General features: G+C 72.0%; 41 protein-coding genes (2 of these 41 cut by a window edge). 23 read left to right on the top strand and 18 right to left on the bottom strand.

Annotated elements, in window-relative coordinates:
- The 9 genes in view from ACIHCL_RS17055 to ACIHCL_RS17095 are tightly spaced (at most 4 nt apart) and all read left to right on the top strand, a layout consistent with a single transcriptional unit that may run on beyond the window.
- Window positions 1-1,585 carry the 3' portion of a hypothetical protein gene (locus ACIHCL_RS17055; RefSeq protein ID WP_399862410.1) on the top strand. 224 nt of this gene lie to the left of the window's left edge, so only the last 1,585 of its 1,809 coding nucleotides appear in the window; its start codon lies off the left edge, out of view; its stop codon occupies window positions 1,583-1,585.
- 4 nt (window positions 1,586-1,589) lie between these two features.
- Window positions 1,590-4,040, top strand: a complete 2,451-nt coding sequence (locus tag ACIHCL_RS17060; protein WP_399862412.1) for a hypothetical protein — start codon at window positions 1,590-1,592, stop codon at window positions 4,038-4,040.
- Window positions 4,037-6,343 carry a lantibiotic dehydratase gene (locus ACIHCL_RS17065; RefSeq protein WP_399862414.1) on the top strand — a complete coding sequence of 769 codons (2,307 nt, stop codon included), beginning with the start codon at window positions 4,037-4,039 and terminating at the stop codon, window positions 6,341-6,343. Before ACIHCL_RS17060 ends, ACIHCL_RS17065 begins: the two co-directional genes overlap by 4 nt.
- Window positions 6,343-7,827 carry a hypothetical protein gene (locus tag ACIHCL_RS17070; RefSeq protein WP_399862415.1) on the top strand — a complete coding sequence of 495 codons (1,485 nt, stop codon included), beginning with the start codon at window positions 6,343-6,345 and terminating at the stop codon, window positions 7,825-7,827. Before ACIHCL_RS17065 ends, ACIHCL_RS17070 begins: the two co-directional genes overlap by 1 nt.
- Complete coding sequence (locus ACIHCL_RS17075) at window positions 7,824-10,094, top strand: lantibiotic dehydratase (protein ID WP_399862417.1); 2,271 nt, start codon at window positions 7,824-7,826, stop codon at window positions 10,092-10,094. The genes ACIHCL_RS17070 and ACIHCL_RS17075 overlap by 4 nt, the downstream gene beginning before the upstream one ends.
- On the top strand, window positions 10,091-11,356 hold the full coding sequence (locus ACIHCL_RS17080; RefSeq protein WP_399862419.1) for a metallopeptidase TldD-related protein: 1,266 nt from the start codon (window positions 10,091-10,093) through the stop codon (window positions 11,354-11,356). The genes ACIHCL_RS17075 and ACIHCL_RS17080 overlap by 4 nt, the downstream gene beginning before the upstream one ends.
- A complete protein-coding gene (locus ACIHCL_RS17085; protein ID WP_399862421.1) occupies window positions 11,349-12,440 on the top strand; it encodes a hypothetical protein in 1,092 nt (363 codons plus the stop codon). Before ACIHCL_RS17080 ends, ACIHCL_RS17085 begins: the two co-directional genes overlap by 8 nt.
- Entirely contained in the window at window positions 12,412-13,515 is a 1,104-nt protein-coding gene (locus ACIHCL_RS17090) for an NAD(P)/FAD-dependent oxidoreductase (RefSeq protein WP_399862423.1), read from the top strand. The genes ACIHCL_RS17085 and ACIHCL_RS17090 overlap by 29 nt, the downstream gene beginning before the upstream one ends.
- Window positions 13,515-14,186 (top strand): VOC family protein, encoded by a 672-nt coding sequence (locus ACIHCL_RS17095; RefSeq protein WP_399862425.1) that lies wholly within the window; start codon window positions 13,515-13,517, stop codon window positions 14,184-14,186. The genes ACIHCL_RS17090 and ACIHCL_RS17095 overlap by 1 nt, the downstream gene beginning before the upstream one ends.
- 122 nt (window positions 14,187-14,308) lie before the next feature.
- Here the strand turns inward: ACIHCL_RS17095 and ACIHCL_RS17100 are convergent, their stop codons facing one another.
- A complete protein-coding gene (locus ACIHCL_RS17100; protein WP_399862427.1) occupies window positions 14,309-15,508 on the bottom strand; it encodes a M20 family metallopeptidase in 1,200 nt (399 codons plus the stop codon).
- Window positions 15,509-15,627: 119 nt separating this feature from the next.
- Here ACIHCL_RS17100 and ACIHCL_RS17105 point away from each other — a divergent pair, with 119 nt between their 5' ends.
- The 3 genes from ACIHCL_RS17105 to ACIHCL_RS17115 all read left to right on the top strand — a co-directional run bounded on the left by ACIHCL_RS17105 (window position 15,628) and on the right by ACIHCL_RS17115 (window position 26,216).
- Window positions 15,628-18,126, top strand: a complete 2,499-nt coding sequence (locus ACIHCL_RS17105) for a lantibiotic dehydratase (protein ID WP_399862429.1) — start codon at window positions 15,628-15,630, stop codon at window positions 18,124-18,126.
- Complete coding sequence (locus tag ACIHCL_RS17110; protein WP_399862431.1) at window positions 18,123-18,980, top strand: class I SAM-dependent methyltransferase; 858 nt, start codon at window positions 18,123-18,125, stop codon at window positions 18,978-18,980. The genes ACIHCL_RS17105 and ACIHCL_RS17110 overlap by 4 nt, the downstream gene beginning before the upstream one ends.
- Before the next feature lie 81 nt (window positions 18,981-19,061).
- The gene (locus ACIHCL_RS17115) at window positions 19,062-26,216 is read left to right on the top strand and encodes a thioester reductase domain-containing protein (RefSeq protein WP_399862433.1); all 7,155 of its coding nucleotides are present in this window, start codon (window positions 19,062-19,064) and stop codon (window positions 26,214-26,216) included.
- Window positions 26,217-26,287: 71 nt separating this feature from the next.
- Here ACIHCL_RS17115 and ACIHCL_RS17120 read toward each other — a convergent pair whose 3' ends face one another.
- Entirely contained in the window at window positions 26,288-27,754 is a 1,467-nt protein-coding gene (locus ACIHCL_RS17120; RefSeq protein WP_399862435.1) for an MFS transporter, read from the bottom strand.
- A gap of 87 nt (window positions 27,755-27,841) precedes the next feature.
- Here ACIHCL_RS17120 and ACIHCL_RS17125 point away from each other — a divergent pair, with 87 nt between their 5' ends.
- Entirely contained in the window at window positions 27,842-28,441 is a 600-nt protein-coding gene (locus ACIHCL_RS17125; RefSeq protein ID WP_399862437.1) for a TetR/AcrR family transcriptional regulator, read from the top strand.
- A gap of 579 nt (window positions 28,442-29,020) precedes the next feature.
- Here the strand turns inward: ACIHCL_RS17125 and ACIHCL_RS17130 are convergent.
- Together ACIHCL_RS17130 and ACIHCL_RS17135 are read right to left on the bottom strand one after the other, a co-directional pair.
- Window positions 29,021-29,602, bottom strand: coding sequence for a TlpA family protein disulfide reductase (locus ACIHCL_RS17130; RefSeq protein WP_399862439.1), 582 nt, complete (start codon window positions 29,600-29,602; stop codon window positions 29,021-29,023).
- Entirely contained in the window at window positions 29,599-30,102 is a 504-nt protein-coding gene (locus ACIHCL_RS17135) for a hypothetical protein (RefSeq protein WP_399862441.1), read from the bottom strand. The genes ACIHCL_RS17130 and ACIHCL_RS17135 overlap by 4 nt, the downstream gene beginning before the upstream one ends.
- Window positions 30,103-30,622: 520 nt before the next feature.
- On the opposite strand from ACIHCL_RS17135, the gene ACIHCL_RS17140 reads away from it, so the two are divergent.
- Window positions 30,623-31,111 (top strand): DUF3515 family protein, encoded by a 489-nt coding sequence (locus tag ACIHCL_RS17140; protein ID WP_399862443.1) that lies wholly within the window; start codon window positions 30,623-30,625, stop codon window positions 31,109-31,111.
- A gap of 88 nt (window positions 31,112-31,199) precedes the next feature.
- On the opposite strand, the gene ACIHCL_RS17145 is transcribed toward ACIHCL_RS17140, so the two are convergent.
- Window positions 31,200-31,400 carry an SCO3870 family protein gene (locus ACIHCL_RS17145; RefSeq protein WP_399862445.1) on the bottom strand — a complete coding sequence of 67 codons (201 nt, stop codon included), beginning with the start codon at window positions 31,398-31,400 and terminating at the stop codon, window positions 31,200-31,202.
- A gap of 328 nt (window positions 31,401-31,728) precedes the next feature.
- Window positions 31,729-32,385, bottom strand: a complete 657-nt coding sequence (locus ACIHCL_RS17150; protein ID WP_399862447.1) for a TOPRIM nucleotidyl transferase/hydrolase domain-containing protein — start codon at window positions 32,383-32,385, stop codon at window positions 31,729-31,731.
- A gap of 475 nt (window positions 32,386-32,860) precedes the next feature.
- On the opposite strand from ACIHCL_RS17150, the gene ACIHCL_RS17155 reads away from it, so the two are divergent.
- Complete coding sequence (locus ACIHCL_RS17155) at window positions 32,861-33,598, top strand: helix-turn-helix transcriptional regulator (protein WP_399862450.1); 738 nt, start codon at window positions 32,861-32,863, stop codon at window positions 33,596-33,598.
- Between the two features lie 75 nt (window positions 33,599-33,673).
- Window positions 33,674-34,138, top strand: a complete 465-nt coding sequence (locus ACIHCL_RS17160; RefSeq protein WP_399862452.1) for a hypothetical protein — start codon at window positions 33,674-33,676, stop codon at window positions 34,136-34,138.
- A 39-nt stretch (window positions 34,139-34,177) separates the two neighbouring features.
- Here the strand turns inward: ACIHCL_RS17160 and ACIHCL_RS17165 are convergent, their stop codons facing one another.
- Both ACIHCL_RS17165 and ACIHCL_RS17170 read right to left on the bottom strand, forming a co-directional pair.
- Entirely contained in the window at window positions 34,178-34,687 is a 510-nt protein-coding gene (locus tag ACIHCL_RS17165) for a GNAT family N-acetyltransferase (protein ID WP_399862454.1), read from the bottom strand.
- A 122-nt stretch (window positions 34,688-34,809) separates the two neighbouring features.
- The gene (locus ACIHCL_RS17170) at window positions 34,810-35,523 is read right to left on the bottom strand and encodes a hypothetical protein (RefSeq protein ID WP_399862457.1); all 714 of its coding nucleotides are present in this window, start codon (window positions 35,521-35,523) and stop codon (window positions 34,810-34,812) included.
- A 379-nt stretch (window positions 35,524-35,902) separates the two neighbouring features.
- Here ACIHCL_RS17170 and ACIHCL_RS17175 point away from each other — a divergent pair, with 379 nt between their 5' ends.
- Together ACIHCL_RS17175 and ACIHCL_RS17180 are read left to right on the top strand one after the other, a co-directional pair.
- Window positions 35,903-38,158 (top strand): hypothetical protein, encoded by a 2,256-nt coding sequence (locus ACIHCL_RS17175; protein ID WP_399862459.1) that lies wholly within the window; start codon window positions 35,903-35,905, stop codon window positions 38,156-38,158.
- Window positions 38,148-39,470 carry a hypothetical protein gene (locus tag ACIHCL_RS17180; RefSeq protein ID WP_399862461.1) on the top strand — a complete coding sequence of 441 codons (1,323 nt, stop codon included), beginning with the start codon at window positions 38,148-38,150 and terminating at the stop codon, window positions 39,468-39,470. The genes ACIHCL_RS17175 and ACIHCL_RS17180 overlap by 11 nt, the downstream gene beginning before the upstream one ends.
- Before the next feature lie 265 nt (window positions 39,471-39,735).
- Here the strand turns inward: ACIHCL_RS17180 and ACIHCL_RS17185 are convergent, their stop codons facing one another.
- Together ACIHCL_RS17185 and ACIHCL_RS17190 are read right to left on the bottom strand one after the other, a co-directional pair.
- On the bottom strand, window positions 39,736-41,316 hold the full coding sequence (locus ACIHCL_RS17185; protein WP_399862463.1) for a hypothetical protein: 1,581 nt from the start codon (window positions 41,314-41,316) through the stop codon (window positions 39,736-39,738).
- Window positions 41,317-41,662: 346 nt separating this feature from the next.
- Window positions 41,663-42,979 carry a N,N-dimethylformamidase beta subunit family domain-containing protein gene (locus ACIHCL_RS17190; protein WP_399862465.1) on the bottom strand — a complete coding sequence of 439 codons (1,317 nt, stop codon included), beginning with the start codon at window positions 42,977-42,979 and terminating at the stop codon, window positions 41,663-41,665.
- 541 nt (window positions 42,980-43,520) lie between these two features.
- On the opposite strand from ACIHCL_RS17190, the gene ACIHCL_RS17195 reads away from it, so the two are divergent.
- Window positions 43,521-44,294: a D-Ala-D-Ala carboxypeptidase family metallohydrolase gene (locus tag ACIHCL_RS17195; protein ID WP_399862467.1), complete on the top strand. Its 774-nt coding sequence runs from the start codon at window positions 43,521-43,523 to the stop codon at window positions 44,292-44,294.
- Window positions 44,295-44,643: 349 nt separating this feature from the next.
- On the opposite strand, the gene ACIHCL_RS17200 is transcribed toward ACIHCL_RS17195, so the two are convergent.
- The 3 genes from ACIHCL_RS17200 to ACIHCL_RS17210 form a co-directional block, all read right to left on the bottom strand.
- Window positions 44,644-45,036 (bottom strand): hypothetical protein, encoded by a 393-nt coding sequence (locus ACIHCL_RS17200; RefSeq protein ID WP_399862469.1) that lies wholly within the window; start codon window positions 45,034-45,036, stop codon window positions 44,644-44,646.
- 26 nt (window positions 45,037-45,062) lie between these two features.
- Window positions 45,063-46,736, bottom strand: a complete 1,674-nt coding sequence (ettA, locus tag ACIHCL_RS17205; RefSeq protein ID WP_399862471.1) for an energy-dependent translational throttle protein EttA — start codon at window positions 46,734-46,736, stop codon at window positions 45,063-45,065.
- A gap of 498 nt (window positions 46,737-47,234) precedes the next feature.
- Window positions 47,235-47,759, bottom strand: coding sequence for a hypothetical protein (locus ACIHCL_RS17210; protein ID WP_399862472.1), 525 nt, complete (start codon window positions 47,757-47,759; stop codon window positions 47,235-47,237).
- 257 nt (window positions 47,760-48,016) lie between these two features.
- Here ACIHCL_RS17210 and ACIHCL_RS17215 point away from each other — a divergent pair, with 257 nt between their 5' ends.
- The gene (locus ACIHCL_RS17215; protein ID WP_399862474.1) at window positions 48,017-48,367 is read left to right on the top strand and encodes a DoxX family protein; all 351 of its coding nucleotides are present in this window, start codon (window positions 48,017-48,019) and stop codon (window positions 48,365-48,367) included.
- A gap of 112 nt (window positions 48,368-48,479) precedes the next feature.
- Here ACIHCL_RS17215 and ACIHCL_RS17220 read toward each other — a convergent pair whose 3' ends face one another.
- Window positions 48,480-48,986 (bottom strand): MarR family winged helix-turn-helix transcriptional regulator, encoded by a 507-nt coding sequence (locus ACIHCL_RS17220; RefSeq protein ID WP_399862476.1) that lies wholly within the window; start codon window positions 48,984-48,986, stop codon window positions 48,480-48,482.
- A 366-nt stretch (window positions 48,987-49,352) separates the two neighbouring features.
- On the opposite strand from ACIHCL_RS17220, the gene ACIHCL_RS17225 reads away from it, so the two are divergent.
- Window positions 49,353-50,360: a hypothetical protein gene (locus tag ACIHCL_RS17225; protein ID WP_399862478.1), complete on the top strand. Its 1,008-nt coding sequence runs from the start codon at window positions 49,353-49,355 to the stop codon at window positions 50,358-50,360.
- 350 nt (window positions 50,361-50,710) lie between these two features.
- Here ACIHCL_RS17225 and ACIHCL_RS17230 read toward each other — a convergent pair whose 3' ends face one another.
- Window positions 50,711-51,406: a hypothetical protein gene (locus ACIHCL_RS17230; protein WP_399862480.1), complete on the bottom strand. Its 696-nt coding sequence runs from the start codon at window positions 51,404-51,406 to the stop codon at window positions 50,711-50,713.
- A complete protein-coding gene (locus ACIHCL_RS17235; protein WP_399862483.1) occupies window positions 51,403-51,912 on the bottom strand; it encodes an RNA polymerase sigma factor in 510 nt (169 codons plus the stop codon). Before ACIHCL_RS17235 ends, ACIHCL_RS17230 begins: the two co-directional genes overlap by 4 nt.
- A 912-nt stretch (window positions 51,913-52,824) precedes the next feature.
- Here ACIHCL_RS17235 and ACIHCL_RS17240 point away from each other — a divergent pair.
- Both ACIHCL_RS17240 and ACIHCL_RS17245 read left to right on the top strand, forming a co-directional pair.
- Window positions 52,825-53,496: a HEAT repeat domain-containing protein gene (locus ACIHCL_RS17240; RefSeq protein ID WP_399862485.1), complete on the top strand. Its 672-nt coding sequence runs from the start codon at window positions 52,825-52,827 to the stop codon at window positions 53,494-53,496.
- Between the two features lie 3 nt (window positions 53,497-53,499).
- Window positions 53,500-54,504 carry a HEAT repeat domain-containing protein gene (locus ACIHCL_RS17245; protein ID WP_399862487.1) on the top strand — a complete coding sequence of 335 codons (1,005 nt, stop codon included), beginning with the start codon at window positions 53,500-53,502 and terminating at the stop codon, window positions 54,502-54,504.
- A 625-nt stretch (window positions 54,505-55,129) separates the two neighbouring features.
- On the opposite strand, the gene ACIHCL_RS17250 is transcribed toward ACIHCL_RS17245, so the two are convergent.
- Window positions 55,130-55,828, bottom strand: a complete 699-nt coding sequence (locus ACIHCL_RS17250; protein WP_399862489.1) for a hypothetical protein — start codon at window positions 55,826-55,828, stop codon at window positions 55,130-55,132.
- A gap of 47 nt (window positions 55,829-55,875) precedes the next feature.
- Window positions 55,876-57,671 carry the 3' portion of a hypothetical protein gene (locus ACIHCL_RS17255; protein WP_399862491.1) on the bottom strand. The gene runs 1,765 nt beyond the window's last position, so 1,796 of the gene's 3,561 nt are visible here — the last part of the coding sequence; its start codon lies off the right edge, out of view — the gene reads right to left on this strand; its stop codon occupies window positions 55,876-55,878.

A 57,671-nucleotide genomic window follows, 5' to 3' on the forward strand; every position in this document is an offset into this window, starting at 1 on the left:
GCTCGCACCCTCCGAGCGGCGTCTGCACCGGGAGAGCGAGCAGGTCTACCGGGTGCTGACGGTGGCCGCCGCCGCGCTCTGCGCGGGCACCGCGCAACTGGGCAGGCCCCTGCTGGTCGGCGGGATCGGTGGCACCGATCTGTCCTCGCTGCGTGGCTTCATGCGGGCCGTCGAACACGCTCAGGTCGTCGAAGGCGCCGAACTGCTGCTGGACGCGCCCACATCGGTGCGCGAACCGATCGGCCGGTACGCCGACTACCGCCGGGAACGGGTGCGCTGCCTGCGCCGTATGGGGCTCCCGATCACCGAGGGCGACCTGGTCGTCGACCTGGGCACGGCTCGCGACGCCGGCTTCGTGCCCGTGTCCGAGGAAGGCGAGCTCTATCTGCGGGCGAGGGACGCCGAGAGTGCCGCCGTCGACCGGGTGTCCGCCGCACTGGCCTACTGCCGCAGGGCGTTCTTCTCCGCGAACTGGGAGGGCATGGCGGCCGTCGCCGAGGAGGCGATCGGGCTGCTCTCCGAAATCCCCGAGTCCGACGTTCCCGGACTGCTGGCCAAGGCGGAGCGCGAGGAAGAGCTCGTCCACGCCATCGAGTTCGAGACGGCGATCCTGCGGGGCACCGCCGATGTGCGCGGCTTCCTGCTCAAGGTGCTCGGCATCCAGGCCGGTTTCCGCGGCGACCAGGACACGGCCGTCGCCTGCTTCCGTGCCATCCGGGAGGACGCCGGTGGTCTTTCCCCGGAGCTGCGTGCCCAGTCGCACCTGTACTCGGCACTCACGCTCTCCAAGCGCAAGAACCGGCTGGCGGAGGCCGTCGCCGAGGTGGAGCAGGGCTTCGAGGTCGTCGGGGAACGGCCGGGCGAGGCGGAGAGCGTGCGGCGTGAACGCGGCTGGCTGCACAACCTGCGCGGGCTGACCCTGTTCTCCGAACGACGCCTCGGGGCGGCCTTCGAGCACGAGAAGCAGGCGCTGGCCTGCATGGCCGGGCTGACCGACGCCAGCGCCGCCCATCTGCGGATCAACCTGTACTCCAACATCAGCGTGCTCCAGGAGAAGGCGGGCAAGCACGGCTCGGCGCTCGCGACCTGGGAGAAGTTCAAGCAGGCCGCGGGTTCCTCGAACGCGGGCTTCCGCAAGCACCACGCCTACCGGAGCGCCGGGCTGCGGCTGCTGGTCGGCGAGCGGGACGCCGCTCTTCAGGACCTGGACACCACGCTCGCGAACGCGGCCGAGCTCGGGGACGTCTTCCACGAGACCGAGGTGCGTCTCGAACTGGGCATGCTGCACGCCACGGGCGGTGACGCGCAGGCGGGTGCCGAGCAGTACGAGCGCGCCGAGTCCGCCGCGCGGCTGCTGGGCGATCCGTATCGCATCGCACTGGCCCAGGCGGGTCGGGTGATGACGACCGGCTCCACGACCGCGGCCGACTCGGTGGGGGCGACGGCGGCGCTGAGCCTCACCCGTCCCGGCGATGCCGACGCCCTCGCCAAGGCCGTCGCCGAAGGCGGTGAGCTGCAAGGGCTGCTGCCCGAGCCGCGTACCAAGCTCAACCGTCCGTTCGACCTGATCAACTTCCAGGACTGAGGCCATGGCGGACGATGCGACTGAACGGCGGCCGGAGTGGCAGCTGTACCCCCGGCTGCTGCTGAGGCGGGCGGGCTTCGGCGTGGACCTGCTGACCGCCCTCGGGGACGGCCCGACGCGTACCGCGGCGGCGGACTACCGGGAGGCGGTGGCGCGGTTCGAGCAGGACCGCGCCCGGCTGCAGGAGGCGATCGCCGAGTCCGTGGCCCGCGCCGACCGTGGGACGGACCGCGCCGAGCTGCGGGAGCTGTCGAAGCTGCGCAGCCGGGTGGGCCGCAGACTGCTCGTGGAACAGGACCCGCGGGACGGCGCCGTCGCCTCGGCGGTCGTCGGCTATCGCGCGGCACACTCCGCGCGGCAGGAGGCGGCCGGGCGGCTGACCGCGGCCCTCGGTGAGGAGGTGCTGCGACGGCCGGAGCGGGTCCGCGACCTGCTCCGCGACGAGCGGGTGTGCGACGCCCTGCTCCAGCTGTCGCCGTCCTTCCACACCGAGGTGGTGCGCTGGATCGACGGCTGGGAGCAGCAGGACACCGCGGCGGGACGCAACCGCGCCAGGGACCGGTCGTTCTACCGCCGGGTCTACCTCTACGGTCAGCGGCTCGGCGCGAAGAACGAGACCACCAGCTTCTTCGGGCCGCTGGTGCACGGCAGGATCGACCGCTCTGCCGCGGGGATCACCCCGGGTCCCGAGACGGAGTCCGGCTACCACGTCCTGGAGGCGCAGACCGCGTTCTGGGCCGTGTGCGAGCTTGCCAGGCTCGTCGGTACGGACCCGGAGGTGCGGGACCGTCCGCCCGTGGCCTGGCTGCCGTCCTGCCACAGGACGCCGGGCGCAACGCCGGGCTCCGGGACGATCCGGTCCGCCGACGGGCGCCGGATCGGTCTGTCGGGCGTGCGGTGGAACCTCGCCGCGGCCGTGGACGGCCGGCGTTCGGCCACCGAGCTGGCGGCGCTGGCGGGGATCGGCCTCGCGGAGGCGCGCCGTGTGCTGGACCGGCTGCGGCAGGTGGGGGCGGTGCGGCTCTGGCCCGAACCGCCGTCCACCGCCGCCCGCCCCCTGGACTGGCTGGTCTCCTGGGCCGACCGCTACGCGGACGGCACCTCCTGGCCCGTCCGGCTGCGCGAACTGCGCGATCTGGCCGACGCCTACGCGGCGGCCGAGGGGCACCATGCCAGGGCGTCCGCGCTGGAGGGCGTGGAGGAGTGCTTCACCAGGCTCACCGAGGTTGACGCACGCCGCGCCGGCGGACGGATGTACGCCGACCGGCTCGTGGTGTCCCTGGACGCCAGGGGTGACCAGAGCCCGGTGGTGGTCGGCGGCGACGTCGCCCGGCGCTGGGAGTCGGAGCTCGGCCCGGTGCTGGACGTGGCCGCCCGCTACGGCGAACTCCAGCAGCGTGCGGCGGCCGAGCTGTGCACGGGGATCATGCGGGCGGCGAACGCCGAGACGATGCCGTACGACGAGCTGATCCGCCGGGTGCACGCATCGGTCGAGGCGGGTGGGCTCGACGCCCTGGCACAACCGCTCATCGGGTTCGAGCGGGACTACGCGAAACGGGTGGAAGCCGCCGTGCAGGGGCAGGAGGCCCGGCTCACACCCGCCGAACTGGCGGCCTTCGCGCCCGAGCCGGGCAGGCACCACTTCGTCAGTCCGGATCTGATGCTGGAGAGCCGGGACGGCGACAGTGAGCTGCTGGTGCTCGGCGAGCTGCACCCCTATGTCTTCGCCTGGGGCTCGCAGGGTCTGTTCAGCGATGAACAGGACCGGATGCTGGACGACTTCGCGGCGGGACTCGAACCGTGGGGCGGCCCCGAGCGGCTGGCCACGGTGATCCGCCGCAGGCGTCACAAGGGCTTGGTCGCGGACTGGTTCCCGGGACGCTTCGTCGAGATCACCTCGGTGGCCACCGACGACCGGGAGCGGACCGTGCCGCTCACCGATCTGACGGTCGCTCTCGTGGACGGCACCCCCCGGCTGCGTACGCCCGACGGTGAACTGACCCTGTACGCGGGTGAGGACGACCACGTCCACCTGCGGGCCTTCGCCGCCCCCGGCGTGGGGCTGCCGCTGGTGCGGCTCGGGGACTTCGCGCCGCGGATCATGGTCGGCGATCTGCTCGTGCAGCGGGCCCGCTGGTGGTTCGACCGGGCCGACCTCGGTGTCGACACGGTGCGGGATCCGGGCGCCGCCTTCCTCGCGGTGCAGTCCCTGCGGGCACGGCGCGGTCTGCCCCGGTTCTGCTTCGCCGCCCTGGCGCACGAACCGAAGCCGGTCGGGATCGATCTGGACAACCCGCTGGCCGTCGACGCGCTGGTGGCCATGGTGCTGGCCGGGGACAGTCCGACCGTGTCGCTGGCCGAGATGAGACCGGCGCCGGACGCGCTGTGGCTGCGCCACGGCGGTGCGCTTGTGACCTCGGAGTTCCGGATCGCCATGAAGAGAGTGCCGTCATGACCGCCCGCCCCACAGAATCTCCCCACGCGTCGACGACGGCGCGGCACGGCTGGGAACTGCTGCCCACGGTCGTCCTGCGCAGTGCCGGGTTCCCCTGGCAGATGGTCGAGCAACTGGCCTACGGGCAAACCGGCCTGCTCATCGAGGAGCTGTTCGCCGCCGAGGCGCGGGCGGCCGATGTGGCGTCACGGCTCCGTCCGTCCGGGCGGCTGTCGCGGGGCCAGCAGAGCAAGGTGCACGGCATGCGGCCGCTGCCCCCTTCCGACACCTTTCCCGACGACTGGCTGGCCGAGTGGAACGCCACGGCCGAGCAGGTGACCGCGGTGCGCGAGCGGCTCACGGCCACCGTCGAGGCCGACGCGGCGGCGGTCGACGAGGCACTGTCCGCCATCCGTACCGATCCGCGCGTCAACGACGCCATCGTCTGCTCGTCGCCCGCGGTCCACCGCGATCTCGCACGGGGCACGACGGGCGGCCGGATCCGGCGCCAGCTCGCCTCCTACGCGCAGCGGCTCGCGTCCAAGAGCGAGACGATGAGCTTCTTCGGGCCCATCAACTACGGTCGGCTCAGCCCTGGTTCCCCTGCTCCGACGACGCTGGAGTGGGAAGGCCACACGGCGATCAGGGTCCGTCAGGCGCACACCGCCGCCCGTGTCAACGACGCCGTGCAGGCGCTGTTGCTGGACGACGGGGCGCTGGCCGAGCGGCTGGTTCCGGTGCGCAAGACCGTGACGCGGACGCCCCGGGGCACGGGCCTCGGCGCCGTGCTGCTCCGGGAGGCCGACGGTGCGCGCACGCTGGCCGAGATCGCCGTCGGATCCGGTTCCGGCTCCCGGGAGGCGGTGGAGGCGTTCGCCGCGGCCGTGGCGAAGGGGACGCTGACCCACACGCTGTGCCCACCGGCCACCGTGGTCGACCCGCTGCGCTGGACCCTCGCACGCATCGACGCGTCGGACCCCGAGACGGCCGGCCGCGCCGCCGGGGTGCGGGCGCTGCTGGTCAAGATGGCCGAACTGCTCGACGGGTACCCGTGGGCGCCCCCCGGGCGGAAGCTGACCATCCAGGCCGAACTGGAGTCGCTGCTGCCCGTCACCGACCGTTCGGCGGAACGCGGCCGTTTCTACAACGACCGGGTCGTCATCCACGAGGCCGCGGTCGGCACGGCCGCACTGGAGGTCCGCGGACCGCTGGCCCGCGACATGTGCGACGCCGTCGCGCCCGTCCTCGATCTGCTGGCCCACGAGGCCGAGACGACGCGCATCCGCACCAACCGGATGGTCGCGGCCCGGCTGGGGCCGGGCCGGATCCCGCTGGTGCGGGCCCTGCGCGACTGCGCGGACCTCGCCATCGAGCCGGGCGGAGTGCTCGGCGCCGAACTGGGCAGGGTCATCGCCGCCGAAGGAGAGGACCGGGCCGAACTCGATGTGGCGGGGCTGCTGACGACCCCACCGGCGCCCTCCGCCCCGGTGCTGTGCTCCATCGACGTCCTGGTCGCCGCACCCGATCTGGCCGGATACCGGCCGGGGGCGACCCCGCTCGTGCTCGGTGACATCCACGACGCGGCGCTGCTCACCCCCTGGGCGTTGCAGTTCCATCCGAACTCCGCGGAGCTGCTGGCCGAGCGGGACGACGCGGTGCGCCGGGCACTCGGCGACCGGATCGCCGTCAATGTGATCTCGCGCCGTACGACCGGGCTGCCGCCGCTCGAATTTCCCGGTGTGGTGCTCGAACTGGGCGGCACGGCCTCCGCGGGCCGGGAGCGGGTCGGCCTGGACCAGCTGTGGCTGGACAGCGACGGCGAACAGGTCGTGCTGCGCAGCGAGGCGCATCCGGGCCAAAGCCTCCTCTTCCACAACGGTGAGCTCGACACCGCCGTGCACACCGCGCTGGCGCTGCCGCGGATCCGCCGCCCGGTGCTGCCGGACCTGCCGCATGTGCCGCGGCTGCGCTGGGGCAACGTGGTGTTCTCCAGGCGGCGCTGGGCGCTGCCGAGTGCCGCGGTGCTTCAGGCGCACAGCAGCCGGCAGGAGGCCGAAAGGCTGTTGGAGTCGGCCCGCCTGGTGCGGGAGCGGGGGCTGCCCCGTCGCTTCTTCGTGAAGTCACCGGCCGAGCGCAAACCGGTGTACGTGGACACCGCGAGCCCCGAGCTGCTCAAGGGCCTGGCCCGGCTGGCGGGCACGGCGGAGCGGCTCGTGGTCTCCGAGGCGCTGCCCGCGCCGGACGATGCCTGGCTGCGCGACGGGGACCTGCGCTTCGCGTCCGAGCTGCGCTGTGTGTATCTGCGGGGCGGGGGTGAGCGGTGATGCGCCAGGTGATGCTCCCGCCGCTGTTCGATCCGAGTCTGGAACCGGACCTCGGAGCGGGTGGCGAACTGCTCGATGTGAACGCGCACTTCATCGCGCGCCTCACGGGCGCCGAGGCCCTCGGCGCGCTGGCCGACGCCTACGCGCTCGGGCGGCGCGGCGGGAGTGATGCCGCCACGACCCGCGCCAAGGCACTGTTCGCACGGGCCGCGGCCCGGATCACCGCCCGGGGAAGCCATGACGCGGGACGGCTGCGGGCCATGGGCATGGCGCTGCGGCTCGCGGGCGAGGACGACCCGGCGCTGCGGCTGGCGGCGGATGACGTGGAGCTCGTCGACGGCACCACCGAGTCCGGAGCCGATGTGGTCCGGGCGGCCCGGCGCACCAGGCTGCTGGGTCCCGAGACCGCCTGGGCTTGTGCCGCGGCGCCAAAGGGGCGTGTGCATCTGGTGGTCGAGACCGATCAGCAACTCCCGGCCGCCGCAGCACTCATGGAAGCCCTCGGACCCGAACGGGTCGTACTGTGCGGGCGTTTCGCCGCCGCGCACCGCGAGGCATTGGGGTCGCTGGCGCCGTTTTCCGCAGCCGCCGGCTTCGAGGACTGGGCTCCTTCATGGCGGTTGCGCAAGGAGTGGTCGGGGGACGGCACGCCGGTCCACTGGGTCCGCCGCGCCGCCGACTGGCGGGCCGGTGTCCCCTGGGCGGGCTGGCTCGCCCCCGCGGAGGCGGCGGCGCTGCCCGGCGAAGCGTGGCACGCGTGCCGCGGCGCGGCGCTGACCGCGGCACGGCTGACGTCCTGGGCCGAGGTGACGGGGGCGGACGGCGACACCACCGATCTGCGGCCCGTCCTGGACCTGGCGGGCGAGACATCGCTCGCCGTCGAACTGCTCGTCGGGGCCCCCGGGACGAGCGCGGACGAGGCCGGAACCACCGCCCTGAGCCTGCTGCACGGGCCGGGGCCCCGGCTCGCGGGCCTCAGCCCGTTCCGGCTGTCCACGGCCCGGGGCGGCCGGGCGCCGGACGGCTGGGACGGTGTACCGCTGACCCGGCACGCGTCGCCGGACCACGATCTGCCGCGCTGGGACCGGTTCAGCGCACCCGGGACGCTCGACGCGTCGGCACGCACCGCCGCGATCGGCACCCTCAACGCCGAACTCGGCGCCGTGGCCGAGCTGTACCCGGGCCGCTTCGCGTGCTGCGTCCTCGCCCCGGGGACCGCCGGATCCCGTCCCGAGCCTCCCCCCTGGGAGCCGTCGGCCGCTGTCGTGGCCGAGGAGGGGCCGGGCCCGGACGGTCAGGGACCGGGTTCGTTCGTGGTGAATCTGCGGACGGGCAGCGCGTTCCGGCTGCACCCGAGACTGACGTCGGTCGTGGAGCGGCTCTCGTCCGGCGATACCGCCGTCCTGGACCGGATCAGCGATGCGGTCCGTACGAAACTGACCGGCCGGCTGGTCCGAGCCGGAGTGATGCGGAGGGGCCAGTGAGCCGACAGTGGCGCATCGGGCGGGAGTTCATCCTGCGCCATGCGGGGATGCCGTTCGACTGGTTGGAGGAGCTGGGCGCACCCCACTCCCTGCTGGACCTCGCGGATGAACTGCTCGACCGCGAGCGGACCGTGCTGGAGCTCGTGGGGACGCGGTTCAGGGGGGCGCGCGCCGAGGCCGTGCGTTCCGACGTACTGCGCGGACGCGTGCGGCAACTGCCGGGGTCGGGCGGCAGCGACTGGATCCGGGCGGTACGCGCCTGGGGCGACGCATGGCAGCGCTACGCGCACGCCCATCGGCAGGCCGACGAGGAGGCCGGCAAGCGGCTGCGGGACCTGCTGGCGGACCCGCGGGTCTCCGAGGCGGTGTTCCTGTCCAACCCGGACGCACACCGCAACATGCTGCTCCCGCTCCTGGCGCACGATGGTCCGCTGACCTCCCGCCGGCGCAGGGTGCGCCGCCAGATGTACACGTATGTGCAGCGGTTCTGCGCGAAGAACGAGACCGTGAGCTTCTTCGGGCCCATGGCCTACGGCACGGTCGGCGACGGGGACGGGGCGGCACTGCGCGACGACGTGCCCCGCGCCCGCAGGGTCTTCTTCTCGCACTGGGCGGCGCGTGCGCTGACCACCGCCATCGCCAAGGACCCCAAGATCCTTCCGCATCTGGCGTTCCACGCCACCGGCCGGGGTGACGCCGCGCGGGAGCCGCTGCTCTCCCTGGTGGCCCCGGGCGGGACCGTGTTCCGCGACCTGGTGCGCGCGGCGGGGCGGCCGGCCCGCGAGATCGCCCGGACGCTGATGCGGCTGGTGGCCGAGGAGGCCGTCACCATCGGTCTGGGCGGCGGTGACTACGATCTGGAGCCGCTCACGACGCTGAGCGGACAGCTCTGCGCGCTGCCCTCCTCGCCGGCGCGCGAGCTGTGGCTCGACCGGATCGGCCAACTGGCCGCCCTCATCGGCGATCTGGCGGAGCAGCCCCTCGACCGCAAGGCGGCGACGGTCGCCGCCCTGGAGGACCGGTTCACCGAGTTCACCGGCAAGCCGGCCCGCCGGGGTGCCGGTGCGGCGTACGCCGACCGTGCCGTGTTCTTCGAGGAGTGCGCGTCGCCCTTCGCGCTCACTCTGGGCGCCGAACTGGTCCGGGGCTGGGAGGAGCGGCTGGCGCCCGTGATGGAGGTCTGCGCGGCGCACGGACAGGCGACCCGGACCGCCGCGCAGGACGCGGTCCGTGACGCGTTCGCGGACGGTCACGAAGGACCGGACGGACCGGTTGTCGAGCTGGACCTGCTCACGTACGCGACCCGCGCGGCGATCAGCCGGTCGGACTCGACCAGCACCTTCCAGGCCGCGCACGCGCCCAGCTACCCCGGCGCCGGCTGGCGGGCCGAGGTCGAGCGGCTGACGGGCGAGGCCGAGGCGCTGGACGGCGATCGGTACGCGGTCGTCGATCTGTGCCCCGCCACGCCGGACGCCTCCGGGCTCGACGGCGCCCCGCTCGTGCTCTCCCGCGCCCACCACCATCTGCTCGTGCGTGGCTGGCTGGGCACGATGCACCCGGATCCGGCCCGGCTCGGCGCCGACGCCGCCGCGTGGACGGCGGAACAGGACGGCGCCGTCGTCGGCCTCGACTTCGGGCGCCGCAACAAGGGCTACTACCGCTTCCCCGGCCGTGAGGTCGCGATGCGCCCGCTGACCTGGACCGACCACGGGCGGCCGGACCTGCTGAAGCCGGAGGAACTCACGGTCCGCATCGGACCGGACGCGGTCACCCTGCACGATCCGGAGGACCGGCCGGTCAGCGCCTACGTCCCGCTGAGCGACTTCGTCAAGTACGCGCCGATCGCGGCGCTCTCCCACCCGCAGGTGCTCCACCCCACGTTCACCACCGAGGATGCCCAGCCCGAAGTCGCCCTGGGATCGGTCGTCCTGCAGCGCTCGCGCTGGCAGGTGCCCGCGGAGGCGTTCACGGCACCGGAGCCGTCCGCCCGGTTCCTCGCGCTGCGCAGGCTGGCACGCGACACGGGGAACCGGTTCGTCTTCTGCCGCAGCGCCCACGAGCGGAAGCCGTATCTGATCGATCTGGCGTCACCGCTCGCCGCGGACCTGATCGGCCATGTGGCCCGCGGCGCCGAGCAGTTGGGTGTGGAGCGCATGGCGCCCGGCCCCGACGAGCTGTGGCTGCGCGATGCCGAGGGGCGGCGCTACACCAGCGAGTTGCGGATGCAGATCATCGGCAGGAGCGGCGGCGGGAGCGGCATCGCATGAGGGACACCACGCTCTTCGCCGAGCACTCGCTGCGGCTGCGCGCGGATGTGCTGCCGGACGGCACCACCACCACCGAACGGTCCTCGGTGCGTGGGATGAGTGTCGAGCGGCATCTCGGCCGGGGGTTCACCGAGCACCGCTTCGCGGACGGCGACGACCTGCTGACCTCCGGTGCCGTCGGCGCGGACGCCGAGGCCGCCGAGGCACTGCGCGAGGTCCAGGAACGGCCCCTGTTCGAGCCGACCCCCGAGCTGCGCGCCGCACTGGCCCGGATCGCCGCCGATACCGGCGCGAAGCTGACCCTCGGTGTGGCCCAGCAGCACATCGCCGCGGGCAGCGCGGAACGCGTCGGCACCACGGAGCGCATCGTCACGAGCCTGGAGACGAGGGTGACCGGCGACGACGGCACCGTCCACTCCCGGTCGCTGCTGTGTGCCCGCCCGGGGTCCGATCCGGACGGGCTGAGGGACGCGGCCGTCCGTACGGCCGGTGCGATACGCGAACGCCTCGCGCTGCCGCTCGCGACCGAACTCCCCGACGGCGCGGACCTCGTGCTGCTGCCCGGTCTCGCCGGGGCGTTCTTCCACGAGATCGTCGGCCATCCGATGGAAGCCGATGTGGTGGCCTCCGCGACCAGCTATCTCGGGGCGCGCTCCGGGCAGCGGGTGGGGCCCGAATGGCTGTCCGTGCTCGACGGAGGTGCGCACGACGGACCCGGCTACCGCAGTCCGTTCGACGACGAGGGAACCCCGTGCCGCACGCTCCGGCTGATCGACCGGGGCACCGTGGGGCAGCCGATGACCGACCGGGCGCTCGCGTCCCGGCTCGGCGGCGGACCCGGATCGGGGCACGGACGCAAGCAGAGCTACCGGCATCCGGCGATCCCCCGGATGACCCACACCGCGGCCCTGATCGAGCCCGGCACCGTTGTGGAGCCGCCCAAGGGCGACTGGATCGCGCCGTACGGACTGCGACTGGACATGATGAACATCGCGTCGGGCGCGTTCGTCTTCCACGCCCTCTTCTCCCTGCTGCACCGCGCCGACGGCAGCACCGCCCGGCTCGGCCCGCTCACAGTGACTGGTGACGGGGCGCGGGTGCTCGCCGGGCTGCGGCCCTACGAACACCGGGTGGCCGCCTATCTGCGGGCCACCGGAGGCTGCGGCAAGCTGGGGCAGTACCCGGTGCTCGTGTCGTTCGCCAATGCCGGGTTCCGGCTTCCGGCCGGGCTCGTCGGTCTGCGGGCGGTGTCCCATGGCTGAGACGCGGGTACGTGCCTCCGGAATCCTGACGCCCGCCCACGGCGCGCCCCGGCTCACCGTGTCGCTCGACACCCTGCGCTTCGCACGTGACACCGCGGGCCGGGTCACCGCCTCCCGTCGCCTCGCCGGACCCCTGGACCAGGAAGCGGGCAAGGAGACCGGGGTGCTGCTCACCGAGGCGGCCGGGCGGGCGGCGTCCGCCGTCGCCGGTCTCCAGAGCGCGGTGGCCCAGGTCCACGAATGGCGCGACGCCGACGGTCAGCCGGTGTCGAGACGGGCCGAGTTGTTGGCCCGTGTGGAGACACCCGGCGGTCCCGTCCTCCTCGGGACGAGCGGCCCCGGGGACCCGGCCGCGCTGGTGGAGGCACTGCCCTGGCACGAACTCGGGGCCTTCGCGGATCCGCTCGGTTCCGGCGCCCCGCCGGACGACTGGCGCGAGCGGCCCCTGGTGCTCCGGCCGTCCCCCGCGGCCGTCCTCGTCGCCGGTACCGCCTTCTCACTGACCTCGCGCGCAGGGCGCGCGACCGCGCGGCGGCTGGCGGGGCGGCGGGTACTGCCGCCGCTGACGCTGCTCGACCTGCCTTCGGCGCCGTCCGAGTGGGCACGGGACGACCGGGGCGATCCGGCGCGACCCACCCCGCTCGTGGACGCCGGCCGGATCTGCCCGCCGCCACCGGCGTCCCCGCTCGGTGAGGGCATCCCGCTCGGCCGGGCCGTGTGGGACCACGACACCGCCGCCTTCGGCCCGCCGCAGCTGACCCGCCTCCGACTCACCGGGCCGAACGCCGAGGTCTCCGCGGACGCGATGGAACTCGTCTGCTGCGTGGAGGGGCTCCAGCGCTACCACGGCGACGGCACCGTCCGCCTCCAGTGCCTGACCAGGACCGCGGACCGGCCGGGCAGCTGGTTCCGCGTCGTCCTTCGGGGCAAACCCATCCATCTGCTGCGCCAGGCCCGCGGCCTGGCCGGCCCGCCCACGGCTGTCCACAGCGACAGCGAAGTGACCACCCGCTCGCTGGTACTCGCCAGCGCGTCCGACATGGAAGGTGCAGGACATGCCGTCGTCACCGTCATCACCCCCTGACTTCACGCTCATCGGCGGCGGAATAGTCGGCGCCTGCCTCGCCGAGGAGTTGAGCGCCGACGGGGCGTCGGTCCTCGTGCTCGACTCCGGCGACGAGCCCGGGCACTCGACCAACCGCGCGGCCGGAGTCGCGGTCCCCTCGCTGCGCTATCTGGACGACCGGGAGTTCTACGACTGGCTGCGGACCGCCAAGCGGGACCTGGACGCCGACGTCGCCCGGCTGGAACCGGAGTACGGCGCGTTCAGCGTGGCCCGGCCCATCCTGCGCGCCCTGCGCGAGACGGATGTGGCGGCGCACGGCGACGTGCTGGACGGTCTCGGCGTCGGCGCCTGGGTGGAGGGCGACGCGCTCGCGGACGCCGCGCCCGGGCTCAGGCTGCCTTCCAGCAGGCGCTACCTCCTCGACCCGGACGGGCTGATGATCGACGGCCGCCGCTATCTGGACGCCGTCCGGCGCCGCTGCCTCGCCCAAGGCGTCGACTGGCGGCAGGGCATCACGGTGCGGGAGGTGCGCGAGGAGACGACGTCCGTCTGCGTCGTCACCGCCGACGGGACGCTCCGCGCCGACCGGGTGGTGATCACCGCCGGTGCCTGGAGCTCGGGCAAGGGCCTGGCCGAGGCGACCGGAGTCCGGCCCCAGCGGGGCCAGATGGCCGTGCTGCGCACCGAGGAGGAGCTGGGCTGCATCCTGTCCTCCGCGTACTACCTCGCGCCCGGGGTCGGCGACGATGTGATCGTCGGGGCCACGGAGGAGGACGCGGGCTTCGCCGAGCACGTCACCACCGAGGGCATCGCGGGGTTGCTGAGGTTCGCGACCACGGCCATGCCCGGGCTCGGCGCGTCGGTGCCCGCGGAGCTGCGGGCCGGGCTGCGTCCCGTGTCCGGCACCGGACGGCCGCTGGCGGGCGCCGTACCCGGACACGGGAGGATCTTCCTCTCGGCGGGCCACGCCGGGCACGGGCTGCTCTCCGCACGCGCCACCGGAAAGGGCATGGCGGCCGGTCTCCTCGGGGACGACTGGGAGGTCCTGCCGTACAGCATGTGCCCCTCCCACGCGCTGGGCGGTGCCGCCTGATGCGTATCGACCATGTGATCCTGGGCGCGCGGACCATCGAACCGCTGCGTGAACTGCTGTGGGAGCGGTACGGGTTCGGCATCACCGACGGCAGCCCCAACCCGGACGGCACGGCGAGCTGGGTCGTGCCCTTCGACACGCCCGAGGTGCAGTATCTGGAGCTCCTCGTCACCCATGACGAGCAGGAGCTGGCGGGCAGCGACTTCGGACGGCTGTTCCTGGAACGGACCGCGGACGGACCCGACTTCCTCAACTGGGCGGTCCTGACCGACGACATCGAGTCCACCGCACGCGAGGTGGAGACCGTCACGGGAGCGGACCCGGATCTCTTCCGCGGCGAGTCCGTCCGCGCGGACGGTCAGCGTGTGCCGTGGGCCGAGGCGGCGTTCGACCTGTCCTGGCGCAGCCGGGTGCTTCCGTTCTTCCTGAGCTACGGCAACGCGGAGGCGCGCGCGGCACGGGTGCCGGGCGATGTCGAGGCCGCGGGGCACCGGGTGTGCCCGAGGTCGTTGCGGAGCCTGGAGACGGGTCCTGCGCCGGAGCGGGACTGGGCGGGCCGGTGGCCCGGACGCGCGGCCCTCGACGTCGTCGTCGATCCCGCCGCCGGCCCCCGGATCTCGGCGGTGCACATCGGCACCGCCGAGGGCGAGACGGTGGTGCGGCTTCCGTGACACCAGCGCGTCCCGCCCCTGGGCCGAAGCCGGGACGCCCCGGCCGCAGCACCACCACGACCGGGGCTCCCGGGGCGCCGTCCCGGCCGGACGGGCGTCAGCCGGGAGCGGCCGGACGGGCGTCAGCCGGACGCGCGGGCCGCGGCACGGCGGGCCAGGTGGGCCGCCAGCAGGCGCTCCCGGGTCCGGTCGTCCTCGGCGGCCTGCGCCGCGGTCCAGGCGAGCGCCACGGCTCCCTGGAGCAGCGCCCGGTCGGCGGCCGGAGCCACGCACGCCTCGGCGAACTCCGGCTGGTGGTTGACCGCGCCCCCGCTGTCGATGCCGATGCTCGGGTGCACACTGGGCAGGGCCCGGCTCACATTGCCCATGTCGGTGCTGCCGGTGGGCATCGCGCGCTCGTCCTGCGGGGACACCAGCGGGCGGCCCAGCTCGGTGGCCGCGGCCCGGTACGCCTCCACCAGGAAGGGGTCGTGGGCCAGTTCGGCGTACGCGGGCGTGGACCGGACCTCGTGCGTACAGCCCGTGGCCACGGCACCGCCCTCGAAGCAGGCCCTGATGCGTGTTTCGAGACGTTCCAGGGACTCCATGTCGGCGGCACGGAGGTTGTAGAGGGCGCTCGTGCGCGCGGGCACCACATTGGGCACCTCGCCGCCCCGGGTGACGATGCCGTGCACCTGCTGCCTCGGCTCGAAGTGCTGGCGGCCCACGCCGACGGCGACCTCGGCCACGGTCAGCGCGTCGGCCGCGTTGATCCCCAGGTGGGGGGCGAGCGCGGAGTGCGACTCCTTTCCGGTGTAGCGGACTTCGAGCTCGACCAGTGCGAGGGGGCGGGGAGCGCAGTTGTCCTCGGGGGCCGGGTGAACGAGCATCGCCATCGACACATCGTCGAAGACCCCCGCCTCCAGCATCGTGATCTTGCCGCCGCCCTCCTCCTCGGCCGGGGTGCCCAGCACCATGACCGTGATGCCGAGTGCGTCGGCCACGTCCCTCAGCGCCAGCGCCGCGCCCACCGACGACGCGGCGATGATGTTGTGGCCGCAGGCGTGGCCGAGGCCCGGCAGCGCGTCGTACTCCGCGCACAGCCCGACGGTGAGCGGGCCGCTGCCGTAGCGGGCGGTGAACGCGGTCTCCAGGCCCCCGGCCCCGGGCTCGATCTCGAATCCCTCGTCCCGCAGCAGTCCGCTCACCTTGGCCGCGCTCCGGTGCTCCTGGAATGCGGTCTCCGGCTCGGCGTGAATACTCCTCGACAGCGCGATCAGCTTTTTCTCGGCACGGTCGACGCTTTCGCGGCAACGGCGCAACGTCCGAGACGAAATTCGCATCTCCATTTTCCCCTCCGGATTACCGGGTGCGTCGGCGGCTGGACGGCCAAACATTCCCTCGGTCATCCCTTTCCTACCGGAGCGGCGAATGAAAAGCGAGACCAGTCTGGAGAATTGACATGGCATCACTGACATGGAATGTGCGCGCGGGGAACGGGGAACTCTCCGTCGAGACGATGCCCTGGTCGCTGCTGCGGGCGACGGGTTTCCCGGCCGGCCTTCTGGACGGGCTCGCCTCCGAGGAACTGCTCACCACCGCTGCCGAGGTGCTGGCGGCCGAGGACGCCGTCGCCTCCGGGCGCGCGCACTTCGTGGACGAGCTCTGGCCGCGGCTGCGTGCGGCCGTACGCACCGTCGAACCGCGCCAGCGGTCCCTGCGGGCCCTCCAGAGCTGCCGTCGGCTGGTGGAGGAGGCCGCACCGCTGGACGAGCGATGCGAGGCGATCCTCACGGCCACCGGAGCGCCGCACTGGGCATCCGGGTGGAACGCCCTGGTCGCCGCGCTCGACGAGCGGCTGGCGGCGGCCCGGGAGGAGCTGGACGCGGCACTGTCGCGGGCCCGGCTGCGCACCGCCGAGGCCGCGGGCCGGGACGACTTCGGACACGCCGTGTTCGTGTCCAACCCGTCGTTCCACCGCACGGCGCTGGAGACCGCGCCGCTGGCCCATCCGGGCTGGGCCGAGGCACGGGACGGGGGCGTGGTGCCGCGTGCTCTGCGCCGCCGGGTCGACACCCTGCACCGCTATCTGCGCCGGTTCGCCACCAAGTGCGAGACGGTCTCGTTCTTCGGCCCGGTGCTGTTCGGCCGACTGCGGCCGGACCAGGAGGAGGCCCTGCTGACCGGCGCGCCGGGCCGGGAGAAGGTCGTGGTGGAGGCGAGCGCCTGGCTCGTGGAGGAGCTGCGCGAGCGGGCCGCCGGAGAGGTGCCGCTGACGCGGCAGCGCGTCTGGCCCAGTCCGCTGTTCCGCCGGCAGGGCCCGGACCCGGTGCTGGAACGGGCCGTCGACGGCCGCAGGTTCAAGGTCGCCGCCCCCGCCCTGGCCCTGTGGCAGGCCGCCGCGGCGGCCCCGGGGGGCCGTCTGGACACGCTCGTCGCCGCAGCCGGTGTCCTTCCCCCGGAGCGGGCGGCGGACGACGCGTACGCGGCCGAGCTGGTGAAAGCCCTCGGACCGGCGCTGCTCGTCTCCCCCTGGCGTCTCCCGGCGACCGAGCTGCACGCGCTGACCAGGCTGGCGGCCGAGCACCCCACGGCCGCGGTCGTCGAACTCGCGGAGGCCCGCGACGCGTACGCGGATGCGGCATGGCCCGAGCGGGCGGGCCATCTCATGGCCGCGCGGGCGGCCCGTGAGCAGGACGGCGGGCAGGTGTCGCGCGACAGCGGCAGGCACTACGCCGACCGCGAGCTGTTCCACGAGGACAGGTCGAGCCCGCTGAGCGAGCGGGTCGGTTTCGGCGCGCCGGTCGTGGACCGGATCCGGGAGGTCACCGAGGCGGTGTTCCCGCTCGCGTTCCTCGCGGCGCTGCTGGCCAGGGAGGACGCCCGCGACTCCTTGCGCGACGAGCTCCGGGGCTCGCCCGCTCCGCTGGCCGCGCTGGCCGTACGGGAGATCCCCGCCCGCTCGCCGCGCCGTGACCGGCTGGACTCGGTGCTGCGCGGCCTGGTCGAACGGGCCGTCGAGCGGGCGGGGACGGGCGACGGCCGTCCGTCCGTCGTGGAGCTGGGCCGCAGCGAGCTGGACGAGGCGCTGGCACCGCTGTGGGACACCGTCTCCTACGGTCGTGAGGACGCGTGCCTCCCGAGCCCGGACCTGATGGTGGCGGGTCCCGATCCGGCCACCGCCACCTGGGTGCTCTCGGAGCTGCACGACGACTGCAGCTCGATCTTCGGAGGGCTGGAGCGTCCGCTGCACAGCGACCCGGACGGCCTGTGGGGCGGGTTCAGCGAGCGGGTGGCGCGGGCTGTGCCGTCCGGGACGGCCGCGACGATCGTCTCGCGTCGGCGCAGTGCGCATGTGACGCCCGAGCTGCCCGGTGTCGCCATCGAACTGAGCGGTCTGTCGGACAAGGACCGGGCCGATGTGGTGCCGATCGCCGACGCCGTCGTCCCCGCTTCGGCGGACGCGGTGCTGGTCGACGGGCGGGAGCGGCTGCTCTACCCGGGCGACCTGTCGTCCACGCTGCACCGGGCGGTGTCCCGGCCCGCGCTGGTACCGGTGCCGGTCATTCTCGGGGCGTACACCCCCCGGATCGTGGTGGACGGTGTCGTCCTTCAACGTGCCCGCTGGCACCTGCACATTCCGGAGAGGACCGGGGACACCGTCACGCAATGGCTGGCCGTGCAGAGGCTCCGGGCCTCCCACGGAATTCCCCGCCATGTGTATGTGAAGCATCCGGCCGAACCCAAACCGCTGTACGTCGATTTCGCTGATCCGCTGTCGGTGCTCGATATCGCGCGGCTTCCCGAGGGAGAAGTCGTCGTTTCCGAAATGCTGCCGACTCCCGATCAATTGTGGTGGCGCGTCGCGGGAAAGCCGCATTGCGCCGAATTCCGTCTCGGCTGCATCGTGCGGCCGACGACGTCCGACGATCCGCCGACTCAGGAAGAGAGCGCATCATGACCGAGGACATCCGCATCACCTCCCTCGTGAGGGACGCCTACGACAAGTCCGCCGAGCAGTACGAATCCGCGGGCCAGATGATCTTCCATCCGCTCGGGAAGATGGTCGCCGATCTGCTGGAGCTCTCGCCCGGGGAGCGTGTGCTGGACATCGGCTGCGGGCGCGGTGCCTGCCTGTTCCCCATCGCCCACCAGGTCGGGCCGGACGGCTTCGTCCTCGGCATCGACCAGGCCCAGGGCATGGTCGACGCGTGCGCGGCGGACATCGCCGCCCGCGGGCTCTCGGGCCGGGCCCGTGCCGAGTTGGGCAACGCCCAGGGATTCGCCTTCGCCGAGCCCTTCGACGCGGCGAGCGCCGGTATGGTCCTGTTCCTGCTGCCGGAGGCGGAGAAGGCGCTGTCCTGCGCCGCTGCCGCCCTGCGCCCCGGTGGCCGGTTCGCCGCGACCACGTTCCCCACCGAGAACGGCAGGCTGGCCACGGGCTGGGAGTCCGCGGAGATTCTCGCGGGCGTGCTGGCCAGGTACCTCCCCGAGGGTGTCGACGACCCCTGGCAGGTGGTCCTGGGTCTCGGTGGCCCGCTGGTCAGCGAGGAGTCCACGGCCGCCGCCTTCCTCAAGGCCGGATTCGGCGATGTGCGGATCCGCCATGTCCCGGCGGACTCCCGCTTCGAGACCATCGACGACTACCTGGCCTGGACCAGGACCGTGACCACGCGCATGCAGTGGGACCTGGTGCCGCCGGAGCGGGTGGCCGAGGCGACCGACGAGGCGCGCGAGGCGCTGCGGGTGCTGGCGGGCCCCGACGGTTCCCTGGAGTTCTCCTGCCCGACCAGGACCGTGCTGGCCGTCCGCTGACGGCACGGCCGCAACCGCCCACCAAGCACTGAGCACAGAGCCGAGAGGTGCGATGACATGGCTCCTGATACGACCCCTTCCTTGATCCGTCCCTTGTCCGAACTGCTGGGCGGACATGCCGCCCGGATCGGGGACAAGGTGGCCTTCGCCGACGCCGGGCGCGGTGTCGGCTACCGGGAACTGGATCTGCGGACCTCTCGGCTCGCCGGGCATCTGGCCGCCCTGGGGCTGGAGAGCGGCGGCCGTGCGGCCGTCCTCATGGGCAACAGTGTCGAGGCGGTGGAGAGTTGCCTCGCCGTCATACGGGCCGGCGGCGTCACCGTGCCGATCAATCCGCAGGCGTCCGACGCCGAACTGGCCCATTTCCTGCGGGACTCCGGGGCATCGCTGGTGCTGTGCGACCCGGCGCGGCTCGACGTGCTGCTGCGGGCGGTGTCCGCGTCCGGTGTCCCCCGGCCGGCGATCGTGCTGACCGGCGACGCCCCGCCGCCGAAGGACGCGCCCGCCGGTATCATCGCGTACGAGACGCTCGCCGCAGCCGAGCCCGAGGGGCCGGCGCCCCGGGAGAATCCGCTCGACGCCCCGGCCTGGATGCTCTACACCTCGGGCACCACCGGCCGGCCCAAGGGCGTGCTCTACTCCCTGCGCAGTTCGCTGTGGCTGGTGGAGGCGTGCCATGTGGGCGTGCTCGGGATGTCGCAGGACGACCGGCTGCTGTGGCCGATGCCTCTCTTCCACGGTCTGGGGCAGAACCTGTGCGTCATGGGGGTCGTGGCCGTGGGCGCCGAAGCCCGGCTCATGAGCGGTTTCGCCCCCTCCGAGGTCCTGGACGCGCTGCGCGACGACGGTGTGACCTTCCTCGCCGGGGTGCCGACGACCTACCACTACCTGCTGGACCGCGCGCAACAGGAGCGCACCGAACTCCCCTCGCTGCGGCTGGGGTTCGTCGCCGGATCGGCCAGCGGGGCATCGCTGGGAAGCCGTTTCGAGGAGGCGTTCGGCGTCCCGCTCGTGGACCAGTACGGATCGACCGAGACGGGCGCGATCACCTCCAACCGGCCGACCGGTGACCGGGTCGCCGGATCGGCCGGCCCTCCCGTACCGGGGGTGGACGTCCGTCTGGTGGGCACCGGGTCCGGTGCCGAGGTGCCCGCCGGGGACGAGGGCGAGGTCTGGGTCGGCGGCCCCAACCTGATGCTGGGCTACCACGGTCTGCCCGACGCGACCGCCGAGGTGCTGCGGGACGGGTGGTACCGCACGGGCGACCTGGGGCGCCGGGACGCCCTCGGGCACGTGACGCTGACCGGCCGGCTCAAGGAGCTGATCATCCGGGGTGGCGAGAACGTCCACCCCGTGGAGATCGAGGACGTGGTGCGCACGGCGGCGGGCGTGGTCGACGCGGCGGTGGGCGGGGAGCCCCACGAGGTATTCGGCGAGGTGCCCGTCGCGTATGTGGTGCCGGGTCCCGAAGGGGTCGACGTCCAGGCGCTGTTCGAGCACTGCCGCGGGCTGCTGTCCTTCTTCAAGGTGCCGGAGAAGGTGTACGCGATCGAGTGCGTGCCCCGGACCGCGTCCGGGAAGATCACCCGGCATCTGCTGGCCGAGGCCGGTTCCCGGCTGCTCGGTGTGGCCACCGGTGGCGCGCCCGGAACGGAAACGGATGCCGGCCGCGAGCGCGGAGGCGGGCCCGGCGAGTGGGCGCACCGGCTCGCGGCCCTGACGGCGACCGAGCGGACCCGGACCGTCCTGGACCTGGTACGCACCGAGGTGGCTCGGACCCTTGGCGTCGCGGGCCCCGAAGAGGTGGCGCCGACACGGCCGTTCGTCGATCTCGGGCTCGGCTCCCTGGCCGTCGTGGCGGTCGGGCAGCGGCTGTGCGCACTGGTCGGGGCACGCCTCCCGGCGACCGCGGTGTTCGACCATCCGACTCCCGCGGCGTTCGCCGACCGCCTGGTCGGGGAGCTGACGGGGACGTCCGGCCCCCGCTCCCCCGTCGAAGCGCCGACGGCGGGCCGTACGGTCCCGCCCGGGAACGGCGGGAACGACGGGAACGACGACGAGCCGATCGCCATCATCGGCATGGCCTGCCGCTTCCCGGGCGGGGTGGAGTCGCCCGAGCAGCTGTGGGACCTGATCGCCGAAGGGAGGGACGCCACAGCGGACTTCCCCGCCGACCGGGGCTGGCCGCTGGACACGCTGTTCGACCCCGACCCCGACCACCACGGCACCAGCTACGCCTCGCGCGGCGGGTTCCTGACCGACCCGTCCGCGTTCGACGCCGGGTTCTTCGGCATCACCCCCCGTGAAGCGACCGCGATGGATCCCCAGCAGCGGCTGCTGCTGGAGGTCGCGTGGGAGGTCTTCGAGCGGGCGGGCATCGATCCGACCGGACTCGCGGGATCGGAGACCGGTGTCTTCGTCGGTACCAAGGGACAGACGTACAGCACGCTCGCCGCGCCCGCCTCCGAGTACGAGGGCCATCTCGGCTTCGTCACCTCGGGCAGTGTGCTGTCGGGCCGGGTGGCCTACACGCTGGGTCTCCACGGGCCCGCCGTCACCGTGGACACGGCTTGCTCCGCCTCCTTGGTCGCCCTCCACCTGGCCTGCGGCTCGCTGCGCTCCGGTGAGTCGCGGCTCGCGCTCACCGGCGGTGTCACGGTGATGGCGACCCCGGACGACATGATCACCTTCAGCAGGCAGCGGGGTCTGGCGCCGGACGGCCGGGTGAAGGCCTTCGCCGAGGGGGCGGACGGCACCGCCTTCGGCGAAGGAGTGGGCGTCCTGCTGCTCGAACGGCTCTCGGACGCGCGCCGGGCGGGCCACCATGTGCTCGCCGTGATCCGGGGCAGCGCGGTCAACCAGGACGGCGCCTCCAACGGGCTCACGGCTCCCAACGGTCAGGCGCAGCAACGGGTGATCCGCCGGGCGCTCGCCAACGCCCGGGTGGCCGCGGACGAGGTCGACCTCGTCGAGGCCCATGGCACGGGGACCACGCTCGGCGACCCGATCGAGGCCGAGGCGATCCTCGCCACCTACGGTCAGGGCCGGGACCCGGAGCGCCCCGTTTGGCTGGGGTCGGTCAAGTCCAACATCGCCCACACCCAGGCCGCCGCGGGTGTCGCGGGTGTCATCAAGCTGGTGCAGGCGATGCGGCACGCGGTACTCCCGGCGACGCTGAACGCCGACCGGCCGTCACCGCATGTCGACTGGTCCTTGGGGCACGTACGGCTGCTCACCCGGGCGCGGCCGTGGACGAGCGCCGATGGACGGCCCCGGCGTGCCGGTGTGTCCGCCTTCGCCATCAGCGGCACCAACGCGCATGTCGTCCTGGAGGAGACCCCGCACACCCCCGCCGCCACCGAGGACGTCCCTTCGCGGCCCGTCGCGGCCGTGCCGTGGCTGCTGTCCGCGAAGTCCTCCGCCGCACTGCGCGAGCAGGCCCGCCGTCTGGAGTCCTTCCTGCGTGCGGCGCCCGATCTCGTGCCCGTGGACATCGGACGCACCCTGGCCCTGTCCCGGGCCGGGCTCGAGCATCGCGCCGCCGTCGTCGCCGACGGTGCGAAGGGGCTGCTGCGCGGTCTGGGCGCGCTCGCGGAGGGTGAGCCCGCGGCCGGACTGGCCACGGGGCTCGCCGGGCCCGTCCGCACCACCGCGTTCCTTTTCACGGGGCAGGGTTCCCAGTGGGCGGGCATGGCCCGTGAACTGTACGAGGCGTTCCCGGTGTTCGCCGAGGCGCTGGACGCGGTGTGCGAGCGGCTGGCCCCCGACGTACGGCGACTGCTGCTCGCCTCCGGTGCCCCAGAGGAGCACGGCCGTCTCGATCGCACCGGCTTCGCCCAGCCGGCCCTGTTCGCCCTGGAGGTGGCGCAGTTCGCGCTGCTGCGGTCCTGGGGGGTGCGGCCCGACGCGCTCGCCGGTCACTCCATCGGCGAACTCGCCGCGGCGCATGTGGCCGGGGTGTTCTCGCTGCCCGACGCGGCCAGGCTGGTCACCGCCCGTGGCGAGCTGATGCAGGCACTGCCCGAGGGCGGCGCCATGGTCGCCGTGGAGGCCGCCGAGGAGGAGATACTGCCGCTCCTCGAAGGCTGGGAGTCCCGGATGGGGATCGCCGCCGTGAACGCGCCCCGGTCGGTCGTGGTCTCGGGCGACGCGGACGCCGTGTCGGAGGTCGCCCGCGTCCTGGCCGAACAGGGGAGCAGGACCAAGCGCCTGACGGTTAGTCATGCCTTTCACTCGCCCCGGATGGACGCGGTGCTGGAGGAGTTCGAGGCCGTCGCGCGCACCGTCGCCTACCGCACGCCCGACATCCCGATCGTCTCCACGGCCACCGGGGCCCTCGCCGGTGCGGAGCTGCTGACGCCCGCGTACTGGGCCGGGCAGCTGCGCTCGGCCGTGCGGTTCGCCGCCGCGGTGGGGACGCTGCGGGACCGGGGCACCGACACCTTCGTCGAACTGGGGCCGGACGGGGTGCTCACGGCCCTGGTGCGCCAGGTGATCGGCGACGCGGACCACCGTGCCCTGCCGGTGTCCCGTCGTGACCGGCCCGGCGCCGCGACCGCCGTCGGCGTCGCCGCCGCGCTCCACACCGCCGGCGTCCCGGTCGACTGGGCGGCCTTCTTCGAGGGCACCGGTGCCCGTCACGTCACACTGCCGACCTATGCGTTCCAGCGCAAGCGCCACTGGCTGCCCACGCCTGCCGCCCCCGCCCACGCGGCGGCACCGGCACCCGCGCCCGTCCAGGAGCCGACCGACGCAGCCGCCCCGGCCGGACGGGCACTCGAACCGGGCGAAAGCCCGGAGATCGCCGCCCGGCTGGCCGCCGTACTCGCCGGTATGGACGAGGAGAAGCAGCTGCTGCACATGATGGACCGGATCGCCTCCCGGGTCGCGGCGGTCCTGGGCCACGACGGCACGGACGACATCGGCCCCGATACGCCGTTCGCGGACATGGGTGTCGACTCCCTCATGGCCGTGGAGATGCGCAACCAGATCAGCGACTTCTGCGGGGTGAGCCTGCGTCCGACGCTCGTCTTCGAGCATCCGACCCTGGCGGTGCTCGCCGACCACCTGCTGGCGAAGGTCCTGGACGCGGTGTCCACCGTGCCGGGCTCCGACGAGGACGCGGTGGACTTCGCCGCCGAGGTCGTCCTGGCGGCGGACATCACCCCCGCCGACGAGGTGATCCGGGTCGTCGACGACCCGGGGGAGGTGTTCCTCACCGGCGCGACCGGCTTCCTCGGCGCGTACCTGCTGCGCGATCTGCTGCGTACGACCCGGGCGACCGTGCACTGTCTGGTGCGCGGGGCCGACGAGGCGGGCGCACGGGCGAGGCTGCGGAAGAACCTGGAGTGGTACGAGTTCTGGGACGACATCGACACGGATCGGCTGTCCGTGGTCGTCGGCGATCTCGCCCGGCCCCTGCTGGGACTCGCCCCGGACCGCTTCGACGCCCTCGCGCGCAGTGTCGACGCCGTCTACCACGCCGCGGCGACCGTCAACGGTCTCTACCCCTATTCGGCGCTGAGGGACGCGAACGTCACGGGCACCGCGGAAATCCTGCGGCTTGCCGCCCGGCACCGGACCGTGCCCGTCCACCACATCTCGTCCACGGGCGTGTTCGCCGCCGAGGCTGTCCCTGGAGTCGCCCTGAAGGTCACCGATCCGCCGGGCCCCGCCGAGGCGCTGTCCTCCGGCTACCGGCAGACGAAGCTGGTGGCGGAGCAGATCATCGGGCTTGCCAGGGAACGGGGTCTGCCGGTCGCGGTCTACCGGGTGGACGAGATCTCGGGCGACTCGGAGCGCGGCTTCTGCCAGACGCATGACTTCGTCTGGCTGAGCATGAAGGGGATCGTGCAGGCCGGTGCGGTGCCGGCGGATCCCGCGGGCATCTTCCACCTGGTGCCGGTCGATCACGTCAGCGCGGCCGTGCTGCGGCTGTCGCGCGACGAGCGGGCGGCGGGCCGCAACCACCACCTCGCGAACGGAACGCATCTGCCGTTCTCCGAGATGACGGACTCCCTGCGGTCCCTCGGCTACCGTCTGGACGAACTGCGCTGGGACACCTGGGTCGAGCGCATCCGCTCCGACCGGGACAACGCGATGGTCCCGATGATCGACGCGTTCGAGTCGACCATCTACAGCGGACGCAACCACTATCTGTCCGTCGACACCTCTCGGACCCGGGAACTGCTGGCGGGTACCGGCATCGCATGCCCGCCGATGACGCGTGAACTCTTCGAGAAGTACGTCGGGTTCTTCGTCCGCGTCGGCTATTTCCCCGAGCCGGGCGGCGGCGCCCCAAAGAGCGGCGGGGAGGGCCTCCGGGTCCGGGAAGCGGCGTGGGAGGACCTGCCGGCGATGGCGGGCATCTGCTTCGACGCCTTCAACACGCTGAACGCCTCGTTGGGGCTGCCGCCCGAGTGGTCCTCGGTGGACGCGGTGACGGAGATGTTCCGGGACCGGCTCGCGGCGCCGGGCTGCCTCGCCTATGCGGCGGTCGACGGCGCCGGAGCCGTGGTGGGCTCCAACTTCCTGGTCCTGGGCGAGTCGGTGGCCGCGTTCGGCCCCCTCAGTGTCGCGCCCGGCACGCAGGGCGGTGGGGTGGGTCGTCTGCTGATGGACGAGGTGGTCGCCGCAGCCGCTCGGCACGAGCGGGAATCCGTGCGTGCCGTACAGGTGACCAACAACCTCGGTGCGTACCGGCTGTACGCGTCGCTCGGCTTCGTACCGTGCGAGCAGCTCTCCGTGGTCGCCGGGTACGCGCCCCCCACCCCCGCGAACCTGGCGGGCTTCGCGGTGCGCGCGATGGCCGAGGACGACGTGCCCGCGTGCCAGGAGCTCTACCGCGCGGTGAACGGCCATGCGCGGGACGGGGAGATCCACATGGCCGCGAAACGGGCCTTCGGGTGGTCCCAGCCGTACGTCGTCGAGGACCGGGCGACCGGTGCGATCGCCGGCTACACCACGGGCCTGTCCGATCTGGGCCATCTGACGGCGGTCTCGGAGGCCGCGGTGCGGGCCCTGTACACGGGCGCGGGCGAGCTGATGCGCAGGGCGGCGCCCGACGGTCCGGCCCCTCGGCTGCGTATCCCGGGCCGGTTGTTGCCCGAGACTCTGAGCTGGGCGTTGCGTACCCGCGGCATGGCCCTGGAGCGGCTGGAGACGCTCGTCGTGCGCGGCTCGTACACGGCGCCGGGGGCGGGGGCGGGGGCCTACTGCCCCGGGCTGTCCTACTGACGCCCCGACACACGCAGAGCACGGCACGGGCCCGGCCGCGATGGCCGGGCCCGTGTCGTGCTTCCCGTACGTCAGATCGCCGCGACCGGCACGTCGTCCTGCGCGGAGCGGCCGATCCTGGGGACCGCCAGCAGTGTGATCACCACACCGAGCAGGGCGAATCCCGCTCCGACCGCGAAGGCCAGCCGGAAGCCCTCCGTCATCGCGTCCGCCATGGCCGCGCCGTCGGGCCGCTTGCCCCGCAGAAGCTCGCCGATGCGGGCGTTGGCCACCGATGAGAGCACCGCCAGGCCGAGCGCGCCGCCGATCTGCTGGGTCGTGTTGATGAGTCCCGAGGCGAGGCCCGACTCCTGGGGTGTCACACCGGAGACGGCGACGATGGTCACGGGCACGAACGAGAACCCGAGCCCCAGGGCCGCGACGACCGAGGGCAGCAGGACGTCCCCGGCGAACGTGCCGTTGGCGGGGATGCGGGTGAACAGCAGCAGTCCCACCGTGGTCAGCGTCAGGCCGGTGAGGAGGATGGGCCTGGGCCCGATCTTCGTCACCAACTGCGAGCCCACACCGGCCGCGATGATGCTCGCCACCGAGAAGGGCAGGTAGGACAGTCCGGCTTCGAGTGCGGAGAAGCCGAGCACCTGCTGGAGGTAGAGGGAGATGAAGAAGAACATCGACAGCAGCGCGGCGCCCACCAGCAGAGAGACCATGTTGGCGCTGGAGAGATTGCGATTGCGGAAGATGCGCAGCGGCATCACGGGGTGCTTCACGACGCGCAGTTCGACCACGGCGAAGACCAACAGCAGGACGCCCGACAGCACCAGGAGTCCGATGGTCCGGCCTGAACCCCAGCCGGCCCGCTCGGCGTCCACGAGCGCGTAGACCAGCACACTGAGACCGCCGGTCACCAGTGCGGCACCGGCGAAGTCGATTCCGGTGCGTTCATGGGCGCGGCTCTCGCGGACCAGGCGCGGGGTGAAGAGGGCGGCGCCGAGGCAGATCGGCACGTTGACGAACATCACCCACTCCCAGCCCGCCCACTCGGTCAGCACGCCGCCGAGCAGGACGCCGATGGCGCCGCCCGCTCCGGCGAGCGCACCCCATATGCCGAGGGCCTTGTTGCGCTCGGCGCCTTCGGTGAAGGTCGTGGTGACGATGGACAGTGCGGCCGGCGCGATGATCGCGGCACCGAGGCCCTGGCCGATACGGGCGGCGATCAGCCAGCCCGCGCCCGGCGCGAGGCCCCCGAGCAGCGAGGCGACAGCGAACAGACCGAGTCCGGTCACGAACACCCGTCGCCGGCCGAGCAGATCGGCGGTCCGGCCGCCCAGCAGCAGGAAGCCTCCGAAGGCGAGGGCGTAGGCGTTGACGATCCACTGGACGTTGGAGTCGCTGAAGTGCAGGTCCCGCTGGATCGACGGCAGCGCGACGTTCACGATCGAGGCGTCGAGGACCACCGTCAGCTGGGCCGCGGCCAGGACGACGAGCGCCTTCCAGCGAAGCGGGTCCGGGGATAAGACGGAAGTGGGAGGCGTGGCCATGGGAGGGATACGCTCCTGTGGGTTAAAGTGGTAAGCGGAATCGGATGTCCGGTTCCGGAAAATGACGATACGGAGGCGCGGTTCCCCTTGTCAAACACCCCACCCCCTTCCAGCGCACCCACCGGCGGCAAGCTGCGGGCCGACGCCGCGCGCAACCGGCTCAAGGTGCTCGACGCCGCACGGGCCGCCTTCTCCGAGTCCGGCCGGGACGCACAGATGGGTGATATCGCCCGCAGAGCGGGCGTGGGCATCGGGACCGTGTACCGGCACTTCCCGACCAAGGAGTCACTGGCGGAGGCGATCGTGGAGCACCGCTTCCAGCAGACCCTGGACTTCCTCAGGAACGAGGTGCTCCCCGACCCGAACCCCTGGAACGGCCTTGCCCGTTCCCTGGAGTTCTGCGGAACCATGCAGGAGCACGACCGCGGTTACGCGGAGACGGTCACGGCGATGGTCGGCGGCAGCACCTTCGACGCGCAGGCGATCGCGGAACTCAACGAGCTCACCGACAAGGTGCTCAAGCGGGCCCAGGCCGAGGGGTCGGTGCGCAAGGACCTGACCGTCGCGGACGTGTCGCCGCTCTACATCGGCCTCTGCCATGTCGTGCAGGCCGGGGTCACCGACTGGCGCCGCTATCTGGGCATCATCCTCGACGGCCTGCGCCCGCGACCGGAGCACGGTGCCTGAAAGCCCCTTGGAGCAGAACGGCCTCGCGGCTGCGTCGACGCCGAGGTGGTCGGTGCCGGCCGCGGTGGGCGGCGATGACCGTCCGCGCTCCGCTGGACGCCTTGGCCGCCTCGGAGGTTTCACGGACGAGGAGTTGTCCGGCCATCGATGACGGCCGGGCGACTCCTCGCACCTGTCGGGACCGGGATCGGCATTCCCGCCCCCGCCGTGCGACTCCTCGATCATGTCGCGAGAGACTGTTCGGATGAACGACCGCCGTCGCCCGCTGGGCACCGGACCCCGCCTCGACAACTCCGCGTTGTCGCCTGCCGCGCCACGCGCCGGCCTCGCCGCAGAACGCATCACCGCCATCGCGCCGGCCGTTGTCGAGCCGCCTGCCCCCGGGCCCCTGCCGGCCGGGCGCCGGCGCCTTCTCGGGCAAGGCCGCGAACACGGCGCCGGGCAACCGTCCGGGGAAGCCGACGCGGGAATGACGGGGACATGAGCACGCGCCCCATGGCGCCCCGCAGAGAGGCCACCGAGTACGCCTCACGGTGAGGGGCGGGACAGCCCTTCGCGTGCTGTTCCGGCTGCGTGCCCTCACGATGGGTGCCCCGCGGCGGCCAGCAGCGGGGCGATGACCTTCGCGATCTGCGGCTCCGTCACCGCTCCCATGCGGGTCGCCGCCACCTTTCCCTCCGGGTCGATGACGATCGTGAACGGGAGCGTCTGCGTGTTCACCAGGCCGTGTGGCAGCCTCAGGGCCTGCTTGCCCGCCGGATCGTGCAGGGACGGGTAGCCCGGACGGAACTCCTTCTGGAAGGCGAGTCCGTCGGCTCGGCTGCCGTCGTTGTCGAGCCCCAGTACCTGGACGCCGCGGACGCCCCACTTCTCCTGGATCCTCTTCAACTCGGGCGCCTCCGCCCGGCAGGGACCGCACCAGGAGGCCCAGGCATTGACCAGCACGACCTTGCCCCGGTAGCCGGACAGGTGGATCTCGTCGCCCTCCAGCGAGGTGCCGGAGAAGTCGGGAGCCGTGGGGCGTTCGCCCTCCTTCAGGATCCTGGTGAGCCGCTCCCCGGGCGTGGTGTCGCCGATCGGGTCCGGGGTCGAGCAGCCGGCGAGGATCGCACAGGCGGCGGCCACCGCCACGGCCGCGTGAGGGCGTCGGGTCGTCGTCATCGCCCGGCCGCATTCCGCTGGTCGTCCCCGTGGTCCCTGTGGTTCTTGCGGTCGCTGTGCGTCCTGTACCACCCGGCCCGGCTGAGAACGACCTCCAGGTGCCCCGTGCGCCACACGCACAGCAGCCACGCGGCGGGAAGTTGCAGCGTGAACAGCGCGTAGACCGCCATCATGGACGCCGTGTCCGCCGGGGCGTCGTCGCCACCGGCCCACGCCGACAGCCCCGAGCAGACCAGCAGCATCACCAGGTAGACGAACCCGTCGACCAGGACCACGCGCCAGCGCGGCAGCGCGGCCAGCAGCCCCCTGGCCAGCGTCAGGGACGCGGTGGCGGCCACGACGAAGACCGCATTCCACGGGTCCTTCACCCAGAGGGAGGCCCACCCCCCGAGGTCGCCGTAAGCGACCGCCCATGCCAGGTCCACGGCCGCCCCGGTCAGCCAGGACAGGACGACGACGGTGAGCGCGTAGGACACGGCGCTGCGCCAGGTGACGGTCACGGCATTCCCCTTTTGGTCACGGGACCCCGCGCGGCGGCGGCCCGCTTCACCGGTCATTGTCCTCCCCGTGCCGCGACGACCGTGACCGGGGCCGGGACACGGACCCCGGGGAACGGAGGCGGGGTCAGTGGCCGCCGCCGTCGTCGTCGATCGTGCCTGGGCAGGCAACGTTTGCCCGTCAAGGAGCGCGTCCGGTGCGTGCTCTCGGTGTGCAGGCCGGAAACCCTCGTACTGGACGTACTCGGGTTTTCGGCCGGTGCGGCGAGAGGGCGTGCCGGACGTCGCGACGGGGCGAACGTTGCCTGATGCGGCACTAGCTCGCGCATCGGCTGGAACGGTCGTTCTGCTCGCGCGACCGAACTCCGGCACGAACAACCGTCTCCACCAAGTCCCTTGGGGAGATGGCCAAAGAAGCGATGCCGGAGGGACATGAGTCCGGGCCGCCTCGATCGGGTCCTTCCCGGTGCCCTAACGTTGCGCCCGAACCAACCGCCCCCACCCCGGGAAGACGACGCCGAGCATGCCCTCCATCCGCCGATCGCGGCCCGCACTGATCGCGGGAGTGTGCGTCGTCGCCGCCGGCGCCGCCCTCACCGCCTACGCCCTCGCCGACACGGGTACCGATGCCGGAATACGCCCTGCCAAAGCCTCCGGCGCCCCGCACTGCCACCGCATCGCCGACGCCGCCCCCGCGTCCCTCGCCGGCCTGCCCCGCCGCGACAGCGACCTTCCCGGCATCGCCCTCTGGGGAGACCGCGCCATCGTGCTGCGCTGCGGTGTCACCCCTCCCGGGCCAACCGGCGACCCGTGTTTCGCCGTCGACGGCGTGGACTGGGTCATCGACCAGGCCCAGTCCACCGACAGCAGGAAAGTCGTCGTCACTTACGGCCGCACCCCGGCGACCCAGGTCGTCTTCGACGGCGCTGCGAAGACCGACGCCGCCTTGGTGAACCTCTCCAAGCTGGTCGCCCCCATCCGGCCGACGTCCCACTGCCTCGCGGCGGGGTGACCGGCCGGCCCCGCGCCCGCCCCGCGGCGGACGGGCACAACGCGTCGTGGGCCGGAGACGGCGACGCTCACAACCTGCGTCAAAGAACTCAGTTCGAGTGCGGCCGACCGTCCCGGACCCATGTCACCACGACCAGAGCTGCGGTGATGTACATCAGGACGCTGAAGGTGGTCACGGATTCGACGTACTGCTCATAGCCTTCTGCGCGCAGCTGAAGCGCGAGGGAGCCAAGCGCGGTCCCAAGCGCCGCGGTAGCGGCGGCCATGGCGACGAACGGGGCCTTCGTCATCGGTGCTTCCTCCAAACCACGAGACGATTGGTCAAGACCGAGACTACATGCCTGCGATGTCACTGCCGGAAGCGATGACGAGTGGTCACTCAAGCACCAAACACCCTCTCCCGGACGTCAGTTGAACTCGCGTTACAGCAGAAGAGCCACCGGCCCGGGGCTCACCGCACGAGTGCATCGATCCGCGGGGCGATGCGAGCGACAACGCTGCGGAACTCGGGCATGCCGAGGTGGACGGTGGTGTGCCGGGCTGCGAGGTCGGGGCGGCCACGAACGGTGGAGGCGGCGAGGAGGAGCCGGCACGGCGATGGCGTTGGCGTCGGCCGTGTCAGACGTGCGCGAGGAGGCGCTCCAGCGGCCGGGGAACGCGCTCGGGGCGCAGGTGCGCGACCAGCGCCTGAGCGTAGAGGGCCTTGCGGCCGCTGTGCGTGCCCATGAAGCGCCGCAGTTGGTGCTCCACGGGCCGTTCCCGCTGTGCCGGCTGGCCCTGGAAGGTGTGGAAAGGGCGCGTCTCGCCCTGGGCCTCGATCACCTGCTGCACACCCTCGGCCCCGATCGCGCGGATCAGCTCGTCCTCCAGGTCGGCGACGCACACATGGAACCCGAGTGTCTCCAGTTCGGCCTGCGTGATGTCGGATCCGAGCCCGACCCGCTCAAGATGGCGCCGGAAGTGCCGCACCTCGCCGATGTCGCAGAGACCGGCCAGCGGCAGGCCGAGCCCCGGGGGACCGCACACGTCCAGGAAACGCCCGATGCTCGTCGCGCCCCCGAGCGGGACGACCGCGACGCCCTCCGCACCGAGGTCGCGGCCGTAGCGCGTGGCCAGCGCTTCGAGCGCGACCTGGTCGCTGCTCCCTTCGACGAGCACGATCGTCCGCGCACCGCCGCCGGCCAGCTCCCGCGCCACCGCGGCGGCCTCCCCCGCCTCCGCTCCGCCGGCCGCCCACGCGACCAGGGCGAGGCGGAATCGTCTCAACTCGTCCACGCGCCCTCGCTTTCCGGCGCCATCCTGGCACGGCCGAGAACCCACGCGCACCCACGTTTTCCGCGTTGGCGACGACTCACGATCCGGAGGCGACGGCTCAGGAATGGAGCGTTTGGCAGCGTCGCCGTCGGCCCGGACGGCCTGATCGGCCGGGCGGTCGTCAAGCCGGATCGTCCGCCGGGGCCACCACGTCCTGTCCCGCCCCGGTCCGTCGGGCTGACCGTGCCCGCCGCTGGGAGTGCGGCAGTCTGGTCGAGCGGTGATCGTCAGCCTCTCCGCACACCCTTCAGGTGTGTGGAGGGATCCACAGCGGCGGCTGTCCGGCGGATTGCCCCTCGTCCCGGCAGATGGTGAGCCGGCCCAGGCCCACTCCTCATGCGATCCACACACACCCGTTTTCCTTATTTCTCATCTGTCGCAAGAAAAAGGGTTAAAGGGGGTTTTCACCTACTTTGATGGTCGATATTCTGTTCGTGTGGGACTCGACCACGCCTCGCTGTCCACCCTGGCAGCACTCGGCGACGCCACCCGGCTCCGTATGTTCGAGTTCATACGGCAGACGCGGCTACCGGTCACCCGCGAGGAGGTGGCCAACAGCCTCGGCATCTCGCGCAAGCTGGCCGCCTTCCATCTCGACAAGCTGGTGGCGGCCGGTCTGCTCCAAGCCCGCTATGACACCTCCACAGGAATCCGCAAGGTCGGCCGTCGGCCCAAGGTGTACGAGCCGGTGGCCGAGGCCATCGCGGTGACCATCCCCGAACGGCGCTACGGCATGCTGGCCGACGTCCTCACCGAAGCCGTCCTGACGGAGGCGGAAGGCGAGTCGGCCCGTGCGGCCGCACTTCGGGTGGCGCACCAGCGCGGACAGGCCCTGGGTGAGGCCGAACGCGAGCGGGTACGTCCCGGGCGGCTCGGCGCCGAGCGGGGACTGAGCGTCGCCGCCGAAACACTCGAAGACTTCGGTTTCGAGCCCGAGCGCGCCACGCCCACGCTGCTACGGCTGCGCAACTGCCCCTTCCACCCCCTGGCGGCGAAGGCTCCGGACCTGATCTGCGCCGTCAATCAGGCTTTCCTGGCCGGCTACCTGCACGGCCTCGGAAGCGACAGGACCACGGCGGTACTCGCCCCTCGGCCCGGCTCGTGCTGCGTCGAGCTGCGCGGCGAACACACAGCCGGAGACGGTCCTCGGGGCGATACGGTCTGCGAGCGGTGAATCGGCGCCCCGCCTCGGTCCGCAGCCGTCGGCGTCCCCCTGTCATCCGGTCCGTGCAAGTGAACAGCTGGAGTCATGATGAACTCCACCTATCCCGCCCAAGCCCCCCTGAGAGGGCTGGGAGCCTGCTGTGCCGTCGGCAACACGGTGCTGCACGGACTTCTCGTCGCTGATCATCTTGAGGAGAAGTTCTACATCGGCGTCCTGTTCGCCGTCGGTAGTGCCGTCATGCTCGTCGTCGCGGCGGCCCTACTGATCTCGAAGCGTCCCCATCTCGCCTGGCTGACCGGAGCCGCGGTCAGTCTCGGCATGATCGTCGGGTTTCTGCTTTCACGCACCGTCGGCTTGCCGGACGGCTACCACGAAGCCGGCTGGGAGCCACCGTACGGCGCTCTGTCCCTGTTCGTCGAGGGCCTCTTCGTCGTCGCCTTTCTTGCGTGGTTGAGCGGGAGCGCGAGGAGCACGGACGCCGTCCTCCAGTCGCCCTACCGTTCGGGCCGGGAGCGGATCGCCTCCGGGCGCGGCGCCCGGGAACGTTGAGCCGGATGCGTCCGTCGTGCGGCCCCAGCCCGAGCCGGGTCAGACGCCGAACGCGGCCGGGTACCGGATGGTGCCGGTGGGGACCGGGCGGGTGTCGTCGAGGGCCATCGCCATCATGAACTCGTCAGCCACCTCGAAAGGTGCGTGGATGCCGAACCGGGAAGCGGGGGCAAAGCCGAACCGCGGGTAGTAGTTGGCGTGTCCCAGGACGACGACGAGGTTCTCCCCGATGGCCCGGGCTGCGTCCAGGGCGGCGCGGATGGCAGCGGATCCGGCGCCGGTGCGTTGTACGGAGGGCAGTACCGCACACGGGGCCAGGGCGAGGGCGGGCTCGCCGTCGACGTGGCAGCGGGTGAGCAGGGCGTGTCCGACCGGGGTGCCGTCAGAGGCGGTGGTGATCACGGACAGGCCGTCGATCCACGTCCTGGGGTCGGCGCGCAGGGCGTCGACGAGGTCGGCCTCCTCCGGGGTGGGGAAGGCCGCGAGGACGATGCCGCGGATGGCAGGGATGTCCTCGGCGGTCTCGGGACGGGTGGTCCAGGTGGTCATGGGTGGTTCCGTTCTCCTCGGGGTCGATGGCGGTGTCGTGGGCGTGGAGGAGGCAGGCGGCGCAGTTGTGGTCGCTGGTCGTGCTCGCGCCGCATGACGGGGCGGCCTTGGATCCGGTCCGGTTACCGGCCATGCAGCCAGACACGCAGCGGACCGACCGGCTCGAAGCCATGACGGATGGCTGCCGCCAGGGCGTCGCCCTGCTCGTAGCCGACCACCGGCAAGGAGGGGAACAGCCGCGTGACTGCGTCCAGTACGACCGGCCAGGCCGTGTCGGGACCGCCGTCCAGCGCGAACACATTGGAGACTCCGACCACTTCGTCGCCGCGGCTCGCCACCGCACCGGTGACCACACGGCCGTCTTCGGTCTTTCCGGAAAGCACGAAGGTGGCGGGGTCGTCGAGCAGTTGGGGCCGGAAGAGGTCCGCGTCGCCGTCCCCGTCGTCCCAGGCGAGCGCCCAGGTGTGCAGCATGTCCGGGTCGCCCACCACGTTCCAGGAAAGATCCGGCGCGGGAGCGGGCGCACGCGCCGGCCGGTGGATCCACTGCGCCTCGAACAGCACCTGGAAGCCGCCCTCCGTCAGGTCGAGGTCGGCGAAGCCGTCCTTGACGGAGGCGCCGGGTGCGGTGGTGTCGATCCGGGCCGCCAGCGCGGCGGGGTCGGCGTCCGGCACCAGCGTCACCGCGTCCGGGTAGTAGAGCGGCGTACGAGACGGGGCGGCCCAGGCCTGTGCTCCGAACTCGCCCTCCACACCGTGTGATCGGCTCATCGCCGCGCACCACTCGGCGTTGTTGCGGGCGGCGGCCCGGACCAGGAACTGCTTGGGGATCGTCACAAGTGCGGATCATGACGACTCCGGTCCGGCCCGTCGACCGGTTTTCCGCAGATGGCCCGAGGGAAGCTCCGCCCGAAACCCCGTCGGCCGGCCTCCGGGAATTACCTGACCGCGGCAAGGGCGGCGGATCGGAAGCGATGCCAGGGACACCGCGCCGCTTTGCCGGGCCGCACGGCGGTGCCGGTACGCCTCCTCGCACCCTCGCCGTCGAAGGGCGACGCCGAGACCCTGGCTCCTCGCCCCTCCGTCCGGCCGCGCCCGTGGCGGCATCGCCGCCCGCGATGCAACCGCCTCGCACCACCCGGGGGCCGGAAGACGTCCGTACTTGTCGGCATCAAGCGCGGGTAAAGTGACCGGCCGAACCACCGGGAGGGCGCCTATGCGGACGCTGACAGGGATACGGCGACGGACCGGGACGTTCAGGACCCGGGCGGGCACGGCGCTCGGGGCACTCGCGGCGCTCGTGCTGCTCGGCAGCGCCGGAACGGCGGTTGCGACCGACCCCGGCACGGCGCCGAGCGCCACGGCGACGTCCCCGGCGACCGCCACCACCGCGCCGGCCGATCGACGCGCCGACGGTGCGACCCAGTCCGAGCGCCTGGCCGCGGAACTGCGCAAGAACCCGGTCTACGTCTCGGCCGACCGCCCCCGCAAACTGCCGCGCTCCCTCGCTCCGGACATCGCCGCGCTCGCCCAGCGCACCGGCGTGCCCACCTACGTGCTGGCGCTGCCCTCGGGCGACGCCACACTGCTCGGCCTGGTGCACGACCGGCTCGGCGAGAACGGCCTGTACGTGCTGATCGGCAACCACAGCAGCATCACCGCCTCCACGTTCGGCGTCGATGTCCCCGTCGAGGAAGCCCGCCGCATCGCCCTGTACGGCACCCCGTACGGGGCCGGCCCGCTCGCCGCGTTCGAGTCCTTCGTCGACGCGATCGCCTCCGGCCGCGACCAGGCCGCCGCCAAGGCCGACGAGCTGTACGACCGCTACCGCAAGGACGGCAAGCCCGATCTGTACATCAGCTCCACCGACCGGCAGAACCAGAACCTGCTGCTCGGCCTGGCCGTGGTGGTGCTCCCCGGCCTGGTGCTGGCCCTCGGCATCCGGCTCTCCTTCCGCCGCTCCGGCCGGCCGCGGCCGGCCGGGAGGAAGACGGCCGTCGACTCGAAGGCCCAGGCCGTCATACCGGGCAAGAGATCGGGCAAGGGCCCAGGCAAGGCCGCGGCGAACCCGAAGGCCCCGGCCCGCACCACCTGGTTCGCCACCCGCCGACGCGGTGTGCTGCCGCTGACGGTGGTGGCCGCGGTGGCCGCCGCGGTCGCCGTGGTGCAGGCCGCGCCCACCGTCTTCCCGCAGACCGTCGACAGCCCGTACCTCCACGTCACCCAGGGCGACCTGGACGCCCGGGTGGAGGAGGTCGCCACCGGGCTCGCCGCCGGACCGATCCACCAGGACCCGTCCACCGCGGACGTGCTGACCCCCGCCGACCTGCCCGCGATCCGGCAACGGATCGCCGAACTCGCGCCCAAGGGCCCGGTGCATGTGCTGGTCACGCCGACCCACAGCGACGACGAGAGCGGCGGCGACAGCAGCCTCCTGCTCGCCCGGGTCCATCAGCGCACCGGCCAGAACGGCGTCTACGTGCTGATCGACCCGGTGTCCGGCCGGATCGACCTGGACACCTTCGGCACCGACCAGGACGCCGCGCGCCGCTTCATGCGTCTGTCGTCCACCGTCCACTACCCGGAGTACCGCGACGACGGCGACCTGCAGGTGGTGCCGCGCCTCAACCAGACCCTGGACGCCGTCGCCGACGCCGAGCCGAGCAAGGGCGACGACCCCGCGACCCGCGACGCCGAACTGCCCCCGCTGCACGACAACCGGCTGCCCGGCCTGTTCAGCAGCGACTTCGCGCCCGGGATCATGCTCGGCACGATGCTGCTGGGCGCCCTGCTGCTGATCGCCTGGCTGGTGATCGCCGTCACGCGGGCCGTGCTGCACTCCCGCCGCACCCGCGCGGCCGACCCCTCGCCGCCGCAGCATTCCGGACCCCGGCACGCCACCGCGCTGCCGTCCGTCCGGCAACTGCGTGCCTGGGCCGCCGCCGATGTCCGCGAGCTCTCCGGGCAACTGGCCGCCGCCGACCAGGAGGCGCCCGGCCGCCCCCGCGCCTGGGACTGCCTGGACGCCGCCGAACTGCTGGCCAACACCGGCGGCGAGCGCCCGGACGAGGCCACCGAGGCGGCCGATCTGGCGGCCGTCGCGGTGCTCGCCCAGGCCGGACTCGCCGCCCTCCGGGGACACCTCCACCCCACCCTCTGCCGGCTCAACCCGCTGCACGGCGAGGCCACCGGCGGCAAGGTCCCGGGGTGGCTCGCCGACCTCGGCATCGGCCCCAGGTTCGCGCAGCTGTGCCCCGCCTGCCGGGACGCCTTGCGCAGCGTCGGCGCCAGCCACAGCGCCGCCGACCCCGCCGACCGCGAACGGGCGGCCACCGAACGGCTGCTGCGCCTGCCCGGGGCGGACGGCCGCACCCGGACCGCCTGGGACGAGGCCGGGCAGGTCCTGCCGGCCGCCCGTGAAGGGCTCGAAGCACTCATCCTCAGGGCCAGGGAGTCCGCCAGTGTCCAGTGACCGACTGACCAGTGACCGCCCGACCGGCGCCTCCCGCGGCCTCGCCGCCGGACTGCTCGCCGCCCTGCTGCTGGCCTGCACGGCGCTGCTCACCGCCGGCGCCCCCGCCCGGGCGGAAACCGCGGGGACCGGGCCCAGCGCCACGAAGATCGCCGAGGCGCTGACCACCGACCCTGTCTATGTCGACCCGTCCTACGCGGCCGCCGTCAACCCCTCCCAGCAGCAGGCCCTGGCCGACCAGATCGACGCGACCGGCCTGCCGATCAAGGTGGTCCTGGTGCCGCTGAAGAAGGGCGACGCCTTCGACGGAGACCCCCGCACCCTCGCCGCGGTGCTCAAGGAACGGCTCGACCGGCAGCAGCTGATCCTGATCACCAACGCCGCGTACGGGAAGTGGCTCAACGGCACCGAGTGGCCCACCGACGCCCATCAGACCCGCGACGCCGCCTCCGCCGTCGGATTCCTCAAGGAACTCGACGACGCCGGACTGGCCGCCCGGGTCGGCAAGGCCGTGGAGCTGATCAAGGACGGCAAGGGCACCGAGGTCTACAAGGCCGAGACCGCCAGGATCAACAAGGAGTACTCGGCCCGGCCCGAGGTCAGGGAGAACGCCTCCGGCGGCGGCTCGGGGACCCTGCTCGCGGTCGCCGCGGTGCTGGTCCTCGCCGCCGTCGGCGCCGTCGTCCTGGTCCGCCGCCGCTCGCCCCGGCACACCGCCTTCACCTTCCCCGACGCCGTCTTCGCCGCCGAGCAGGCAGCCGACGAGGCCGGGCTGCGCCGCCAGGCCGCCGCCGAACTGCTCGCCCTCGGCGAGGCCGTGGAGCACGCCGACGACGAGACCACCCCAGGCCTGGGCCGGGCCCTGGACGCCTACGACGCGGCCGGCCGGGTGCTGGACGCCGCACGGGGCCTTCCCGACCTGGTCGGAGTGCTGGCCCTGGCCGCCGAGGGACGCTCCGCCCTGGCCCCGGCCCCCGGACTCCCGCTGTGCTTCTTCGACCCCCGGCACGGCACCGCCGTCCGCCGGACCACCTGGCGCCCCCTCGGCCGCCGGGAGCGGGCCGACGTCGCGGTCTGCGAGGACTGCGGCCAGGCCCTGCGCGCCCGCCGCCCGCCGCAGGTGCTGGCGGTCCGGGACCAGGGCCGCACCGTCCCCTACTTCGAGGTGCCCGCCGAACGCAGCCTGTGGGCCGCCACCGGCTACGGCTCCCTGCTGTCCGGCCGCGACGACACCCTCGCCGCCCGGGTCGGCGCCGGCGAGTTCAGCCGCGCCCGGCAGCAGTCCGAGGACCGCGGCGCGGCCAGGGACTGAGCCCCGCATGCCCGCCGACGGAGCGCGGGTTCCCCGACAAAACCGGCGCTCCGCCGTTCCGCGCCCCGTACGGGTCGCGCAGTTCCCGCACGGCCGACGCACCGGGACAGCTCTGGACGACGGGCTGTCAGCGGTGCCGGGCCGTCGATGTGCGGGAGCGGTCAGCGACCGCGGGCGGCACGGGGGCGGTGGTGGGGACGCGGACGGGACGGCCGAGGCCTGGCCCGCGCCGGGCGCTGGTCCACCGCGGTTCAGGGGACAGCCCTTACGTGACCGTCAGAGTCACCGGGCCGCCCGGCATCGGGGTGCCGTTCCGGAAACCGAAGGACGAGGACTTGTACGCCTGGTCGGAGAGGCGCAGGGCGATGGTGTACGTCCCGGGGCCCACATTGAAGGGTAGTGGGAAGGAGATGGTCAACGGGCCGCTGAAGGTCAGTGGGGCGCCGCCGGACACGGCCGGGATCTCCTGCCCCGAGGAGTCGACCAGATAGACGTCGTAGCCGTTGACACCTGCGGTGGTGCCCGAGATGTTGACGGTGAGGCGGATGTCCGTGAAGTGTTCCGTTGCCGGGATGGTGGTGGGCGAGAGCGTGGCCCGGTCGATCTCGGGCAGCACCGTGTCGGGTGCCGAAGTGATCGTCAGACCGGTTTCCGGTGCGCCGAACTCCGAGCCGTACAGAGCGACGTTCCCGGCGTTGTCCGTGATGATCACGCCGGTGATGTGGCAGGTGAAGACCTTCCGCGGCACGTCGTAGTCCACCGAGACGGTCCCGTCCGCCGCGGTCGTCGCCGTGGTGGAGGTCTGTCGGCAGCCGTTGACGCTGTCGGTGTCCACCACCGCCGACGCGACCCCGCCCCGGTCCCCGTGGGGCCGGAAGCCGACCTGGATCGTCCGGGCGCCCTGCCAGGTGTCGACCGGGTTCGGCGTCGCCGTGAAGCCGTCCGCGGAGAGCACGTCATTGGAGGTGACGTGGACCGGCGCGGCTGAGAGGTTGTCGTAGGTGCTGGTGTTGCCCGCGTTGTCCGTGAGCTCGACCTGCGAGACGGTCCACGTGCCCGATGCCGCGTGCGCGGGGAAAGTCACGGACACGCGACAGGACCTGGCGTCCGTCTGGCCCCACTCGATGTAGCCACAGCCCTGGTAGCCCGCGTACCAGGTCCACTCGATGGCGAACGAACCGGTCAGCTGCTGCCCGCCAGGGCCGGTCAGCGTCAGGGTGCCGCCTGAGACGCCGGCCTGGGAGTCGTGCACGTTGAGCAGGTAGGTCATGCTCGACGAGTCTTCGCCGACGTAGACGTACGGTTTCCGTTCGTTGTCCACCGCGAGGTCGTCGTACGTCGGGCCCTCCGCGTCGGCGAGCGTCTTCGCCTCGAACGTGTTGTGGAACGCACCCAGCCGGTCGGCACCCCAGTCCAGCGAGGTGCCCTGGGTGTCCCAGGCCTCCAGGCGGGTGACGGCCCAGATGACCGATGTCCCGGCCGCGTACTGCGGAACGGCCAGCGTCCACTCGTAGGTGGCCTCCTGGGGCGTCGAACCGGGCACCAGGGTGATGTCCTGACCGGAGGAGCCCAGGTCATGGGTCCCGACCAGCGGCACGCCCAGGTACGTGCCGGCCGTGGCGCCCTGGCGGCGCAGGTAGACCCGCGCACTCATGCCGTCGGTCCCTGGGGTGGTGTCCGTCATCGTCCAGCGGAGCGTGACGGTCTTTCCGCCAGGCGTCGCGTCCACTGTGGACGGGGTGAAGTCCATGTCCGTGACAGCCATGGTGCCCGTCTCCCCCGCTGCCGCGGTCCCCGTGATCGGCGCCAGGGCCAGCGCGAGCCCCACCCCGATCGCCGCAGCCATCCGTCTCAGACGTATGCGCAACTGTGCCCCCTCATTCTGTTTTCCGTTGCTCCCCGTACTCCGGGGCGATCGGACTGTAACAGCCCAGTCACCCACCGCACCGGGATAATTCGATGATCTGCTCGACTGCCCCCGTGCCGCCGACCGCCCGCCGAGTCGGCCGTCATCTCGGCGGGCCGTGCCTGGAAGAAAGCGGTCCGTTCCTTGGAGAAGGAGGAGCGTCTGCTCGGGCGTTCCTCCCAGGCTCGCAGCAGGGCCATGCCGGGCACCGACACCGCCCGGAGCCGCGCCCCAGGTGCCGCGCGACCCGAATCCGGGAACCGCGAACGACGAACGGGGAGTTCCTTCAGGCCCTGTCCCTGTACACCTCCGTCACGTTCGGACGCGGTGCGGGCCGGTGGTGGGCGGCGGGGCCCTGTGCGAAAGCGCGCAGGAGGTTCTCCGTCGTGCGGGTGACGAAGGCGCGGGTCCGGGCGTCCATACCGTGGTCGCGTCCCCCGTCGGGGGTTCCGGCCATCAGCGCCTCCACCCACCGCATGGTGCCGGTCGCGAAGACGCCCGCGCCGCTTCGCGCGGTGTAGTACGCCGAGTCGCTGTTGCTCCGGCGTCCGTTGCACACCAGAGGGGAATGGGCCGTTATCTCCAGGGGTTCGGGGACGGGCGCGCCCGGGGTGACCCGGTCGTACTCCACACCGACCAGATGGTCGAAGCCGTCGCCGCGGCGTACCCCAGTTCCCTCGTACAGCCACTGATCCGCCGCGTGGACGACATAGGGCGCATCCGTCGGATAACCCTCGTAGAGCACGCCCGTCAGCGAGGACTCCGGGTCGGCCGCCGGGGACCGGCGGAAGTCCGTCGTCACCAAGGAGGGGTGGGTGGAGTAGTAGGGGTCGGCCGGGTAGGAGGACTTGTAGCAGACCACCGTGCGCTCGGGCCGTGTCCCGTCCTGCTCCAGGCGGACCCGGCGAAAGCAGGTGTTGGCGCCGAGAAAGGCCACGTTGGTGCCGGCGTCGCGGGCCCGGGCGACGTGCTGACGCTGCTGCGGGGTCCAGTACTCGTCGTGGCCGAGACAGATGACGGCGACCGCCCCGCGCAGCACCTCCGGGTCGCGGTGCACGTCGACCCCGGTGGTGTACGCGAGAGGGATGCCGAGCCGTTCGGCGAGGACCACCGCCGCCCGCTCGTACACCATGAACTTCTCCGCGCCGTCGGAGTCGTAGGGCCGGTCGAAGCTCACGGCGAGAGACCGTGCGGCGTACGCCCCAAAGGGGCCCTCGTAGAGGCTGTAGCCGCCCCACCGGTTGTAGGCCTGCCAGGTGGCGGGCGCGTGCATGAGCACCGTTCGGCCCGCGCCCTGCGCGGAGCGCACGATCAGCGGGACGTAGCGCTGGTGGCCGTCCTCCGTGTCGAGCCGCAGCAGATACGCGCCCTCCGGCCAGCCCGCCGTGCCGAAGCTCAGAGTGCGCCGCCAGTCCGCGCGGACCGTGCGGGTGTCGGACAGGAAGCCCGGCTCCGTCTGGACGCGGCCCGGTATGCGCTCGGACGACCAGACGAGCCGGGCCTCGGCCCCGCCGTACCAGCCGATGCGGAAGGCCGAGACGCGGAAGGACGAGGCGGTCGTCGAAACGTACAGACCGCACTCCTCGCCCGGTGTCACACTCACCCGGTCGGCGTACCCGACGACGGCCGCCGCGGGCCCCTGCCACCGGATACGCCAGTCGGGTGTCCCCGGACGATCCCGTTCGGTCTCGGGCCGGTGCGAGGCTGCCGCCCGGCCGCCACGGGCGGGCGAAGAAGGAGAACAGGCGCCGGCCGTCGCCGAGACCAGCCCGACGCCCGCTTTCACGAAGGTTCTGCGGCGCAGCACCGACCCCTGTTCCGTCCCGTGCCGCGGTGTCTCCAGCCTGTCGGGGCCCACATCGCCTCCCGTACGTCCGGCTCACACGTCGCCGCCCCCGCGAGCAGCGTCACACGGCGCGGCGGGCCGCGCTCTGCCCGACGTCATGAGAGCGCGGGCCGCAGCGCCCGCGGCCCGGTCGTGCCACCGCACCGGACGGCGGACGCCCACCACGGCTGCCGTGTCGGGGGCGGCTGGCCGGGGGCAGCCGCCGGCCACGGGTTTTCTTGACAGAGCATTGACAAGGATCGGTCGACTGGTCAGGCTGCGCCTCTGACCGTGTCGTCATCCCAACAGAGGCCCCCACATGACATCGCGTTCGACCTCAGTGCTCGTGTCCGCTCTGGCCTGCGTCGGCTTGCTGTTCGCCGCACCCGCGTCCGCGACCCCCGCGCCGTCCCCCGCACCCGTCTCCGCCCCCGCCGACTTCACGTCCGCCAACGCCTGTTACACCTGGAACAGGTCCCTCGGCGAAGGGGCATCCGGCGAAGACGTACGGCAACTCCAGATCAGGGTCGCCGGCTACCCGGGTTTCGGCGACGAACTCGACATGGACGGCGAGTTCGGCCCGGCCACGAGAGCCGCGGTGCAGCGCTTCCAGGCGGCGTACGGTCTGGAGGCCGACGGCGTCGCGGGCCCGATCACCTTCGGCAAGATCTACGAACTCCAGAAGGGCGACTGTTCTCCGGCCAACTTCGACTGGGGCGAGCTCAACCAGTGCAACTCCGACTGGTCGGGCGGCCAAGTCGGCGCCGGCACGGTCCAGGCCAACGTTCTGGTCACCATGTGGAAACTGCAGGCCCTGCGGCACGCGATGGGCGACAGGCCGATCGGGATCAACGACGGCTTCCGCAGCCACCCCTGCAACGACGCTGTCGGCGGCGCCTCCGACAGCCTCCACATGTACGGTCTCGCGGCCGACCTCAGCGCCGGATCCCAGGGCTTCTGTGCCCTGGCCCTCCAGGCCCGCGAGCACGGCTTCGGTCAGATCCTGGGCCCGGGTTACCCGGGTCACGACGATCACGTCCACGTCGCGGGCGGTACCGGCCGGTACTGGTCGGCGCCCGACTGCGGGCTCTGAAAAGGGCGGCTCCCAGGGAGCGTCGCAACACACAGCCGGTTTGGCCGGGCCACGAGCAGTCCGTGCAGGCGCTCGGCCATGCCCAGCCCCCACAGGACCACGCCCACCGCGGCCGGGCCACACCGCCGAGGGCCGCCGAGGAACACCAGCGGCGGGAAGCAGGCGGTCGGCAGCCTCGCGCCCGCCACCGTCCACGGCCCTCACCGGTCGAACAGTCGGCCGGGGGCCGGCGCGGCCAGCGCCTCGGTGGCCATGGCGCCCGGGGGCAGAAACGGGCAGCCGGCGGACCGGCGGGGCAGGAGGCGGGGCACTCGGCCGGGCCGCCTCCTGCCTCACGGACGGACTCCGCTCATGACGATGTGGGCGATGTGCCTGAAGGCTCCAGCTCGCGGACCGGGCAGTCGGTCACACGGAAGCGGCGCGTGCCGGCATCGCGGGCCAGCGCGCGGGCGGCCGCGTGCGGGCTGCGGTAGGCGCCGATCTCGTGGGCGGTACCGGCGGGGACGGCGATCCAGCGGGCCGTACGGTCCACGCTGTGCCGCCGGACCCGGCCGAGGAGCCGTCCGTCGCAGGTGACGACCTGGATGACCGGGTGTCCGGGGAACAGCGGGGTGCACGCCAGGCCGTGGATGGGGGCCAGCCGCTCGACGGCCTGTTCCTCGCAGATGTGCCATTTGGCGCTGACGACGGTGAGCTGCGCCGTGCGGAGTGCAGCGACCGCCTCTTGGTCGAGATCTGTCATGGCGGGGCTCCAGTGGGTCGCGGCCCTCAGCCGCGGACCAGGCGGCGGTGGGTGACCCGGTGCGGGCGGGCCGCGTCCGGGCCCAGCCGCTCGGCCTTGTTGGTCTCGTAGTCGGCGTAGTTGCCCTCGAACCAGAACCAGTTCGCGCCGCCCTCCCAGGCCAGGATGTGGGTGGCGATCCGGTCCAGGAACCACCGGTCGTGCGCGGTGATCACGGCGCAGCCGGGGAAGCCGAGCAGCGCGTTCTCCAGCGAGGCGAGCGTCTCGACGTCGAGATCATTGGTCGGCTCGTCCAGCAGGAGGAGGTTGCCGCCCTGCTTGAGCGTCAGGGCCAGATTGAGGCGGTTGCGTTCGCCGCCGGACATCACACCGACGGGTTTCTGCTGGTCGGCGCCTTTGAAGCCGAAGGTGGCGACGTAGGCGCGGGAGGGCATCTCCACGTCGCCGACGCGCAGGTGGCCCAGCCCGCCGGACACGGCCTCCCACACGGATTTGGCGGGTTCCAGCCCGGCCCGGTTCTGGTCGACGTAGGAGACCTTGACGGTCTCGCCGAGGCGCAGCACGCCCGCGTCGGGCTTCTCCCGGCCGACGATCATCCGGAAGAGGGTGGTCTTGCCGACGCCGTTGGGGCCGATGACGCCGACCAGGCCCCCGCGTGGCAGGGAGAAGGACAGGTCCTCCAGCAGCACCCGGTCGCCGAAGCCCTTGGTCAGGTGCTCCGCCTCCAGCACCAGGCTCCCCAGGCGGGGTCCGGGAGGTATCTGGATCTCCTCGAAGTCCAGCTTCCTGCTCTTCGCCGCTTCGGCCGCCAGTTCCTCGTACCGCTGCACCCGCGCCTTGGACTTCGCCTGCCTGCCCTTTGCCCCGGAGCGCACCCACTCCAGTTCCTCGGAGAGCCGCTTCTGCCGCTTGGCGTCCTTGCGGCCCTCCACCTGGAGGCGGGCCGCCTTGGACTCCAGATACGTGGAGTAGTTGCCCTGGTAGAGGTAGGCGTGGCCCCGGTCGATCTCCAGGATCCACTGGGCCACGTTGTCCAGGAAGTACCGGTCGTGGGTCACCGCGACGACCGTGCCCGGACAGTCGGCGAGATGCTGCTCCAGCCAGGCCACGGACTCGGCGTCCAGGTGGTTGGTCGGCTCGTCCAGCAGCAGCAGGTCGGGCTGCGACAGCAGGAGTCGGCACAGGGCGACCCGGCGCCGCTCGCCACCCGACAACTCCCGCACGGGGGTGTCCGGCGGCGGACAGCGCAGGGCGTCCATCGCCTGCTCCAGGCGGGAGTCGAGGTCCCAGGCGCCGGCATGGTCCAGGGCTTCCTGAAGACCGCCGAGCTCGTCCAGGAACTGCCGCGTCTCCTCGCCCTCGGCCTCGGCGAGCCGTGCGGTGATCTCCTCGTAGCGGTACAGCATGTCGCGGATCTCGGCGACGCCCTGCTCGACATTGCCCTGCACGGTGGTCGAGTCGTCCAGCTTCGGCTCCTGCTCCAGGATTCCGACGCTGATGCCGGATGCGGCGAACGCGTCCCCGTTCGTCGGCCGTTCCAGCCCCGCCATGATCCGAAGCACGGTGGACTTCCCCATGCCGTTGGGCCCGACCACGCCGATCTTGGCTCCGGGGAGGAAGGCGAGGGTGACGTCGTCGAGGATGACCCTGTCACCGCGAGCCATCCGGGCCTTGCGCATCGTGTACACGTACATCCGCAATGCCTCCATGCCGGGCCGCGGGGCAGCGGGTCGCGGGCGTCTTCCGTCAGAGGCCACCAGCACAGGACGCGCGGGCAAGGGCAAGCCTCACCGCCCATCACCTCCATGGTGTGCCCGACCCGGCATGCCCGCCAACCCGCTCACCCCGGCATGCCCGCCGACCCGTTCCGGCGCTCGCACGGCCACGGGGGCTCCGCACGCCCCCATGCCGACGCCCCAGGGAACACCTCGTTCCTCTGGAGCGCCCCGTGCCTATGGAGCACCCCGTGCCTATGGACCCGGGTCCATCTCCAGGGCTGGCGTCGCCTCGGGGGCGATGGCGAGTTCACGTCGTGGGCGACAACCGCGGCGGTGGGCTCCAGCGGACCGCGGCGGCGTGGATCGGGCACCTGCGACCGAGCCTGACCGACACCGCGGACCGCCGTGAGAAGGCCGCGGATGAAAGGGCCGCGGATGAAGACGGAGCAGCGGGAGCCGCGGCGCGCCGGGACGACCGTGTCAGCGGGGAGTACGGCGGGCGGCCAGGGCGCACGCGGTCGAAGCAAGTCCCACGGACACGCCGGTCCGAGCGGTCAGCCGCCCCTCGTCCAGCGCCCGGCCCGCCCAAGGCTGTACGAGGGCCGCGCACGCCGCCAGGACGGACACGGCAGCGCCGGTGACCAGCGCGGGCAGACCGTCGGCCCTGCCGGACAGGGGCAGGAACCCGACGCCGACGGACAGGGCGGCGGTGGCTGCGGACAGAGCGGCCACCAGCCGCACGAACACCCCGTCCGCCGGCCGACGGACCAGGTCCGCCAGCGTCTGGCGCGCCTTCGGCAGCGGAGGCACGACCGGCACCGCCAGGGCGGCACAGACGGCGACCGCCGCGGCGAGCACCATCAGGACGGTGAACAGCAGCGTCAGGCCGCCCGCCCCGGTCGGCGGGCGGCTCGGCCGGGTCCGTACCCAGCGTGGCGTGATCCGGTCCGCGCTCGCCTTGGAGATCACCTGGGCCTCGTCGACCGCCGGGCCCGCCACACGCACCGCGCGGTGGATCGCAGAAGGAAGATGACGCGTCCCACCCACCCCGGGGCGGCTGCGGTCGAGCGGTCGCGGGCTGCGCCCCCACCCTGGTCGGGCCGGGGCGCGTGGCACTGCTGCCGGTCGGAACGCACAGCAGCGAACCCGACACCCTCCACCGGTTATAGTCTGTCACGCAGATCAGTTGCCGGGCAGAAGATTGGTCGACCATCTATTGACCGCAAGGTCTGCCCGGCCCGCCCGCCACCACCGGAGAATCCATGTCTATCGCCTATATCGTTCTCGCCGCCCTGCTGTCGCTGATGCTGGTCGTCTCGGGCCGGGGCAAACTCGCCAAGGACCCGAAGATCATGCCGGCGATGGCCGCTGTGGGGGTTTCGGCCGGAATGGTGCCGGTGCTGGCCGTTCTGGAGTTCGCCGGGGCGGTCGGCCTGCTCGTCGGGATCGGCTACCGTCCGCTCGGTGTCGCGGCGGCCGTGGGCGTGGTGCTGTACTTCCTGGGCGCTGTGATCGCCCACCTCCGGGTCAAGGACTTCAAGGGGACGCCCGGTGCCGGCGTCCTCCTCGTCGTCTCGGCGGCCGAGCTCGCACTGGCCGCCGCCAGCATGTGATCGGCGAAGCGCCTCTCGTCCGGCGCTTCCACGGAACGCCGGAGCGGGCCGCCACATCGGCGGCCCGCTCCGTCTTCACCCGTGCGCTCTCGCACCCCCCATGAGGGCGGTGTCAGAGGTGGTCCATCGCCTCGCAGGGGTTGACCCCCGGGTGCGCGCGATGGATGTGCGTGGACAGACGTTCTGCCAGCGTTGCCAGCGTCGCAGCCTCCTGCGGGGACAGCCCCGACAGCAGATCGGCCTCCGCCACAGCCACACGCCCTTCGTAGCCGGTCAGCGTCTCGGTACCCGCAGAGGTGGCCACGATCTTCCGTGCGCGGCGGTCCACGGGGTCGGGAACTCGCTCGACCAGGCCGGCGTCGACGAGGGTGTCGATCAGATAGGTCAGGACCGTGCGGTCGATCCCCAGATGAGCGCCGATCGCCTGCTGGTTGGGCGGATTCCCGTACACGACGGTCGACAGGATCTGATATCCGCGTACGCCCGCCGGTATGCCGTCCATCGCGGTCTCGAAACGGGTCTGGAACGCCCGGAGAATGACCCCCAGATGCCTGATGAGATCCCCGGGAGCGGCAGCGCCCTTCTCAGAATCAGAAGGTGTGAGCGCGTTCGTGACCATGCGCTCACCTTACTGCGCGTGCCATGCCCCTCAGCAGCTTCACCATCCTGGACGGCGGCGCGGCTGCGGGGAGCACGGGGAGAGGGTCGGTTCACCGGCCGGTGCTGGAGTCGGTCGGGAGCGGCGGCGGGGAGCACGGGGAGAGGGTCCTGCTGGTCCAGCCGGGGGACACAGCTCGCCGAAGCTCTCGGCCAAGGGGCCCGTGGCCGAGGTGCTCGCCCGATGCGCCATGATCTCGCTCGTCCGCCGGCACCTGTACCGGCGGTTCGCACGCGTCCGGGACCGCCACGACCATCCCCTCACGGCGCGCAGCACGATCCGATGAACGACGACCGGCCTGCGGAGACGGGCGGAGAGCGAGAACACATGACACGACGGCGGAAGGTCTGCGCGGCCGGGGCGGCGATCGTCCTGGCGGTCGCGGGCGGAGCACTGGTCTGGGGCATCGGCGGGGAGGACGGGTCCGGCGACGCCCTCGCCGACAGTTGCGGCGGTTCACTGGCCGTCAACGAGGCCAGGAAGTTCTTCGACGGCGCCGAACTGGAGCTGTGGGGGCACACGGGAGAGTGGGTGGGGCACCGGACCGAGTGGTGCTCCATACGGGCCCGGGGCGGCGGGAAGGGCCCCGAACTCAGGGTGCAGATCAGGCCCGCCGCGGCACATCGGGCGAGCGGCGCGGCCGAAGTGCCCACCGCCGCCCCGATCGGCCACGGCTGGAACGGCTCCTTCGCCCTCCAGGGCGGTCCCGAAGCCGCCGTGCTCGTCGACTGTGCCCCCTTGGCGGGCAAGGGGCTGCTCGTGCTCACGAGGACGCCGAAGTTCACCGACGAACTCTCCGCGGCCCAGGTGACCCAGGTAGCCCGCCTCGCCACCGAGACCGCCCGTCGCGCCGCCGAACGCTTCGGCTGCGAAGGAGAATTGGGAGAACGCCCCACGACAGTGGAACGCCCCACCAGCACCACACGCCCGGTCGCCGACGCGACCGGCACCTGCCGCGGCGTCGTGTCACGGGACACCGCCAAGGTCCTGCGTGCCACGGTCGTCCGGGAAGGCTCGGCGGGCCACGCGCTGACCGAGGAGTGCGAAGTCGAACGGAGCGAGCACGGCGATCTGGTCCTGACCGCGTTCTACGGCCCCTCCTCCGAACAGGAGAGGTATCTCGATCGCCGCTACCCCGGCAGCGTCAAGGGCGCACGGACCCGGTCCCACCCGTGCCCGGGCGCGCTCGGCACCGCGTACTTCAAACTCACCCCGCCCAAGGGGGCGGACGGCGAACCGACCCCGGTCGACACACCGACCGCCGACGCCATGACGGACGTGCTGGAGGCGTTCGCGACCGCCTCCGGGACCCGGCACGGGTGCGACGTCTCCTGACGGCTCACCAGTACGTCGTCGGCGCACCACACGTGCGCTGCGGGCGGCCCGGTACGCCTCGGTCGGATCGGCGGAGCATCCGACGGCGGGGCGCCACTCCCCCGCCGAAGAAGCTGAAGGGGAACCAGCGGCCGTCCGGGCCCGGGCGGAGCCGCATACCGGCGGTGGTGTCGGCAAGGACGCCGTCGACCGTGTCGATGCCTCCGGGGGCCACGCCCCGGACGCGTGGACGGCGTCCCGGGCCCCTTCCAGAATGGCGGCCGGGACCGGGGCCGCTCCCGACCCGACCGGCCGGAGCACCATCAGGCACCCGGTCGGCCGGTCGGCGGAAGCATCTCCGGAGCCCCCGGTCAGCCGGTCAGCCGGAGCGCCTGCAGGACCCCCGGGCTCAGCGTGACCGTGTTGTCCCCGGTCGGGACGGCCCGGTCTCCGCTGACACCGTAGGACCCCTGGACGGAGTTCACCAGCGTGAACCGGCCGTCGTCCTGCCGCTCCAGCAAAAACACGTACTCCTCCCCCGCCTTGAGCGCGGCCGTCTCGGGTCCGCCCAAACCGGGCGGGGTGTACGAGACGGTGACCCGCCCGCCCGGCGCGGTGCCCTTGGCCGTCGCCAGCACCTCGGCGGGCGCCTCCGTGGACGTGATGTCGTCCACGGTCCGCTCCGCGCCCTCGCCCAGCTTCGCCCGGACGATGAGGTCGGCCGCACCCTCCAGCTCGGCCGGAGAGGGGTAGTGGGGCTCGTCGGCGACGAGTCCGCCGCTCGGCTCGTCGGGGCCGGAGGCCGCGAGCACGGCGACGGCCCCGATCAGCACCGCGGCCGCGCCGCAGGCGACGGTCCCGATCAGTACCCCGCGCCGACGCGGGCGCCGGGTGAGCGGGACGGGGCGGGCCTCGCCCACCAGGACGCCCAACTCTCCTCTGGCACGCGGCGACAGGCCCTCCTCCGACGCGCCGGTCGGCAGCGGATCGGCGTGCCGGATCAGCGAGGCGACGCCCTGGGCGGACATCGCGGACTTCTTGACCTGCTTGGACTGCGAACGCTTCATACCGACTCCCGGGACGAGATGTAGAGCTCACGGAACGCCTTGCGCGCCCGGTGCAGACGGACCCAGACGGTGGGAGCACCGCAGCCGAGCAGGCGGCCCGCCTCCGCCGCGGAGAGGCCGTCCCAGTAGCTGAGCAGCAGCACCTCGCGGTGGTGGTCCGCCAGCCGATCGAGGGTGTCCAGAACCGCCGAGTCCTCCGCGGACGCGGGGGCGCGGCCGATCTCCGCACCGATCCGCCGGTGCAGCTCGGTCAGCCGGGCGGTGGCCCGGTAGTGGTTGCCGAGCACGTTCCTGGCAGTGACGAACAGCCATCCGGCCGTCGCCTCACCGTCCTTGAGCACGTGCTCCCACGCGATCCGGAACACCTCGGCAGCGATCTCCTCGGCCGCGCACCGGTCCCCCGTTCTGCGGTGCGCGAAGGCGTGCACCCGGGGGTACTCTCGCGCGTACAACGCGGTGAACTCCGCACCCCGGCCCGAATCCCTCACGGTCTGGTTGCTCTCCACACCCCGTACATGTCATGCCGGGGATGAATCCTTACAGAGCCCGGGAGATTTTCCGCGCTTCTTCTCCCCGGCCCGGTCCGCGCGTCCTTCGCGGCCTTGTCCGCGCGTCCTTCGCGGCCTTGTCCGCGCGTCCTTCGCGGCCTTGTCCGCGCGTCCTTCGCGGCCTTGTCCGCGCTGGCGATCTCCACCGGAGCGGCACCGGCGTAGTTCGCGAACGCCGATGAGCCACTGAGCGAGATGCCGGCCCTGCCCGTTGGCGTTCTCTACCGCCCACTTCCACTGCGGCCACCGTTTGGCCCAGGCCAGCAGCCGCCGGTAGTCCGTCCACGACTCAGTAGCGTCTGTCCAAGGCTTCAACGAGGCTGCGGAGTTCGCGCGCCCGTCGCCGAGTCATCGCCAGCATCACCGCTTCAAGGTGCTCGCGGGCCTGCCACGGGTCTCCGCAACAGGCCCACTCCGTGCAGCCGCCGCTCTCTTAGTCCCAGAGGCGACGATTCGGCTGGTGAACGAAGCTTCTCCAGCGCACCATCGCTGACCCGATCGAGCCCGGCCATAGGTACTTCTTCTGACGCTCGATCCGTCGAACTTCAGCGAGCGCTGCCGAGCACAGGCCCTGGATGGTCATGATGCCGTCTTGCCTCCGAGGCCGACGCGGAAGCTCGGTACGGACGCGGCCAGGCCGTCTACGCGGCATCGGCCTTTCTGTTGATCGTCATGCCGGCCACCTTCTCACCAGCGGACGCCACCCGGCCAACGAGGAGTGCACGGACTGAATACCGATCCGGCACTCCCTCTTCGCTGCGAGGGGCGCTCCGCGACCTGCCGGGCGGTCTCCTGGCCACCTCTCGGCCTGACTCCGCTTGACCTTGGCACAGTGGCAAGGCCTTCACTGTGGCCAAGGAGGTGGTCCTGATGACCGTGCCGAAAGAGGACACGAACACGATGCGAGCTCTCCAGGGGCTGGAGAACGACAACTCGTCGGTCCGGCTGCAGGCAGCGCTGGCGATCGGCACGACCCCGGACCCGGGGTTCATCGGCAAGCTCATCGAGCGATGTGCGATCGAACCCGAGTTCTACGTGCGCGAAATGCTGACTTGGGCACTCACCCGCCACGCGGCGTCGATGACGGTCCCGGTGCTTCTCGACGAAGTCCGCTCGGAGCGTGCGCAGGCACGGAGCCAGGCATTACACACGCTGTCCAAGATCGGGGATCGGCAAGCGTGGCCGGCGATCACACCAGCGCTGCTGTCAGACAGCGACGACGAAGTGGCCAGGAGCGCCTGGCGGGCAGCGGTCGTGCTCGTGCCCGAAGGTGAGGAGCGTGAGCTGGCCGTAGTGTTGGCGGCACAGCTCGGGCGCGGCGAACGCGAGACGCAGTTGAGCCTCAGCCGGGCGCTGATCGCGCTCGGGGAGGTGATGTTGCTGGCAGTGGGCGCCGCGACGACGGACGTCGACGCCCGCGTGAGCGCGCACGCGATCGCCACGGAACGGCTGTGGCGCGACCCGAATGCCGGATTCGAGTTCGCGATCGAGGAGGCGAAGCGCATCGTAGCCCTCGGCGGGGCCGGTCAGGAGGGGCGGTAGGCAGTGTTGATCGGTGATGTCGCGCGACGGTCCGGGGTCAGCGCCCGCATGCTCAGGCATTACGAATCGCTCGGCCTGGTGCGGCCAACGGGGCGTACCGACTCGGGCTATCGGGAGTACTCCGACGAGAACATCCAACGCATCTTCCACATCGAGAGCCTGCGGTCCTTGGGGCTGTCGCTGCGCGACGTCAGGCGCGCGCTCGATGACCCCGGCTTCGCGACCGCGGAGCTCGTCGACGACCTCATCCGCCAGACGCGAGACCGCATCGCGGCGGAGACGGAGCTGCTCACGCGACTCCGTCGGATCGGTGACGCGGAACCCGCCGGCTGGGAGGATGTCCTCCAAGTCGTCGCGCTTCTACAGGCGTTGGGGTCGAAGAGCGCGGGGGTGCGGCAGCGCGCCGCCCTGTCCGCGGTCGAGGACGTTCCCGTGCCGGTGGAAGCACTGGTCGAGGCCGTGCTGAGCGAGTCGGACCCGAACGTCGCCGGAGCCCTTCGTTGGGCTTTGGCGCAATCGGGCGAGGGCGGGCCGGCACTGCTGGCGGAGGGCCTCGGCTCACCGGTGGCCGAGGTGCGGAAACGTGCCGTCCGGTCCATCGCCGAGATTCCGAACGATGAGGCGACCGCGCTGCTGCAGGACGCCCTCACGCACACCGACGTCGTGGTCCGCGGGTACGCGGCTCTGGCGCTCGGGGCACGTGGGGTGGCCGACGCGGTCCCGACGCTCATCGACATGATCGTCGAGGAGCGGAACGACGCCGACGCAGCCGATGCACTGAGCACATTGGCGGGTGATCCCGCGTTGGCGGATCGGATCGCCACCGGGCTCGTCGACTGCCTCGGCCACGGCACCATCGGGTCGGTCGCACGTCGACGGCTGGCACAGGCGCTCGCGGACATCCCGGGGACCACGACGTCACGTGCCCTCGCAGCTCTGTCACATGACGAAGACCGTGCCGTTGCGCTTACTGCGACATACATTCTCAAGCTGCGCAACGCACGATGACGAATCCCGCCCGGGGTGCTGGTGCGTGGAGCCCGGTGGTCGCTGGTCACCACCGGCAGGCCCATGGCATCGCCGAGGCCCCGGCTGTACCGTGCCGCACGCCACGCGGTACAGGCGTACCGCCCTGGGTTACGTCAAGCCCGCGCCCTTCGCACGGCGTGGCCGGTGCGACGCGTCACTCGCGCGACGGTGGGCCGCTCCGGCGTCACATCCCTACGGGATACGCGCCACCACCCCGATCGGACCATGGGCCCCGCTGGGCTGACCGACTGGGCTCCCCTGCCGCGGCGGAGGCGGGGCGGGCTTCGGCCACGGTGGGCCTCGCTGCGGTGGTACTGCCGCTGCTGAAGGGCAGGGAGCAGGGCTGGCCGCATGGTCGCCCTGGGAGAACGCTCCCCGCGTCTTGTCGGGGAAGAACTCCGAGTGCTCGTCTCTACGAGGTGTCATGCCTGGAACCGGCGTGGTTCGCCGGTCGAATCGGTCCCGCAGCATCGGCAACACCTCATCGGTGGTCTCCTTCGGCCCGAATGCCGACCGCAGGGAGCCCATCCGCAGGATCACGTGCCGGGCACCGGCCCGGACGTACTCCGCGAGCCACTCCACGCACTCCTCGGCGCTGCCTGGCCTACTCGCCCTTGTCCACGACTCGCATGCGCTCCTCCAGCCTGGCCCGGAGGTCCGACAGGTCGTCGTCCGGGAACTCCCGGGACAGGAAGTCGAGCCCGTCACGCAGGTAGGACAATGACACACACATTCCGTAGTTGTTCGGATCCGGCTCCACGAAGAGGTACTGCCAGTCGTAGAGACCCTTGGTACGCAGCATGACGTCGAGGTAGTCGCCGTACCCGAGGTGGAGCCGAGTCGGGTCCTGCCTGAGATCGAAGTACCAGAGTTCGGGCGATTCCTGGTTCTCGGTGAGCCTGAGCGCGGTGTACGTGCCGGTTCCTCCAATCGGATGGGTCTCGAAGATCCTGAACTCACTGACCAGCCGCTCCACTTCGGTGGCTTCCGCGGACGCGGACCCTTCCTCGGATTCTTGGATCAGCGCTTCACCGATGTGCACGAGCTGGAACTCCCCGGCGAGCGCTTGGAAGGGTTCCCGGGCCCGCCAGGCGAAGAGCAGATCGGAGTGTCGGTGGAAGTTCCTGGTCAGTGCGGCGGGTAGCGGGCGGTCTTCCACGGTCCGCGCGATCTCGAAGGCGTCTTCGGCGTGCTTCAGGTGGGTGGCCAGCGGGCCGGGATCGTATGCATCCGTGCGGATGGAACCACACGCCTGGACCTGCTCCACCATCGTGCGCAGGCGGCGTTCGTAGTCGGTTTCCATGTCTCTCCTCCGGATCGCGTTCGTACGATTGCTTCTTCGGATGAAGGTCAGTCGAACCTGAGCCGGTTCGCCGTGGCGGCGTCGGTGAGTGGCTTCTTGAGGCACTGCGGAAGCCTGTTGATGGCGTCATCGAGGTCGGTGAATTCCCTTTCCTTCGACCTGCTCTTGATCAGTTCCGCGTACGCCCGACTTATCCCGAGGGAAGCGAAGACGGTGAACTTCGCCCCTCGCACGTTGATTCGCAGCACGTCATTGGTCAACGCCTTCGGCGGGTCCTGTCTGTCGGAGAAGGAACTGACGCCGCCGCCGCTCGGCGACCGCTCTTTCCACGTCCCTCCGGAGTGGTCGTATCCACCCCACTCGACCCCGATTTTCTCTGGGAATCCGGCGTGTGTCGGGAAGTAGCTGACACTCACCTTGTACCAGACCATGCGCTCGTACGACCGATCCGTGGTCGCCGCGTCCAGCGATTTTCGGGCCGGATTCTCCACGGCATGCAGAAACATCGGGTTGTTGACGAAACCCCTCGCGGGAACCAGATTGGAATCGACCGCGTCCCCGCCGAGGAAGGCGGGGAGCAGATGCATCTTCACCCAGGCATTTCTGTCCGTCGTGGTGTTGTAGCCTGCGGCGGTATTCCAACCGGTCAGGGTCGCGCCGTCGTATGTCCGCGCCTCGCTCCCCCTTTTGATGCCCTTGTCGATGTAGCTCGCCTTGAAGGGATGGGCAAGGACGCCGTTCTCCATCGGCGGGAGTACCGGAGGGGGTAGCGGGGGTGTGGCACCCGGTCGGCGGGAAAGGAGTCGGGCCAGCCCTGCAAGGGAGGCGAGGAGGTCTTCGTAGGCTTTCTGGCTGCCGTTCGCCCCCGTGGGCAGGTCACGGAAAGCACGGTGCAGCGACGTGACGTCGTCCTTCTTCTTACTGGCTTTCTCCCATGCGGTGCGGGAGTCACCCCCCGGGTCGCCGCCGGGGCTCTGAAGCTCGGTATCCCAGTCCCCCAGATACTTCCCGATCCCCTGCGGAACGCTGTGCACCTCAAGATCGGCGTCCGCGCCCTTCCCGTTGAACTGGACCTTGTGGCTCTCCTTCTCGAGCGACTGAAAGCCCTTCTTTGGAGGCGGGTACGCGGACGGGCTCTTGTCGTTACCCTTTCCCTTGCCCATGTCCTTGTCCGTCGGGGCTTCCTTCTCGGATCCAAACTTTTTCTTGAGTTTTTTCCAGAGGGCGCGGCCTTTTTGGGCGATGAGATTGACGATCTTGTCAATGGCGCGTTTGACGGGGCGTGCGACGGCATGGAAGACGGATTTGACTTTGTTGGCGAGGTTGCCGATGCCGAGAAGGGAGGCGAGGAAGCCGATGAGGAGGGGGACGCTGGCGGCGAGGGCGGTTTCGACGAGTTCAGGGACGCCGGCTTGACCGCCGTTGGCGATCTGGATGACGGCGTCGAGGACGGCGTTGACGAACTCGACGATCTGGGCGCCCTGGTTCACGACGAAGGTAACGATGTCGATGATGCCCTTGACCGCACGGACGAACGCGGAGGCAGGGTTGAGCAGGGACAGGATCCAGGTGATGCCGGCGATGACGACGGTGGGGATCAGGTACTCGGTCAGCCTGGACAGGATCGTGGCTTTCAGGTCCCCCGCTTCGGCCTTGATCTCGTCGACCGCCCCGGCCGGGCCCTCGGTGGCGATTTTCTTCGCGACCGGAACACCGGTCTCGACCGCTGAGAGAGCTTGGTCGGGGACGCCTTTGCGGGTGATGCGGGTACGGATGTTGGCCCAGGTCAGGCCGAGGAGGGAGGCGATCAGCTGGATGATGCCCTTGAGGTCGAACCTCTGCG

It is taken from the genome of Streptomyces sp. NPDC052042, from assembly GCF_044548345.1.
GTDB lineage: Bacteria > Actinomycetota > Actinomycetes > Streptomycetales > Streptomycetaceae > Streptomyces.

Coding starts and splice junctions, on each gene's coding strand:
- ACIHCL_RS17060 (WP_399862412.1), top strand. CDS start 1,590: ATGGCGGACGATGCGACTGAACGGCGGCCGGAGTGGCAGCTGTACCCC.
- ACIHCL_RS17065 (WP_399862414.1), top strand. CDS start 4,037: ATGACCGCCCGCCCCACAGAATCTCCCCACGCGTCGACGACGGCGCGG.
- ACIHCL_RS17070 (WP_399862415.1), top strand. CDS start 6,343: ATGCGCCAGGTGATGCTCCCGCCGCTGTTCGATCCGAGTCTGGAACCG.
- ACIHCL_RS17080 (WP_399862419.1), top strand. CDS start 10,091: ATGAGGGACACCACGCTCTTCGCCGAGCACTCGCTGCGGCTGCGCGCG.
- ACIHCL_RS17085 (WP_399862421.1), top strand. CDS start 11,349: ATGGCTGAGACGCGGGTACGTGCCTCCGGAATCCTGACGCCCGCCCAC.
- ACIHCL_RS17090 (WP_399862423.1), top strand. CDS start 12,412: ATGCCGTCGTCACCGTCATCACCCCCTGACTTCACGCTCATCGGCGGC.
- ACIHCL_RS17095 (WP_399862425.1), top strand. CDS start 13,515: ATGCGTATCGACCATGTGATCCTGGGCGCGCGGACCATCGAACCGCTG.
- ACIHCL_RS17100 (WP_399862427.1), bottom strand. CDS start 15,508: ATGCGAATTTCGTCTCGGACGTTGCGCCGTTGCCGCGAAAGCGTCGAC.
- ACIHCL_RS17105 (WP_399862429.1), top strand. CDS start 15,628: ATGGCATCACTGACATGGAATGTGCGCGCGGGGAACGGGGAACTCTCC.
- ACIHCL_RS17110 (WP_399862431.1), top strand. CDS start 18,123: ATGACCGAGGACATCCGCATCACCTCCCTCGTGAGGGACGCCTACGAC.
- ACIHCL_RS17120 (WP_399862435.1), bottom strand. CDS start 27,754: ATGGCCACGCCTCCCACTTCCGTCTTATCCCCGGACCCGCTTCGCTGG.
- ACIHCL_RS17130 (WP_399862439.1), bottom strand. CDS start 29,602: ATGACGACGACCCGACGCCCTCACGCGGCCGTGGCGGTGGCCGCCGCC.
- ACIHCL_RS17140 (WP_399862443.1), top strand. CDS start 30,623: ATGCCCTCCATCCGCCGATCGCGGCCCGCACTGATCGCGGGAGTGTGC.
- ACIHCL_RS17145 (WP_399862445.1), bottom strand. CDS start 31,400: ATGACGAAGGCCCCGTTCGTCGCCATGGCCGCCGCTACCGCGGCGCTT.
- ACIHCL_RS17160 (WP_399862452.1), top strand. CDS start 33,674: ATGATGAACTCCACCTATCCCGCCCAAGCCCCCCTGAGAGGGCTGGGA.
- ACIHCL_RS17165 (WP_399862454.1), bottom strand. CDS start 34,687: ATGACCACCTGGACCACCCGTCCCGAGACCGCCGAGGACATCCCTGCC.
- ACIHCL_RS17175 (WP_399862459.1), top strand. CDS start 35,903: ATGCGGACGCTGACAGGGATACGGCGACGGACCGGGACGTTCAGGACC.
- ACIHCL_RS17185 (WP_399862463.1), bottom strand. CDS start 41,316: ATGGCTGCGGCGATCGGGGTGGGGCTCGCGCTGGCCCTGGCGCCGATC.
- ACIHCL_RS17195 (WP_399862467.1), top strand. CDS start 43,521: ATGACATCGCGTTCGACCTCAGTGCTCGTGTCCGCTCTGGCCTGCGTC.
- ACIHCL_RS17200 (WP_399862469.1), bottom strand. CDS start 45,036: ATGACAGATCTCGACCAAGAGGCGGTCGCTGCACTCCGCACGGCGCAG.
- ACIHCL_RS17215 (WP_399862474.1), top strand. CDS start 48,017: ATGTCTATCGCCTATATCGTTCTCGCCGCCCTGCTGTCGCTGATGCTG.
- ACIHCL_RS17220 (WP_399862476.1), bottom strand. CDS start 48,986: ATGGTCACGAACGCGCTCACACCTTCTGATTCTGAGAAGGGCGCTGCC.
- ACIHCL_RS17225 (WP_399862478.1), top strand. CDS start 49,353: ATGACACGACGGCGGAAGGTCTGCGCGGCCGGGGCGGCGATCGTCCTG.
- ACIHCL_RS17230 (WP_399862480.1), bottom strand. CDS start 51,406: ATGAAGCGTTCGCAGTCCAAGCAGGTCAAGAAGTCCGCGATGTCCGCC.
- ACIHCL_RS17240 (WP_399862485.1), top strand. CDS start 52,825: ATGACCGTGCCGAAAGAGGACACGAACACGATGCGAGCTCTCCAGGGG.
- ACIHCL_RS17250 (WP_399862489.1), bottom strand. CDS start 55,828: ATGGAAACCGACTACGAACGCCGCCTGCGCACGATGGTGGAGCAGGTC.